Raw genomic sequence first — 57,413 nt, 5'->3', positions numbered from 1 at the left:
CACATTCAAAGCCGTACAGAAAGAAACACTGGCTGACTATATTCGGCGCTTAAGGCTGGAATCCGCTGCGGATGATCTCTTTAAGAACAAACAACCCGTGATGAATGTGGCTTTGGACTATGGGTTTTCATCCTCTCAAAGCCTAGCAAAAGCCTTTAATCAACATTTTGGGGTTTCGCCTAGTGCGTTTAGAGATTGCCCCAACTTAGCAGCATTTTCAGAGTTATCTCGAAGCAGCAAGATTGGACACGCTTTGCGCAAGATTGGAAACGCTGGCGATGATAGCTATCCATATACTGGCTCCACTAACACAAAACAACGGAGTGAATATATGGAAACGCAAACTTTTGAACCCGCAACCTTGGCTTTTGTTCGTGTCACAGGTCCTTATGGGGAAGGATATGACGAGGCTGCGGGCCGTCTTTATCAATGGGCTGGGCCGAAAGGGCTGGCAGGTTGTACTAGCATCTTTATCTACCATGATAATCCTGAAATCACCCCAGCAGAGAAGTGTCGAACAGATATCTGTTTAATGGTGCCAGCGGATACGGACGTGATGCCCGGGATTGAGCTTCAAGATTTTCCAGGAGGCAACTACGGTGTGATGCGAAAGACAATGACGGATTTCAATCAATACGCTTCTGCGTGGGATGACATTATGGCAGACGTTATTGAATCAGGGTTTGAAAATGATAATCGCCCTTGTTTTGAGCTCTACCATAGCTTTGATCCACAAACACAACATGCTGATGTCAGCTTTTGTACGGCGATAAAAGTGTAGGATCCCACCACATATTTCGCTATGTCTCTACTCGCCCGCTGTATTGCGGGCGATTCTTTAGGTTTGCAATCTGACTTATTGAACTGTATCCCTACACAACCTGATCTCACCGTTCTTCTACGAAAAGTAAACCAATTGCCTCTCTATGCTCGTACTGATTCACGAGTTTTAAGGGTAAGTTTGGTATAGATGGCAGAGATTAACGAAACAACAAGATTCAATGCTGATCAGATCAACAACTTGATTGTTGGTGTGGCAGCACAAGTGGGTAAGCATGATGCGGGTGTACATCGGCATCGTAAGCACCAACTCTTGTTCGCGTCTTCTGGGTGTATGAGCATAAGGCTTGATGGCTTTTGGTGTGTATTACCTCCATCTAGAGCGGCGTGGATCCCTTCGGGTACTGAACATTCTGCGGTGATGAGAAATGTCGTTGCGTATCGCTCCTTATACGTCGATCGCAGTGTTTCATCTAGCCTTCCTCAAGAGATAAGAATATTTGCGGTAAATGGCCTTCTTCGTGAGTTGATTGAGCGTATGGCTTATTGGGAGTGGGATAAATCGATAGAAGAGCAGCAGACGATTTTGTCATTGTTTTGCGAAGAGCTTAATACTGCAGAGCCGGAGTATTTTTCGTTGAAGCTTCCGACAGATCGTCGTTTGTCGGATTGGCTAACTGACGTCATGGAAGGAAAGCGATTGCCTGAGCACTTAATTGATATGGCGACTCACATTGGCGCTAGTGCAAAAACGATCAGTCGAATCTTCACAAGAGAAACGGGGATGCCTTACCAATCTTGGCGTCAACAGTGGCGTTTGCAAGCGGCAATTGAAAGGCTCTCTGAAGGTACGAGAGTGTGTGAGGTGGCAGACTCGCTCTCTTTTTCCAGTGACAGCGCGTTCATTAGCTTCTTCCGAAAAATGACGGGCGATACGCCTAGACGCTACATTTAGTCACTTTGATCTCACCCGCGTGGTTGAAATTTACACCGTAAATTCATTGAAATGATATTCATTCTCATCTAATGTAAATATATATTAGAGGGGAGAAAGCAAATGCGGCCAACAAAAGATGCCAGCCGGCGCATTGGTGTAGACAGCAATGTGCAAAGAAGAGAAACAGACAGCGAATTACCTCCAAAGGTGCAGATAGAAATTGGCGTTGATGAGTTGGAGAGACTTTTTGTTGCGGGGGTGCTGTGTGCTTCTAAATTTAGCTGTTTGAATGTTGAGTCAAAACGCGCTGTGCAATCCCTTTGTTTGAATACGTGTATGCACAGGGTCTGTGAGGAAGAGACGAGGAAAATCGGTATGTCTGCATTAAAAAATTCCCTCGTGAAAAGCGTCATATATTAATTTATTATCACTACTTGAAATATGAAATCCCCGTCCCAATGCACGGATGTTAATAATATGTTTACTCAATAGATTCCTCGAATTTCCATTGCGTTAATGTTTTTGTTATTCATAGGGTTAGGGTTTTAGGTAAATTAATTTCGTTGAAGGTCTTGAAAGATACATTGTATGACTCCAAATATATCGGTGAGGAAGTTGTGGCGATTTTCGTGCGACTTTTGATAACCCAAGTATTAAATAAATAATATCGCTTCATTGGAGGATATATGATGAAAACTATCGATTTGACACCGCTATACCGTAACACAGTTGGTTTTGACCGCTTCGCGTCATTGTTGGATAACGCCTTCCGCGCAGAAAGTGCTGCGGGTGGTTACCCTCCGTACAATATTGAATCGCTTGAAGAGAATAACTACGCGATAACCCTTGCTGTGGCGGGGTTTACACAAGAAGAGCTTAACATTAATGTTGAGCGAGGAGTGTTGTCAATCCGTGGTGAAAAGCACAAAGTGGAAGGCAAAAACTTCCTCTATCAAGGTATTGCTAACCGCACCTTCGAGCGTAAATTCAACCTTGCTGACTTTGTAGAAGTCACAGGCGCGGATTTGGAGAATGGTTTGTTGACCATTAGTCTCCTGAAAGTTATTCCAGAAGCAATGAAAGCAAAAACAGTATCTATCAATACAAATAAAAAGCCTATTTTTGATGTTGAAAAAGAAATGACTGTATAACAGTATTTATTAAAATAAATATAATAGCGCCATTCATATTGGCGCTATTAATTAAATCCGATTTACCATGGGTGTTCTGTCCCTTCCCATGTGAAAAACTTTCCTGTATCTGCAATTGTTATATTTCTTGCTAGTTTCAGAATTCCTCGTGCGCTTTCTTGCACTGATATATCAGCGTTGTCTCCACCCATGTCGGTTTTCACCCAACCAGGATGCACAGGACAAACGGTAATGTTTTGTTCTTTGAGTTCTAACGCGAGCACCTGCATTACCTTGTTAACCGCAGCCTTAGAACTTCTGTACGCGATCATGCCTTTCGCTTCACGCTCGAGTGAACCCATCTGGCTTGATATGGTAATGACTCGTGGTGAATCACTCATGGCCAGATTGGGAAGTAATGCATTGGTTACCATCAGCGGGGCAACCGTGTTGATTTCGAACGTTTCAAGCCAGCCTTTTACATCCATATTGTGGTAGGACTGATCCTGCGGTCCAATGATACCTGCATTATTGATGATAATATCGATAGAGATGCCTTCCAGTAGCGCAGTCAAGGCATCAATGCTGTTTTGGTCTGTCACTTCTAGCGGTCTGAGAGAGAGTCGATTAGTGGACAGCAAGTCAGTCAAAGAGGCGGGTGGTGTGTTACCACGATAGGTGGCAAAAACTTGGCTACCACTTTCTAAGAATTGCTTCACCAGTTCTAGGCCAATACCCCTTGCGGCACCCGTAATTAAAACTGTATTCATATCAATCCCCTCCGTTTGCCTGCAGTTTTAGGCAGGTTATATGTCATTGAGAAATCGGGAAAATTTCACTGTATGTTCTATGTTTTTGGTCGCAAATTGTTCTGAATAGAAAAATAGTCATGATTGTTCAGTATATTACGCTTCGCAAATAAAGTTACCCACAGAAACGGTGGATAACCCTTTGGGTAACATTTAATTAATACAGATGTCATTTATGATTCGATGTTATAGCTGAGGGAAATTAGACGGTTAAGGCAAGGAGTTTAAACAGTGAAGACTTTATTCATTGGCCGAAAAAGAGCGGTGTTATCACGGGTTTTTCTATGCATGTTCCTTCCTATTGCGATATCGAAACCGTCTAGTTTTGTTAGCATCGAATGTGAGTGAGCTAGAAGTTTTCAATGGCTGGTCAATTTTTAAACAGCTCGGATTAAATAAGTGAGTCTCAATGGAATCTCAATAAAAAAAGCCATGATAACAATACCCAAGAAACCTGAAATTGAGCATCTTCAGGCCACTTGGGTATATCTAGGCGGTAGGCGCGGCGACAACTACGTGGACGTAGATCGAATGCTGTGTCGAACGTCGTTAAACGGCGATTTGGGCATCACTTGTGACCAAGGCGGCTCCATGAACGCCAGTTGGTACGTCGCTATGTTTGAGCCCCAAACGCTCTTCACGCGGAGGAATGCCGAAGTAGTCCCGATAACATTTGCTAAAGTGAGGTGTTGAGACAAACCCACAAGCAATCGAGATTTCGATGATCGATAAGTTGGTTTGATTGAGCAGTTGACGCGCGCGGCTTAATCGCAGATGCAGATAATAGCGGGAAGGGGAGCACTGAATGTGGCGCTGAAAGAGGCGCTCCAATTGTCGTCGAGATAACTCTACTAATGCAGCCAGTTCATCAATGCAAAAGGGCTCCTCAAGGTTTGCTTCCATGAGTGACACGGTTTCCAGAAGCTTAGGTTGAGCCGTGCCAATGAGGTTGCGAAGTGGCACCTTCTGAACATCTTCACTGTTTCTGACGCGTTCGCACATAAACATTTCTGAGATGGCGGCGCTGAGTTTGTTGCCATGCTCTTTAGCTACCATGGTTAGCATCATGTCCATAGGGGCAGTACCACCAGCACTGGACATTCTTTTCTCACCCAGGGAAAACAGTTTGTTGCTTACTCTGACTGAGGGGAACGCTTCTTGGAAACCTGCTAAATTTTCCCAGTGTATAGAGCAGACTTTATCTTGCATCAAACCTGCTTTAGCTAACACATAACTGCCGGTGCAAATCGCTCCCAGTGTCTTATGTTTTCTATCTTGCATGGCTAACCAGCTTAGGAGTTGTCTCGGATAATTCTGTTCGATATCTACACCACCGCACACAATGACGATGTCCATATCGCGTGGGGATGAAATAGAGTGATCAACATTGATGCTGAGCGAGTCACTGGCGGAGACGGGTTCTCCATTTTCGCTTAACGTAAACCATTCATATAGATTCTCGCCAGAGAGTCGGTTTGCCATTCTAAGCACTTCAATAGCCGAAGCCATCGCCAGCATGGTAAACCCATTGCAAAGATAGAAGCCGATTTTTTTAGTCTGTGGTAGTGCGGATACTGAGCCCATAGTTGGATCCCTCCCAAATGGGGTAACAACGATAACCGTTTTCACTCGAATTAATTACAGTTCATAGAGGTTTCAGCAGCACGAAACAGCGCCCTCTCTCCCTTGCGTAGATGAGGTCCATGTAAAAGTAAAATAGGAAAGTAAAGAAATGTTCAATTGAGGATGTGATTCTCTAAAATACGACGATTTGTGGCACAAGATATCGGTTAAGAAGTACGTTGGGGCAAATAGGGTGAAAGCAATGTGTTTAGACGTGTAATGATTTTTCTGCTGTGTAGGCGACAATGAGTTGCATATTTGCGCCTAGCAATTAGCGCCTTGTAACGCGTTGATGTTGACTTGTTTCAAGGCGCTTTCGTATCACGGGGTCTGTCGATCTTTAGTGGTTAAATTTTGCTCTAGTTAAAAGCATTTTAGGCGAGGCGAGGTGTGTGCCGCCTAGCATTCTAAGCAAATACGCTCAACAAAGCATAAAGCGCTTTTAGCAAGGGACGCGAAGTTGAACCCTTTGGGCGGCGTGTTATCGACTTCTTATATAGGCCAGCTACACATCGGAGCCTCTGCCTTGTATAAAGCCGCCACAAACTGCTGCAAAAATCATCACCAAAGGTTAACCGACCCTAGGACTTACTGAAACAGACTGCTACGTTTGCGGCGAGTTTGGCATTGTTCAGCACTAAGGCGATATTGGCCTTTAAACTATCGCCTTTTGTTTTTTCAGCCACTTTCGCAAGTAAAAATGGTGTTGAGTCTTTGCCTTTAATGCCTTTCTGTTCCATTTCCTTGATAGCTTCGGCAATGACACTGTCCATGAGTTTAGAAGGCATGGCATGCTCTGTTGGGATTGGGTTGGCGATGACTGCGCCACCGCACAGAGACATCTCCCATTTGGCTTTCAAGGCCGATGCAATTTGTTCCGGCGAATCGAGACAATAATCGACGCCGAACTCACTCTCTCGCGTGTAAAACGCTGGAAGAGTACCGGTTTGGTAGCCGATGACGGGTACACCTTTGGTTTCAAGATATTCCAGCGTTAGCCCCAAATCTAGAATCGATTTGATGCCGGCGCATACGACAGCCACATTGGTTTGTGCCAGTTCTTCTAAATCTGCGGAAATATCGAAGCTGGTCTCCGCGCCACGATGTACGCCGCCAATACCGCCCGTTGCAAAGACTCTGATACCCGCCATGTCTGCCAAAATCATCGTGGATGCGACGGTTGTGGCGCCGTCTTGCTTGTTTGCCACAACAAACGGAATGTCTCGGCGACTGGTTTTGATGGCATCGAGGCCACGCTGACCAAGATAAGTAATTTCGTCTTCGGAAAGTCCGATCTTTAGTCGCCCCTTCAATATCGCGATAGTGGCTGGCACGGCTCCGTTGTCGCGAACCGCTTGTTCAACACGCAACGCGGTTTGCACGTTTTCTGGGTAAGGCATGCCATGGGAAATAATGGTGGACTCGAGTGCGACCACGGGTTTTCCCGAATCTATCGCGGCTTTAACGTCTGGGTGAATATCAATATAAGGATTTAGCATTTTTCGCCTTCCATGCGTTGTTGTACCAAAAGTTCGGTGATATCAGGGTTAATCGTGTTGATGTGTTCCATGGCGAGTCCTGAGCAATTTATCGCAAAATCACCGGCGGTATCTTCATGCATCCCGTTTACTTGGGCATGGGCAAGACCCGCTAAGAAAGCATCTCCTGCGCCATTTGCATTGATGATCGTGGTGCTCGGCGCTTGAATCAGCCGTTCGTGGCGTAGAGTACGGAATAGAATGCCATCAGCGCCCATACTGAGAAAAAGTCTTTTCACGCCTTGAGCAATAAACCAGTCGGCCACTTTATTGATATCGGATTTGGATTCTATGGGCAGGCCAGAAATCATTTGTGCTTCGATCAAGTTTGGTTTCAGCGTGTGAATATGGGCTAGGTAAGGACGTGCTTTCATCGCTTTGGTTGCAGATACGGTATCAAGATAGATAGCTTGATCGCCAAAATTGCTGAAGATATATGCCAAGACGCTTTCACTGAGGTTTGTGTCCACAATGATGGATTCGGCATGGCGGATCATCTCTGCATGTCGGCCAATAATGGATACGTCTAATTTATCAAGGATCGACATATCCGAAACGGCAGCAAGCATGTCACCGTCATGGTCAAGCAAAGATAAATAGGTCGACGTGGTTTGCCCTTCGAGGATATTTACCGTGCGTGTATCGACACCTGCACGTCGTGTCTCACTCAACACAAGATTGCCATAGGTGTCATCGCCAACCACGGAAATCAATTTGACGTCAGTGCCTAGCCGCGCCAAGTTCTCGGCTATGTTTCTCCCTACACCTCCTGGTGAATGGGAAACTCGCCCAGGATTAGAGTCTCGAGGTATCAGTTCAGACTGAGGCTGACCGACCACATCAATGTTTGTCCCACCGATGACCACGACATATCGCTTCTGGTCGACAATGTAGCCTTTACCACGGATCAAGCCTTTTTTCGTCATGTTCATGATGTGTACGGCAACCGAAGATCGACTGATATTCAACAAGGTAGCGATTTGCTGCTGCTGAATGAAGGGATCATCTTTGATCAATTGCAGTATCTGGTCTTCGCGGTTTGTCATTTAAACCTCACCTAACATCTGCTTATAAAGTAAACAAAAGTTAGTTTTTATCTTGCTGCGTAAACTGTCAATTGTTATTGAGTAATAATTAGCCAAACTGTGACTGGTTAGATGAAAAAGTGCTGATTTATTAGTCAATTGATGTAGGGGGAGGTGATGTGAATGGGGCGGAAAATGGCCAGAAATGGTCTCATTTCGTGAACAGGAGGTAGGTGAAATGCCACTACACTAAGGAGGACGAGTTTGTTTAGCAAGGAAGGCAAATGGAATACTCTGCGTCGCATTCACCATCCAGTGGTGCGTTATCAAGTTCACTGACTGAACAGGAACACGCCGCTGTTAACGAGGCTATCAATGCGCTTAAGTCAAAGGCTGGAGCGTTATTGCCCGTTCTTCATCACATACAAGGGACGTTGAAATACGTGCCTCCTTCGGCTGTGCCAGTGATAGCAAAAGGACTAAATCTGTCGGATGCTGATGTGCACGGTGTGATTAGTTTCTATCATGAGTTTCGACATTCCCCGCCGGGTGCAAATGTTATTCAGATATGTCGTGCCGAGTCCTGTCAGTCGATGGGTTCAAGATCGCTTGAACAACACGCGTGCTCAAGATTAGGTATCGACTATCACCAAACCACAACGGATAACAATTTCACATTAGAGCCAGTGTATTGCTTAGGCAACTGCATGAATTCTCCATCAGTGAGAGTGAATGACCAAATCTATGGCGAGATGACGGACGAGGAGTTTGATCTCTTGCTCAATGGTCTTCTGACACAGGTTATTGAGGTGCAGTTACCATGAGTTATCGCATTTATATTCCGCTGGATACATCATCGGTTTCCCGAGGAGCCGATTTAGTTGCTGATCATATCTTGCATAGTGCCGCCAATTTGGGTGAAGACATTGCGGTTACTCGTACCGGATCTCGTGGTTTGTTTTGGCTTGAGCCAATGGTAGAAGTGGAATCCGCGCAAGGTCGTGTCGCGTTTGGCCCCGTCACGCCAGATGACGTTGATGCCTTGCTGGCACTTCGCTTTTTTGACCCAGATGACAAGGGCAGCGCTGGGTTAAACCACGCATTGTGCCTTGGGCTCACCGAAGACATTTCTTACCTGAAAAAACAACAACGGCTAACGTTTGCGCGTGTTGGCATTATCGACCCGCTAGATATTGATGATTACAAACAGCACGGCGGTTTTGTCGGGCTTGATAAAGCCCTCGCGCTCACCTCGCAAGGTATTTTGGATGAAATAAAAACCTCCGGTCTACGTGGGCGAGGCGGTGCGGCGTTTCCTACAGGGATTAAATGGCAAACGGTAGCGGATCAAAATGATCGTCAGAAGTATGTCATTTGCAATGCTGATGAAGGGGATTCGGGGACATTTGCCGACCGTATGTTGATGGAAGGTGACCCGTTTACCTTGATTGAAGGCATGATCATTTGTGCACTCGCTGTTGGAGCCAACCATGGCTATGTGTACACGCGATCTGAATACCCTAAGGCCTGCGACATTTTCCAACAAGCTATTGATATCGCGAGGGACAAAGGCTATCTGGGCGACAATATCTTGGGTTCCCATTGTTCGTTTGATCTCGAATTGCGGGTCGGTGCTGGCGCGTATATTTGTGGTGAAGAAACGTCACTAATGGAGAGCTTGGAAGGCAAGCGAGGATTGGTAAGAAACAAACCGCCGCTACCCGCCATTGAAGGGCTGTTTGGTAAACCGACTGTGATTAACAATGTCATTTCTCTGGCGTCGGTTCCTACAATAATGGCACAAGGCGCTGAATATTATCAAAATTTCGGACAAGGTCGCTCGCTCGGCACTATACCCGTTCAACTGGCAGGTAACCTTAAACAAGCCGGTTTGTTCGAACTGGCGTTTGGGGTTTCTATTCACGAATTGTTGTACGAATTTGGTGGTGGCAGCAAAACGGGAAGGCCATTAAAAGCCGCTCAGCTAGGTGGACCGCTGGGGGCATATTTGCCCGTGTCCGAGTGGCATACCGACATGGATTACGAAGCACTCTCCACCAAGGGAGCCATGTTGGGTCATGGTGGTATTGTGGCGTTTGATGACACGGTAGATATGAGTCAGATGGCGCGATTTGCCATGGAATTTTGCAGCATTGAATCTTGCGGGAAATGCACACCTTGCCGAATTGGTGCGGTGCGCGGCGTTGAAGTAATAGATCAACTGATGGCAGAGACGGGCGAAGCCAAGGCGGAGCGTGAGGTTTTATTGCGCGAACTGTGCGAAACCATGGAGCTAGGATCCATGTGCGCCATGGGAGGCATGACGCCCTATCCCGTCAAAAGTGCCCTGAAGTATTTTCCTCTTGATTTTGGACTGGCTGAACAGCCAGACCAATAGGATTTCGATTATCTAGTTGTGCCAGCACGAACAGTGCGGCAAGGAGCAAAGCAATGGTTGAGTTCTACATTCCCATTGAACAAGACAGCAAAGACTTTGGTACACCCGAAATCAAGGGTGAAGATCTAAAAGCCATCACGTTGTCGATTGACGGTTGGCCTGTCACTGTGCCTGAAGGCACATCCGTGATGCGTGCAGCCGCTACCATGAACATTCAAATTCCGAAATTGTGTGCAACAGATAGCCTAGAGGCGTTTGGATCGTGCCGATTATGTGTCGTGGATATTGAAGGCATGCGCGGTAAGCCTGCTTCATGTACCACACCCGTTGCGGAAGGCATGGTGGTCACCACGCAAAACACTGCTCTTCAGAAGTTACGCCGTAACGTGATGGAGCTGTATATTTCCGATCACCCGCTTGATTGTCTGACCTGTGCCGTGAATGGTGACTGCGAATTGCAGGACATGGCAGGTGCTGTTGGGCTTCGTGATGTTCGCTATGGATTCGACGGTGAAAACCACCTCAATATGGAAAAAGACACGTCGAACCCATATTTCACCTTCGATACCAGTAAGTGCATCGTGTGTTCGCGCTGTGTGCGTGCCTGTGAAGAGATCCAAGGGCAACATGCGCTCACTGTCGATGGTCGTGCGTTTGAATCTCGTATCGTTGCAGGGGACAGCAACTTTATGGAGTCGGAATGTGTGTCGTGTGGTGCTTGCGTTCAAGCTTGCCCTACCGCAGCCCTGACGGAAAACAGTGTGATTGAGCAAGGCACGCCGAGCCATTTTCGCACCACAACCTGTGCTTACTGTGGCGTTGGCTGTTCATTCCGAGCAGAAATGCGCGGCGACCAGCTTGTGCGCATGGTTCCCAACAAAGATGGAAAAGCCAATCAAGGACATTCATGCGTGAAGGGGCGTTTCGCCTTTGGTTATGCCACGCATCAGGATCGCGTGCTCGACCCAATGATCCGAGACTCTATCGACCAACCTTGGAAAAAAGTCAGTTGGGATGAAGCCATCGCGTTTGCCGCCCAACGGCTGACTAATATTCGAGATCAACATGGTGTGAACGCGCTCGGCGGCATTACCTCTTCTCGCTGTACCAATGAAGAAACCTATTTGGTACAGAAGCTTATTCGGGCGGGATTTGGCACCAATAACGTTGATACCTGTGCCCGAGTGTGCCACTCCCCAACCGGTTATGGACTAAAAACCACGATGGGTGAATCGGCAGGGACACAAACGTTCGATTCGGTTCAACAAGCCGACGTGGTGATCGTGATTGGCGCGAACCCAACAGATGGCCACCCTGTGTTTGCTTCTCAGCTTAAGCGCCGTTTACGCGATGGGGCGAAGCTCATTGTTATTGACCCACGCGAAATAGACTTAGTGAATGCACCACATGTTCGTGCGCAATACCACTTACAACTGCGCCCCGGAACTAACGTTGCAGTGCTGAATGCGCTAGCACACGTGATCATCAGTGAAGGGTTGGAAGCAACAGCATTCATCGAAGAGCGCTGTGAGGCGGACGCCTATAACAAATGGCGAGAATTCATCGCCCAAGCTTCCTATTCTCCCGAGGAATTAGAAGGGGCAACCGGTGTACCAGCAATGTTGATCCGCGAAGCGGCAAGATTGTATGCCAAAGCGGGTAATGGCGCGATTTACTACGGATTAGGCGTTACGGAACACAGTCAAGGTAGCTCTGCGGTAATGGCTATTGCCAATCTTGCCATGGCGACGGGGAATCTCGGTCGTGAAGGCGTGGGTGTGAATCCACTACGCGGTCAAAACAATGTGCAGGGCAGTTGTGATATGGGGTCGTTCCCACATGAACTGCCGGGCTATCGTCATGTGTCTGATCCAGAAGTTCGTGCGCTATTTGAAAGCGAGTGGGGCGTTCCGATCGACAGTGAACCGGGGCTGCGTATTCCTAATATGTTCGATGCCGCCGTGGCAGGGCGCTTCAAGGCACTCTATGTGCAAGGCGAAGATATCGCACAATCTGATCCGAATACTCAGCATGTAGAGGCGGCAATGTCGGCGCTGGAGTGCTTGATCGTTCAAGATATCTTCTTAAATGAAACCGCGAAGTTCGCGCATGTGTTCTTGCCGGGTGCGACGTTCTTGGAAAAAGACGGCACATTTACCAATGCGGAACGTCGTATTTCGCCCGTTCGTAAGGTGATGGCACCTTTGTCAGGCAAAGCGGATTGGGAAGCAACTGCAGCGTTGTCTAATGCACTTGGGTACGAGATGAACTATAGCCATCCTTCTGAAATTATGGATGAAATCGCAAGGCTGACACCGACGTTTCATGGTGTGAGCTATGAGAAATTAGATCAGCTAGGTTCGATTCAATGGCCGTGTAACGATGAGGCGCCTGAAGGGACACCAACCATGCACATTGGTAACTTTGTGAAGGGAAAAGGTAGCTTTGTCGTGACTGATTATGTCGCCTCGGAAGAGAAAGTGAACAAACGCTTCCCATTGTTGCTAACCACTGGACGCATCTTGTCGCAATACAATGTCGGCGCACAGACACGACGTACGGAAAACTCTCAATGGCATCAACAAGATGTGCTTGAGATCCACCCACTTGATGCAGAAGATCGTGGTATCAATGACGGTTCTCCCGTTCGCGTTGCGAGCCGAGCGGGTGAAGTGACGTTGCCAGCGAAAATCAGCAACCGTATGCAGCCAGGTGTGGTGTACACCACCTTCCACCATCCCGTGTCGGGGACGAATGTGGTGACCACAGACAATTCTGATTGGGCCACCAATTGTCCTGAATACAAGGTGACCGCCGTTCAAGTCAAAGTGGCGGTAGAGCAGGCGGATTGGCAGGCGAGATTCAAGCAATTCGACGAGCAACAGAAAGCACATTTGTCAGCAGCAACACAGGAAGGAGAGTCATAAATGGCGCATGAATTACACGGAGAGCTTGTCCGAAATCAGCGATTGTATGATATGGCGAACCAGATTGCTGACAACCTCGTTCATGGCAGAGAGCAAGAAGATACGATTGATGAGGTGGCGTCTCACATTCGTCGCTTTTGGTCTTTAGACATGAAGGAAAGCTTGTTTGATGCAGTAGATTCTGAGGTGTTGAACCCGATTGCCAAGCAGGCGGCCGAAAAGCTGGCGTTGGACTACCGCAAGTAATATTGGGACTGAGCCTGACGAGTAAAAAGCTAGCGTTTCGCGCTAGCTTTTTTGTCTTTGGAGGCAGGTGCTAGGTATGCAGGCATCATGCTATTGCTTCTGCATCTTCACGTTTTGCCACTTTGTGGCCTTCTTCAGTGACGCCATTTTTCCAATAGCTGCTGATGTAAATGTTGTCGCGATCCACGCCTTTATCATTGCGGAAGTATTGTCGAAGCGTTCGCATGGTGTCGAACTCACAGGCGCACCACACTGACGCTTGACCCTCGAGCCATGTTTGCTCTTGAACGAGGGATGCCAACGTGCCGCTTTGCCCTTTGATCACCCATGTGAGCGTCATTCCTTCCGGCGCATCAATGTATTGAATATCAGCCTCTGATAACACTTCAATCACAGCATGGCCTTTGGCATGCTTGGGTAGCGCAGCAATTTTGACTGACAGAGCCGGTAATGCCGTCATGTCTGCCACCATGAAAAACCAATCAGCTTCGTGGTTAATGGCTTGGATGGTACCTGGCCCCGCGATGTTAATCGTGTCGCCTTCTTTGGCGGTCATCGACCAGCGCGCGGCATGTCCGCACCCGCAATCCATCACTTCATGACGAACAAAATCGACGGTGACCGTATGGGCTTTTAAATCGATAGCCCTAATGGTGTAGGTGCGAAGAACAGGGCGCTCACCCTCGGCGAGGGTGCTGAAATCGGTGCTGCCTTCAGGCGTAAACATTAATTTGATATAGCCGCCTTCGCAATCCACAGGGAAACGCGCAAGGCCGCTTCCATGCAGTACGATGCGCTGCATATTGGGCGTGATTCGTTCGGTCGATTCAACGACAAGCGAAGTCGGCGTAGGTTTTTTCATTCTTGATCTCGTGGTTGATGTCTCGTATTGCTAAGACTGCTTAACTTTCACCCACAATAAGCCAGTTCAATGTGTATTTCAATGATAACGATTATCATTTGCATAAATTTACATTGAACCAGCGCGAGAAATCAGAGCGTGTCAAAGCCTAAACCGTCATTGTGAAACGTCACCACGTTGTGTGACGCAATGGCCTCTTGCGCAGCTAATCCAATCACAACAGCTTTCAAGCCATCGGATAGAGATACTTCCACTTCTTGTTCTCCCCAAATGGCACGTTGGAATTTCTGGTGTTGATAGAAGGTTGAACCGTTGTGATCGCCAGCTTCAAGCAGGGCAGGGTCAACGGGCACATCCATCACTTTCGGGCCTTTAGGGTCACGTGGACTCACAATGACCTGCGGCACGGGTGCATCACCTAACGTGTCTGTTGGCCAGAAGCGTCCCGGCCCCGGCACTAAGCATTCGACTTTACCTTTGTCGCCGACTACGCAAATCTCTTCTTGATAGCGGGAGCCTTCCGCAAACATGCAAAGTTCTAGGCTAGCGCGGGTGTGGTTATCAAATTCTATGGTCACCATGGCGTTGTCGATGATGTCTGGAGCTTGTCCTTCATATTGCTCGGCGAGATGGTTAACCGCTTGATTGCCTGAAGCAAACACACGCACTGGATTGGCGTTCGCCATAAGGCGCATCAAATCGAAAAAGTGGCAGCATTTTTCTACCAACGTGCCGCCTGTTTTATGGTTGAAGCGATTCCAATCCCCCACTTTGTGGAGGAATGGGAAACGGTGTTCACGAATCGAAAAGAGGTGTCGTTGCCCAATATCGTCATCATTGAGCAATGACAGCAATAACGTGATGGGTGGCATGTACCGGTATTCCATCGCCACCCATATAGGAGCGGGGTAATTGGCAGCGGCTTCACTGAGGCGCGTAACGTCGGCAATGTCTGTGCAGATGGGTTTTTCAATTAAAATGGGGAGGCTGCAACGACGTATGATGCCTAGCAGTTGTTCAGCATGCTGAAAATTTGGGGTGACGATGACGAGCGCATCTACATCGTCAGCGTCCAGCAAGGCATCCAGATCCGAAACAGTCCGAGCTGTGGGGACAAGCGCGTGCGCTTTTTCCAGCATCTCTGCGTTGGGTTCAGCTAACACGGTGATCTCTGCGTGATCGAGAAGCTGGATATTGCGGATGTGCTCTTGTCCCATCATGCCGCAACCGAGGATCCCATATCGGATTGGATGTTTGTCTGTCATTCAGTCGTCCTTGTTTTTATTGTTGATACTGTATCTTGTGGATGTAGGGCGATAGGCGTTACGTCCATCTCGCTGCGTAACACACTGTCTCTGGGTCGTACCAAGTAAACGACACCTCTTCGATGCGATCTTGATTTGACCAACTGAGCCTTTCGATATAACCACATGCGCTGCCGACATCCGGTTTGAAGTCGGGGTGTTTCCAGTCAGGAACATGATCAACCGTGATGCTGTCTTGTACTTTTGAAATCCAAAATCCGAGCTTTTCACGGTAGAACACATACAAAGACTCAATCACGTCTTCTCGAGGAATGTGTTCGCTGTGGCGACCATCAATCCATATTTCTTCCATGGCAGCAGGCTGTTGATCCAATTTACGCAAGCGCCTGAAGCGCCACAGCGGCGCATTAGAGGGTAGCCCCAACAATGACGCGACATAGGTGTTGGTATGTCGCTCAAGGTTCAAAACATCGGCGTTTGGTAAGCCACCACCACTTTTTAATTCAAGTCGGAAAAAGTGATACACGGCACTGCTATCCGGTGCGTTTTTCACATAAGTGCCAGAGCCTTGTTTACGCTCCAATAGCCCATTGCTTTCAAGCTCAGTGAGGGCTTTTCTTAATGTGCCCACGGCAACGCCGAGCTTCTTGGCCAGTTCCGCTTCGGTTGGTAGGCGTTCTCCAGGTAACCAATAGCCTGCAGAAATCTCCCTACGCAACAACTCACTTATTTGAATGAACAGGGGTAATCGGGTTGATTCACTCATCACAAAAATTCTCAAAAAAAATAATCAGTTTGATATTAGCTAGTTAGTCACGGTTTTTCTGTTGTAGAGGTAAAACTTTAAACTAATTCATTCATTATTGATTTACTTTTCCTGAGTATATTATAGCATTTATTAACAATTCATTCACTATTCATTTGCAGTTGAAGTGAGTGAATGTACTCAAGTAACAGGGCGCATAAAAGCAAAAATTAATAACAGCGCGTTGGCTAATTTACCGAATATCAGGAGATTGATGATGAGTGTTGTGCCCATCACAAGTGCAGGACTGGATGCCTCAGAGGTTTCATGGTTTGCGCCCTTGTGCAGTGACGATTATCGCTATTTAGGTGTGCCAGAAGGTCGACTGCGCAGCAGTTGGGAAAATACCCGAGACATTGTGTTGATGGCCGAACAACAAGGCTTTCGCAATATATTGTGTCCGTCGTCTTATCAAGTGGGCCAAGATACTCTGACCTTCGCGTCCGCCATGGCACCGCTAACTGAGCGTATCAATATGCTGGCAGCCATTCGTTGTGGCGAAGTGCATCCCGCTATGTTGGCGCGCTCAGTAGCAACGCTCGACCACATCATGAAGGGGCGCTTAACACTCAATGTGATCTCTTCTGATTTTCCAGGTGAAAAAGCAGACAGCGCATTTCGGTATCGCCGTTCGAAAGAGGTGGTCGATATTTTGCGCCAAGCATGGACACAAGATGAAATCCGTTACGATGGCGAAATATACAAACTAAGTGAAATTGCCAGTGACCCTGTGCGTCCATATCAGCAAAACGGCGGCCCATTGTTGTACTTCGGTGGTTACTCACCAGACGCGCTTGAGCTATGTGGTTCGGAATGTGACGTGTATTTAATGTGGCCTGAAACCGAAGACATGCTGGAAAGCCGCATGCGAGCCGTCAACGAAGTCGCACAACGCCATAACCGAACCTTAGATTACGGTCTGCGAGTACACATGGTGGTACGCGATACCGAGGCAGAAGCGCGTGAATATGCAGAATCGCTTGTCTCGAAACTTGACGATAACTTTGGTCAATCCATCAAAGAGCGTGCACTGGATGCAAAAAGTCTCGGGGTGGCGCTGCAATCTCAGCAACGCGATCAATCTGACCAATTTGGGTTCACTGAACCGAATTTGTGGACGGGCGTAGGACGCGCACGTTCAGGATGCGGTGCGGCATTGGTTGGCAGTGTCGATCAAGTGCTCAGTAAGATTGAGCGATACAAAAAGATGGGTATTAGTGCCTTTATTTTTTCTGGCTATCCACACAAAGACGAATGTGAAATTGTCGGTCAAAAAATTCTACCAGAACTGAAAACGTGTTCACTACCTGAAGAATATGGGCGCGTTCCTGCCACCACGCCAGCAACACCGTTGGGTGTAGGAGAGCGAAAATGATATACAGCGAACTTCACCCAAGCCTGTCGGCATTTAGCCGTATTGTTTATGGCGCATGGCGTTTATCGGATGACAGTGACACGTCAGAAGCGCATGTCCGCGCCAAAGTGGATGCTTGCTTAGAACAAGGTATCACGACATTCGATCATGCTGACATTTACGGTGATTACTCGTGTGAAGCCGTGTTTGGGCAAACATTGGCGGCGACCCCTTCGCTTCGCGATCAAATTCAGTTAGTGAGTAAATGCGACATCATGTTGCTATCGGACAACTACCCAGATCGTCGCGTGAAACACTATGACACGTCTGCCGCGCACATTCGCCAATCAGTGACGCAGTCGTTGAAAAACCTTCATACCGATCATCTGGACCTTCTGTTGATACATCGACCAGACCCGTTCATGGATCACCATGAAACAGGGCAGGCGCTAGATGCATTGGTGAACGAAGGGTTGGTGAAAGCGGTGGGCGTGTCGAATTTCCAACGCTGGGATTGGGATTTGCTGCAATCAGGCATGTCTCATCCCCTCGTCACGAATCAGATCGAAATGAATTTGCTTACACGCGACAGCTTCACCGATGGCACTTTGGCGTTCATGCAGCAATACGGTGTATCGCCCATGGCGTGGTCACCGCTTGCGGGTGGAGAACTCTTTGGAAATGGAGAAGCGGCTTTGTGCGTGAAACCGATTCTAGAGCGTGAAGCGGAGCGATTTGGTGTCGGTATTGATGCTGTCGCGACGGCATGGTTGCTTGCTCACCCTGCCGGTATTTTGCCCGTGCTTGGCACCAATAACTTGTCACGTATTCGTAGCGCGAGTGATGCTTTGAAAGTGACGATTGATAGAGAAACATGGTTTGAAATGTGGACGGCAGCTGCCGGGGAGGAGGTGGCATGAGCCGCGAACTACGAAATGCACTCTCATGTTTTGCAACGGGTGTGACTGTGATTACTGCACGCCATGATGATACCGATTTTGGCTTGACCTGTTCGTCGTTCAATTCTGTATCGCTAGACCCAGCTATTGTGCTGTGGAGCATCAATCGAACCTCGTCAGCCAAGGAACCTATACTGAAGTCGGGTGGTTACACCGTCAGTGTGTTGGCGGTGGAGCATTCAGAGCTAGCCATGAAATTCTGCCGCGATAGTCACGAAGAACGTTTCAATGGCGTCCCCATCGAACGTGCGCCAAGTGGTCGCGCGATTATTGAAGGTGCTGTGGCATGGTTCGACTGTGACTTAAACGGTGTGATTGCTGCAGGTGACCACGACATTTTGTTGGGAAAAGTGACCGAGTTTAGCTCACAGCAGGAAAGTGTCGGCTTAGTGTTTGAACGCAGCAGATTTGGACGGGTGGGAGAAGTCGCCTAATGGCAGTTTTGGGGTCAACACTTGCGGTACTTGAAAACGTTAATGACCGCATAGGCAAAATTGGTGCATCGGTAGCATGGGTGTTAGTGGCATTGATGGTCGCCAGTATCTTGCTACAAGTGGTGTGCCGTTACGTGTTCAATTCCGCGCTACCTTGGCCGGAAGAAGTGGCTCGTGCGTTGATGATCTGGATGATGGCGCTGGTCGCAGGCAATGCCTACCGCAAAGGCATGTTTGTCTCCATCGACATGCTCTATAACTACGTGCCCTTCTCTGTGGCACGTATCATCAAAATCATTTTGTTGGTGTTGGCCTTTGCAGTGCTCGTGCAGTTGTTTGTGGTCGCCATTGAATTCTTTGATCGTGGCTTTCGTACGCGTGCAGCCTCTTTCCCCTTAAAGCGCGCTTGGATCTATCTCGCTATGCCTGTGTGCTTTGGCACCATGTTGCTTGCCAATATCGAATTGTTTCTTAAAACGTTTCTTGAGCGAAAAGAGACGCCTCAAACTGCGTCTGCAGAATAAGGATGAGCAAAAAGAATGACTGACATAAGGATGTGGTTGTAAATGTTGATTTTCTTTTTACCCCTATTTTTGGTGTTGCTGCTTATCGGCATGCCCGTATTTTTCGCCCTGTTGGCAGCACCGGGTATCATGCTTTACGTCGAAGGTATGGATCGTGATATCCCCTTGCTTTTCCGCAATATTTACAACGGTATAGATTCTTTCCCGCTAATGGCCATTCCTTTCTTCATGCTCGCCGGTGAAGTAATGAATCGTGGCGGAATCACATTAAGCTTGGTGAATTTTTCCCAATCGTTTATTGGACACGTACGTGGTGGCCTTGCGCACGTGAATGTCATGTCGAGCATGCTGTTTGCGGGCTTATCGGGCTCCGCGGTTGCAGATACCTCTGCAATTGGTTCAATGATGATCCCCGCGATGGAAAAGAACGGTTACTCGCGAAAATTTGCAGCAGCGGTGACCGCGGCGTCGTCTGTGATCGGTCCGATTATTCCGCCGTCCGGCATCATGATTATTTACGCTTACACCATGGAAATTTCCGTTGCAGCCCTGTTTGCAGCGGGCGTGATTCCAGGCTTGATGATTGGCCTAGGCTTGATGCTGCTTATCGCGGCGATGGCAAAGCGTCAGAATTTACCCATTGCCAGTGAAAAAGCGACGTGGCGACAACGCGGTAGTGCAACGAAATCAGCGTTCTGGCCGTTGCTGACCCCCGTGATCATTCTGGGCGGTATTCTGGGCGGTATCTTTACACCAACAGAAGCCTCAGCAGTGGCAGTGCTTTATACCTTAGTGGTTGGCATGTTCGTGCTGCGAACTATTTCACTGAAGGACATTCCTGAGATTTTCACCAACAGTGCGAAATCGTCGGCGGTGATTTTACTGCTGGTGGGCGCGGCACTGGCGTTCAAAACCGTGGTGTCGCTTTCTCATGCGGCAGAAGAAATGGCCGCGTGGACGCTCACCATCAGTGAGAACCCGCTGATACTCCTATTTCTTATCAACATTCTGTTGTTCATTGTCGGAATGTTCCTCGATGCAGGGCCAGCCATCATCATTTTGGGGCCAATTCTCTCTCCAGTATTTATTAGCTTGGGCATCGATCCTGTACATTTCGCCATCATCATGAGTGTGAACCTCACGGTGGGCTTGGCGACGCCTCCTATGGGCTTAGTGCTGTTTGTGGCATCGAGTGTTTCGGGTGTGAAAGTTGAAACATTGTCACGCGCCATATTGCCGTTCCTAGCGGTTGAAGTGGCAGTGATTTTCCTCATTACGTTTTTCCCGTCTATCTCTATGACAATCCCACGTTGGTTGGGTTTGGCGTAGTGACAGAGGGACATTAACCAGCGAGAACGTGAGTTCTTACCTTAACAAGTGCAGCGAAAGCTGAGGATCACGGAAGTGAAAGGTGAAGTATGAATAAAACAGTAAATCAGGTGCGTAAAGCATTTAAGGGAAGTGCACTGGCACTGTTGGCGGGACTCATGACTACCGCAGCGTTGTCTGTTCCCGCAATGGCGGCAGACTTTAACCTTCGTGCTGTGGCGAATTCCAATGAAAACGACGAAGACTACGATGGTTTAGTTGTTTTCAAAGACTTTGTAGAGGCTCACTCTAACGGCAAAATTAAGGTCGATTTGTACATTGGTACGCAACTGTGTGGCAACGGTACTGAATGTATCCAAGCGGTTGAAGACGGTTCTGTCGACGTTTACATTTCTACCTCTGGCGGTGCAGCCAACATGTTCCCGTACATTCAGGTGCTGGATTTGCCTTATGTACTTCCTGATGACCGCACGGCAGAAGCGGTGTTCCAAGGTGATTTTGTGCGTGAGCTGCGTAAAGCGATTCTCGCAGATACCGATGACAAACTTCGCCTCATGGCGATCGGTAATACGGGCGGTTGGCGCAACTTTGCCAACACCAAACGTACCGTGAAGCAACCCAGTGATTTGGAAGGGTTGAAGATCCGCACCGTGGTGGCTGATTTGCCACAAGAGCTAGTGAAAGCACTCGGCGCGAGCCCAACCCCAATCCCGTGGCCTGAGCTTTACACGTCATTCCAGACGGGTGTGGTTGAAGGGTCGAAAAACGGTATCACTGACATCATGGGTATGAAGTTCCCAGAAGCAGGGCTGAAATATGTCACGTTGGATGGTCATGCATACATGTCAGCACTGTGGTACATGAACAATGAAGCTTTCTTGGATATGCCAGTGGAATTGCGCAAAGTGATTGTTGATGGTTTCCGCGCACTGCAACAAGCGACGTTTGCCTCACCGAAGCGTAAATCTATTGCTGCGTATGAAGCATTCAAGAAATCTGGCGGTACTTTGTATGTTCCGACTCCTGCTGAAAAAGCCAAGTTTCAAGAATCTGCAGCGCCTGTTTATACATGGTTCCAAGAGAACGTAGAAGACGGCAAGAAGTGGTTTGATTTGCTTCAGGTGGAATCAGGCAAAGCGCAGAAGCAAATTGCTGACGCGGATAAAGCTGACTTGATGTAGCGGAGCTTCTAACCTCCTGACATTCATTGATTGCTAAAAAAATCAGCCCATGTGGGCTGATTTTTTGTTTGTGAACTAGGGGGATCTAGCTATGGATTGCTTGGGGCTTTTTGAGTTCCGCAACAAAGGCGTTTAGCGCTGAAGCAGTTCGAATGATATGCACGGTTTTATGGCTCGATAAGCTATCCAGTCGAGAGGTGAAATCATCATTCCAAAATTTAGGGGAGAGCTTAAGAAACTTATAGCTGCCTAATGAACCTTTAAGCACTGAACTCCCATCAGGCCAACCTTCGGGTTTCACGAACAGCCCTTTAAGAAGACGCTTAGTGACAAACCAATAGCTGGTTGGGTAAGGGAGATCAATATAGATCAAGGTGTCTGCGGCTTCTAAGCGCTTGTTAAAGGAGTCTAACGGACCAAGCCCATCGATTATCCACTGATCTGAAGAGATTATGCTTTCATGCGCTTCATCAAAGATTTGGCGTTCTACAAACTCACCGTTTTTCTTGTATACGATGGCATCAAGGGGATGTAGTGGAATGCCCGTTGCTGAAGAGAGTGCTTTGCTCATGTTATCTCCTTAACGTGAAATGATTCCCATGAGGCAGATACACAAAACCCACCTCGATGAGAAGGTGGGTTCGTAAAATATACCGTGCGCCAAGCATCCCACCATTCCTATGGAATGATGATAATTCGTACTCGTGGCGTTCTATGATTGATTTTCATGCAATCATATTTATATGGAGTAGATGAGATGTCAATGCGTTAGGTTAACTATTTGTTATACGAAACAACGTGATTGCGACATACAGTAACTGTCATGCACGGTGAAGAGTTCCTTAATAAACGAAGTGATGTTCAGCCTGTCTTGCAAGGTACAACACTCAATTGGATATTGTAGATTTTGGAGAACGCCCTAATGCCCGAAGGTGTTAGTGTGACGACTCTTGAGTCGGGTATCCGCACTAACCAATCTTTGTCCAATGCGTCATTCAATAACCATTTCCCTAGACTACCTGCCAAATGCGTTCGTCGTTCACTCCAATCTATACAGGCTTTGCACAAGGGCCGCTTTTGTTTTTCAAGCTCGACGATATCGGCACCGAGTGATTGAAAAAACTGCCTTCCTTGCTCAGTGAGCGTGGCCTCAATATGGGCATCGACAATGAGGTCTTGCGCCACGAGGGCATCGTAAAGACGGACCGCGACTTCTCCGGCAAGATGGTCATAGCAGACTCGAGCATGACGAAGACTCGGGTCGTTTGGGCCTGTTGGCACCATGGTGAGTGGCACAGTGATGTTCATTAGTTGTTCTAGTAACTCAGCGACTTGATAGTTTGCCAGCTGGAAATATTTATGCCGACCTTGTTTTCTTACGACCAATAAATCCCCCACCACTAATTTTGCCAAATGGCTGCTGGCAGTCTGCGGCGTAATATTCGCTTCTAGCGCAAGCTCGGTCGCGGTTAATGCCTTGCCGCCAAGCAGGGCAATCAACATTTTTGACCGGGCGTCATCTGCAATCAGCGAGGCGATGTGTGTGATGTTGGGTTCCATGATTCGCGTCCGAGTGCGTTTGCGCTTAAGGGATGTCATGAAAGAAGGGTAGCAACAGAAAGCCCAGTTTACTTCGACCGTGGTCGAAGCATGCGCCAATTTGCCGCGTTAGGCTGGTGGCTCAATGGATTGCAGAGGAACGTCAGTGATGAAGATTACGTGCTTGATTGAATACAAAATTGACCCTTTCAAGCTGAGTCAGTTTGAAAAGTACGCCAAGAATTGGGGCAAGATTATTCCACAGTGTGGTGGCGACTTGTTGGGTTACTTTTTACCTCACGAGGGGACAAATGATGTGGCTTTTGGGCTGATCACTTTTTCTAGCCTTGCCGAGTACGAAGCTTACCGAGAGCGATTACGTTCAGACCAAGCGGGTAAGCGGAATTTTCTGTTTGCCAATAAAGAGCGTTTTATCGTCTCAGAGAAACGATCGTTTATTCGGGTTGTGGAAGCGACCTACAAACAAGATGCGAGGGTTAAAAAATGATTGCGGTAATTTTTGAAGTTGAACCTTATCCCGAACACAAAAATGCGTATCTTGATATGGCGGCATCGCTACGAGAGTCGCTGGAGGCAGTGGAAGGGTTTATCTCTATCGAGCGCTTTCAATCCATGACCAAGGAAGGACGGATATTGTCGCTTTCTTTCTGGGAGACGGAAGCGGCAATTTCGCAGTGGCGCGAGCATTTACAGCACCAAATTGCGCAGCAAGAAGGGAAGGATCGATTGTTTCGTGATTACCGAATTCGGGTTGCGGATGTGGTGAGAGATTATGGCATGGGAAAAACGCCGAACACCGACACCCACTAAGGAGAGATGCATGAGAATTGTCGCAGTATTCACCGATACACCCGAGATGCTTGCGCACCGTAAGCAGCATGGGCAAGCCCATCTGGATTTTCTGAAAGCTAACCAATCGGAAATCTTGGTGGGTGGCGGTTTGAAAGATGAAGAGGGAGGCGTGTTCGTCGGTGGTCTCTGGATCATGGAAGTCGAGAGCTTTGATCGTGCTAAGGCTATCATTGAAAGCGACCCTTACTACGTACCTGCATATAGACGTTATACGCTAAAACTGTGGGGCAAAGCATTTGACGAACCTGTGACCATCTAGCGGGAATGCACAAGGGCGACCGTGTACACCGGTGACGGAATTGAGGTGAGAGTTTCGTCGAAGTCCGGTGCACTCTCGTAATATTCTTGTTCTATCTGGCGATTCAGCCTTTATGATTGGTGGTGGTTTTGGTTAGTTGACCTCAAGGAAAGACAATGAGAGACATGGTTTTGCAACATCTTCGAGAGCGCTTTCAATCACTTAATGACATTGTAGAAACACTCGACCCTGCATTGTTTAACTCGCACCTTGAGGTGTCGAAAAACAAGACGGTGGGTGAGCATATGTGGTGTATTGTCGGCGCACGCGAAAGTTATGCAAACGCATTGTCAGTGGGGGATTGGGCGGGATTTACCTGTTCGTTATCATCCACCGAAAATTGGGGTGATGTGCAAGCAGCATTGGTGTCTTCGGAAGCAGCGTTTGAAAGTGCGTTATCACAAGTTGGTGAATGGACGCCGGAACGAGAAAGTTTACTCATGTATTTGTTGGAACATGAAACCACCCATGAAGCGCAGTTGATTCGTCACTTGTATGGATTAGAGCAGACGCTGCCTGAGTCGGTGAAGTGGGCGTAGTAAGGCTCGCTAAGACCACCAATTAGAGACAAACAAAAAAAGCACGGATGACCAAACCATCGGTGCTTTTTATTCTATTCACACACTCTAGCGATGAGGCATCGGCGACTAAAGAAACGTACTGTTTGTCGCATCCTGCCACATGACATCGCATTTATCATTCGCCGCAGCGGTGAGCAATTCTATTAACGGGATTGCGCGATGGCCGATACTAACGGGAGATTCGATGAAGCTGTCTTCTTCGTCTTCATCGCTGCTGGTAGGCGCTGCCGCCGATTTGGTTTTTTCCGTTTCAATGGCGTCGAAAAGGTTACCCAGAGCAGCAGGAACATCTTCGGCTAAAATTGCGCCGGGCACGGTTTCGCTGTGTCCCATCATTTTCAACATCTGTAAGCCAACTTCACCAAACATGGTGATATCGGCGTAAGCCTTGCAGCTAAATCTGATCAACATACGTGTCATCCTGTTGTATGCATGGAAAGAAGACGAAGTCGCACCAAGTCCTAAGTGGCGCGACTTCTTAACCCTATGTCATCGTATCAGCTTGAGGCATCTCGACTTTGAGTAACACTCGCATCTTTCAATAGAATGTCACCATCTTCTTGCATGATGTCTTGCTGGGCATCTTGATCAGCATCTTGATCAGCATCTCGATTAAGCGATGTATCGACCGAGGCGGTTTCGACCTTAATTTTAAAATATTGCATGTGGTTAACGTTGTCGGGAAAGGAAACGTCTCTGCTGTCAGTATTCAGTAGTGGGATCTCCACATAGAATTTTTTCGCGCCTTTGGCGTTTTCCCAAAGCCGAATCCGCGCTGGCATCACCAGCAGCGTCACTGGCAGTTTTTCTGCAGGGGTGCCCGAGGTTTTTTTGACCTCATCAAATAGGTAGTTAGCGGACACACTCAGCAAGTTCATATTGATGTCGTCAAAGCGATCGCTAAGAAACGAAATATCTGCAGACACGGTATACACACGGCCAGATTCAATGGTGCGCCCTTTGAAATTGTGGGTATGCGTGCCAAAGTAGAGAGTATTAAGTTGGTGTTGCCCTGCGATACCAATGGAGTCTGCTGACAATGCGACATCTTTCCCGGCGCCGGGCAGCGTTTTATCTTTGGCGGAAAACACCACTTTCCAACCATAAGGAAGTTGGTTTTTGAGTGGGGTGATGTCGTATATCCAAGGACGGAACAATACGGTTCGAGTACCTGAAAATAATGCCTGTAGTTCTCCAACGCCACCACGTTGTGCAGGAAGGTCGCCTGCTACGCGTTCATTCTCGTCATAGGGGGTGAGGTGCAAGTGCGCAATGGACGGTGGGCGTACTTCGAGCAAGGAGCCAAAGTCGTCAGGACGTGGGTGACAGTAGTGGTTGCCTGTTAATCCACTGTAAATGTTGCTGTCGGGATTACTTGAAGAGGGGGACTCTTGTGTGAGTCGCGTCTTGCAGTAGGTGACCCGTCGCGAATCTGTCGGTGTGCTGGTAATAACAATGGCGTTTCGTCGTGATTCCGCGGTGAATACCACGAGACTGGTCCATCGCATCGGGTTCCAATCTGCTTCGTCTTTTGTTGATGAATTACCAAATGGGTCAATATTGTTCGAATCAAAGTGATGTTCCATGCTTCCCGTTTGCATGGAATTTGAATTTGCGCCCATGTACAGGGCACCATTTCGATTCCCGTAACCATCGAAGTTAGCGAGATCGTTTGAAGAGGCGATATAGGTGATTTTGCGATGAACTTCTAACTGTCCTTGTGGATTTGGCCAACGATTGGCGTCAGCTGGGTTTCTGCTTCCTTGCTGCGCCTCCGACATAAACAAGGCCCACCCTACATTGTTGACGCCTGCGCAACCTATAAAGCTGTTGTGCATGTAATCTTCGTAACCACCAGGAAAGAACCAGCCATCAAGGCCATTCGAACGTGCCATCATGTTGATGAGTGTGTTGTAAGCGCCATCTACACCAACAAATCCATTCCAAGGCATGTGTTCTACCACAATATTGGCGAAGGCATTGTAGGATGCCCGTGCAACGGTGTAATAGTTACCAGGAAGATACGGTGTCATTTGCGACAACACTGTGTAATGGGAAATATAGTGATAGAAAGAGACTTCAACGGTTTTGGTTGCCGAAGGAAGGCCGTCTGGAACAATAACAGTGGTTGTTTGATCTGACGGTTTAATGGGTTTGTGGTACACCCGCGTCTCGCCTTGTGGACGGGGGTTACTGGTCGTTTGTCGGTCATCGGCACTGATACCTACAGGCTTGCCTGCAAGCGTGTTTCCCACGTTGGCATAGCGTGCGATTTCTTTCCCGTCTGCGGAGAATGCGCGTACCCATCTCACCAACGGAATATCAACTGTGTCATCAAGTAATACGTCTTTTGACGTGCTGTAAGAGCCTCGAGCTGGAACGGTGATTTCGGTGTCACCAGCGCTGTTTTTGAGTCTAAATGAGGTTAAGCCGGACCAAACTTGCGGTTCGCCAAATCGTTTTTGTGGTGTTCTATTGGGCTGACCCGCCCAATACTGTGGCGATGTCGGTGGTGCTGATTTTGCAATGTCTGGTTCTGGAGGAGTGTGGCCCAAGACAATACCGTTCCCTCCGTCTCCTGGATCTTTCAAACATCCGCTAACGGCAAAATCAAATATTCGGCTTGATCCGCATTGAGTCAGGAGTCCGTCGTTGTCAGTGCCGCCAATCGGACACAGTGCGGTTGGGTGAGTGGTCACACTCTTAACGGCAGAAAAAAGCGCCTTACGTCTGACAAAACAACCTTGCCCTTGAAAGGTTCCTGCGCCGGCGGGAATAAGCAAATTCCCGACAATAGGAAAATAGCCTTTGCCCATGACAACGTGAAAATCATAACGCTCTTTGGAGGGAGGGACTAAATCACCATTGAGGTCACGCAGGCGGAGCCCCTGTTCAATTTTGATCTGGTTTCGCCGAGCCATAGCGATAACGCCAGCACGATCATCGCGCCATTTATTGCGAGCTTCAGCCTCTGAAAGACCGATGGATTCGAGGTTGAAGGTGATTTCCCCTGTTTCTAGAATGCTACGGATCCAGCCGGTGAGGAAAACAATAATTCGTTCTATGAGAGTGACTGTGGCGCGGACGGGCGTCATCAGCGTTCGCCAAACACCTTGTTGCTTGAATAAATTGAACATTGTCCCTTTGCCTTTTAAAAGAAATGCCAAAGAAACTGTACATTAGTGATTGGTTGTTTGTTGTCTGATAATCGTGACAATAAACCTATCAGGCAATCAGAGTATGTGTGAGGCTTTGTATTTTTTCTTTGTAATGTTGGGCGTTAGTGAAAAGCCGGACTCATAAGAGTGTGGGGTTAGCGCTAATATACCCAAACAACCTGAACTCTGCATCTTGAGGTTGATTGGGTATGTTTTGATTAAATCATTGAAATCAGACAGTGCATTATAAATGTCTGCACTGTCTGATTTATTTGTCATTCCTGAGTCAGGAAATCGCGCTTTGTTACCCGCCAGCTCGTTGCGTAGCCACATGATTTGCAATGATATCCATCAGAGCTGGCGACAAGCAATCATAAGGCTCGAGGCCAAGTTCTTTTAGTCGGTCACGAATGGCTGGCATTTGCTCTGGGGGCGTACCAGCTTCAATGATTGAGGAAACAAATGCGGCAAATTCTGGTGCTGACCAACCTTGCTCATTTGATAGTTCGGTATGGACAAAATCCAGACCATAAAATGGATGATTACTATCTTCAATTCGCCCAACCATGTGGACGCCACAGTCTTGGCATGCATGGCGTTGAATGGCAGCGTTGGTATCAATGATGTGCAGCTTGTCCGCTCCTTGCTCGATCGCGACGCTGTCTTTTGAGACGACGGCAATCTGTGAGAAAAGCGCGTTTTCAGGTTTCCAGCACTTTGAACAACCGCAGACATGGTTAAATGCGGTTTGTGCGGAAACATTAACGACGACAGGATCTGATGCGCATTTGCACGTGAGTTTTCCGCCGGCAAATCCGTCAACGTCGATGTGTTGAACGCCGTTGTTAACAGCGGGATGGATTGAGATTGTCATAGGGAACACCTTAGCAATGAGACTTCGAATTCCTTTCCACATTGTGTGACCTCAATGTTGAAATGCATGGACTCAACGCACATGCTTAATGCTGCACATCGAGTTTCCATTTAATCCTAATCCCAGAGTTATGGTGTGGGTACGGGTACTTCTGCAAAACAGTGTTGTGAAATTAAGCAGAGCATCTGTAGCCTATCTATATCTTAAAGGTAACTGTTTGTTGGAGTGGGTGTTGTTCCGCCGCATCATAAAATGAGGAGTGAAAAAAGCACCGCTTAGCGGTGCTTATAAAGTGACAAGATCATCTCGAATGTAATATTTTTTGTGAAGGAGTACTCAATTTACGTCGAATCGATCGTTATTCATCACTTTGGTCCATGCCACAACAAAATCATCAACAAATTTTTGTTGCGCGTTGTCTGAGGCATACACTTCGGCAATAGAACGTAACTCGGCGTTTGAACCAAAAATCAGATCAACGGGGGTTGCGGTCCATTTTTGGTCGCCAGAGGTACGGTCATGCCCAACATAGATACCTTCTTGGTCTGCAGAAGGTGACCACTTGGTGGACATATCTAACAGATTGATGAAGAAGTCATTGTTGAGTGTGCCTGGTTTGTTGGTAAACACGCCATTGTCAGATCCGTTGCTGTTGGCATCTAAGGCTCGCATGCCGCCCACCAGTACCGTCATTTCTGGTACGGTTAGTGTCAGCAAGTCTGCACGTTCTACCAGCATTTCTGCAGGGGAGCGATAGTTCTTAGTGCCGTCATAGTAGTTGCGGAAACCATCAGCGGTCGGTTCGAGCACAGCAAAAGACTCGACATCAGTCATGGCTTGTGTGGCATCCATTCGCCCAGGCGTAAATGGTACGTCAGTCGGGTAACCTGCGTCTTTCGCTGCTTTTTCAATCGCCGCATCACCGCCTAGCACAATGACATCGGCAAGAGAGACTTGGGTATCACCAGCGTCTTTGTTGAATTTCTCCTGAATGTTTGTAAGCGTGTTTAGGACTTTCTTTGTCTCTTTAGGATCATTCACGGGCCAGTCTTTTTGAGGAGCCAGTGCAAGACGAGCACCGTTCGCGCCACCACGCATATCTGTACCTCGGTAACTGGCTGCAGCAGCCCATGCAGTTCTTACAAGCTCAGGAACAGTGAGGCCGGAAGCAAGAATACTGGCTTTAATGGCATTGGCTTGTTGTTCGGTGATCAGAGGGTGATCAACGGCTGGGATAGGGTCTTGCCACACAAGAATCTCTTCTGGAATTTCAGCACCGATGTAGCGGGCGCGAGGGCCAAGATCACGGTGATTTAGCTTGAACCATGCTTTGGCAAAGGCCAGTTCAAATTGCGCAGGGTCTTCACGGAAACGTTCTGCGATGGCACGGAACTGAGGGTCTTCTTTGATGGCAATATCCGTCGTAAACATGATTGGAGCGTGGCGCTTACGAGGGTCGTGCGCATCTGGCACCAATTGCGCTGCCGCTTTTGAATCCGGGATCCATTGTTTTGCACCAGCAGGGCTTTCCGTTAACACCCAGTTGAAGTTGAAAAGGTTATCGAGATAATTAGTCGTCCATTGTGTTGGGGTTACTGTCCACGCGCCTTCAAGACCACTCGTGACGGTATCACCGCCTTTTCCTGTGCCACATTTGTTTTTCCAGCCGAAGCCTTGTTCTTCAACGGCAGCGCCTGCGGGAGCAGGGCCTACGCACTCTTCGGGTTTGTGAGCACCATGTGCTTTACCGAATGTATGACCGCCTGCAATAAGTGCAACGATCTCCTCGTCGTTCATGGCCATTCGACCAAACGAATGGCGAATATCTTTGGCTGCAGCGAGTGGGTCGGGGACACCGCCTGGGCCTTCTGGGTTCACATATATCAGCCCCATTTGCACGGCAGCTAACCCTTCTTTTAGCTTGCCTTTTTCGTCTCGCCGCTCGTCAGCAAGCATTTCCTCTTCTGGTCCCCAATACACGAGGTCTGGCTCCCAGTCGTCTTCACGACCTCCGGCAAAACCAAAGGTTTTAAAGCCCATGGCCTCAAGAGATACATTGCCTGTTAATGCCATGAGATCAGCCCAAGACAAGCTGGCACCGTATTTTTGCTTAACGGGCCATAGCAGACGCCTAGCTTTGTCTAAGTTACCGTTGTCCGGCCAGCTGTTGAGTGGGTCAAAACGCTGTTGACCACCGCCAGCACCGCCTCTCCCATCGTTCACGCGATAGGTGCCTGCCGCATGCCATGCCATGCGAATGAAAAAAGGTCCGTAGTGGCCATAGTCCGCAGGCCACCAATCTTGCGAGGTGGTGAGAACAGTGGCAATGTCCTTTTTGACTTGGTTGAGGTCAAGGGCTTCGAATGCAGTGGCGTAATCGAAGCTTTCACCATAGGGGTTGGAGGAATTGTCGTGGTCACGGAGTGGCGCTAGGTTGAGTTGATCTGGCCACCAGAATTGATTTGATTTTGGCTCTCCTTGAGAAAAAGCGGGAGCCGTCACAAGCAGGCTTGTTAATGTTATTGAAAGTAACGTGCGCTTGAACATATTTATCTCCTTTATATTCTTGCGTGTGTTATGAGAATTGGTGAGTGATTGAATTAAACTCTCATGTTTCTTCGTGTGTTCATGAAAGGGTTGATGTTATTTAATTTTCCTGCCTCAGGTTCCAATGTAAGAATGTGTCTTAATTTGTATTCACTACATCTGAGGGGATGAAGCGATTTCTGTTGAACTCGAACCATGGTGAAGACTTTATTAAGTGTCAACTGGCTGTTTATCAATGATTAAGTCGAATCCCACACATTTGTCATGCCAGATTGCATGCCGCGAAATGTCCAAAAAAGCACTCACTGGGGTGATTGTAGGAGGAAAATTGAAAATATATAAAAGGAATTATTTCGATGGCTTCGATTGAAAAAATAAATAATATGCGTGTGACTTTTTTATTGGCTGTATTAACTTATTAATATTCCTGATTTTATTTTTCCTTCAATCCCGTTGATTTGTTTATTTGTTGATGTTTTCTAATTTTTTAGATGATTTTAAATTTGTATTTTGTGTGATTGGTAAATATGAAATAAATTTATCTTTCTATTTTTTGAGATTACGTTTCATATTTGGAATGAGTAGGGTGATATAACTAATTTTGGACTTGTAGCTATGTTTTTGTAGCCATACCCCTATGTCCAGATACCCTTATGTCAAGATACGCCTACTGACATGCGTATTCAGGGTGTTTGGGTATGCACTGACACTCATTGTTGTTAGATTAGAGAGTGAAAACAACGAGAAGGAGAACTTGATGTTTACGTTATCATTGGATGATGAGTTGTCCCTTTCCCTGGTTCAGCACTCTTACGCGAAAGATTACTATCGTATTGTTTGTGGTGAGCGCGAGTACCTTTCTGAATGGTTGGCTTGGCCTCCACACGCAAATGGTGAGGCCTTTTTTGAGCAATTCATAAAAGGTGCGCTTCATGGTTATGCCGAGGGAAAATCCCTAACATGCGCCATGATTTACCAAGGCAATGTCGTGGGTAATGTCAGTTTCAACAGTATTTCTCGCTCGCTGAAAAAAGTAGAGATTGGATACTGGTTAAGTAACGAATACCAAGGTAAAGGCATTGCTTCCCGCTGTGTCTTGGCATTGGTTCAACTTGCTTTTGATGAAATGGGGATAGAAAAAGTCCAGATCGCCGCAGCGACAGGTAATCAACCTAGCCGTCGGTTATGTGAACGCCTAGGGTTTCGGTTAGAAGGAGTGATAACGAATGCCGAGGATCTTAACGGACGCATTGTTGATCATGCGATTTACGGACTGAGATCCGGACAAGAGGAACAAGCATGAAGTCACTGGAAGAATGGTTTGATGAGTATGGTGAGAGTCATCAACACCCTACCAACCAGAAAATTCACAAGGTGGCGGTACCGGGGATCTTCTTCTCTGTCGCAGGATTTTTCTGGCTACTGCCATCGTTTTCTGTTGCTGGGTTTCAAGTCGCCCCTTACTTTCTCGTGTTGGCATTTGTCTTGGGATTCTATGCACGGTTATCTATTAAAGCATTGATTGCCATGGCGTCGTTTTCGGCATTTTGTACTCTGGCGTTGGTTCAGCTTGATGCGGCGAATATCAGCATAATCAATTTATCCTTAGTGCTGTTTGTTGCTCTGTGGATATTGCAGTTTGTGGGTCACCACATTGAGGGGAAGAAGCCTTCTTTTCTGAAAGATGTGCAGTTCTTGTTAATCGGTCCCGCTTGGGTATTTCACTTCTATGTGCCGCTTACTCCCCATCAGCAAGACTAATGCGGCTGACATATTGACTCGAGATCTGCCGAAGAACAAAAAACCAGCCATCAGGCTGGTTTTTATCATTTAATCATGAGTCGCTAGTGATGTGTTACGCGCCAATCACGCCGCCATCTTTCCGTGTGATTCGCATGACCGTAGAGCGAGGCACTGAGTCACCGCCATCAGGGAAGTGAGAAGGTGCAAGATTCTCACCTGGGTGTTGAACACCCACGAACATGGTTTTTCCATCAGGGGAGAAGGTGAGCCCCGTGATTTCGCAAGCAATTGGACCGGTTAGGAATCGGCGAATCTCGCCCGTTGTAGGGTCAGCACAGAGCATTTGGTTATTGCCCATGCCAGCAAAATTGTCCTTATTGGAGTATTTACCGTCGGTTAATATCCACATGCGGCCTGCAGTATCAAATCCAAGGCCATCAGGGCTATTGAACATGTTGTCTTTGTTGATGTTCGATGTACCCGCCATTAAGCCTTCGTGCACTTCTGGGTTACCAGCCACTACAAACAGATCCCATTCGAAATCAGTCGCTGTGTGGTCGCCGCCTTTCGGTTCCCAACGAATGATATGTCCATAAGGATTTTTTTCACGTGGGTTAGCGACATTCACTGGCTGATTTTCCCTGACCCCACGATATTTGTTATTCGTGAGCGTACAGAAAACGTGCTTGTTATCAGGATGAACAGCCACCCACTCAGGACGATCCATTGTTGTTGCACCAACGTGTGTCGCTGCTTCACGGGCAAAGATCATCACTTCCGCTTGGCTGTTAAATCCATTTTCTGGTGTGAGTCCATTCTTACCAAAAGTAAGCTCTAGCCATTCACCGTTGCCTTTGAGTTCGCCTTCTTTTCCATCCAATTTAGCCACATATAGCGTACCCTCTTCGAGTAAATCTCGATTGGATGCGTGAGTGCCTGGTTTGTATTTGTTCTTCGATACGAACTTATACAAGTGCTCGCCGCGTTCATCATCGCCGAGATAGACGACAACATGACCGTCATCGTTAATGGCCATTGCTGCATTCTCGTGCTTAAAACGGCCCAATGCCGAACGTTTCTTCGGTGTCGAGTTAGGATCCATCGGGTCGATTTCTACCACCCAACCAAAGCGGTGTGGTTCATTGGGGTTTTTGGCTACGTCAAAACGCTCATCATGTTTCCACCAATCGTAACCCCAATCTTTGTCTCGCACCCCATAGCGCTTGTACGTCTTCCCGAGTTCGACCTCTTCAGAGGCCGCGAAGTAACCATTGAAGTTTTCTTCACAGGCAAGGTAGGTTCCCCATGGGGTTTGTCCGTTTGCACAGTTGTTGTATGTCCCCAGTATTTTGGTTCCTGTTGGGTCGGCTTTGGTTTTTAACAAATCATGACCTGCTGCTGGCCCTGTCATTTCCATTGGGGTGTAGGCGGTGAGCTTACGGTTTAGTCGACCATCAAGGTTAACTTGCCATTCACCGTCTTTCTTCACTAACTCAACAATGGAGACCGCATGCGCAGCTTGAGATTTGCGCACATCATCTGCGGAAATGTTTTTACCTTGGTGGGTATAGAGATATTCATTGTTGGTGTATTCGTTGTTGGCAACTAGCACACCGCGAGTCTCTGAGATAGGAAAAAAGGTCATGCCGTCAGTGTTGTCGCCATACTGCATTTCCTGCGCTTTTGAGTCATTGGACTGACTGAAAGCTGGTGAGTTCACGAACAATGGGTCACCCCAAGAAATGAGGCGTTCAGCCACATAGCCTTCAGGCACGACAACCGTATCTGCGGTGGAGGCGGGAATAGCTTTGAAACCCATTAGCGTGCTTTTGTCCATAGAGCCTGCCACGGCCTGTGCAACCGGGCTGGCCGCGAAGAAGGCAACAGAGCCCGCAGCCCCTGTTGCACGAAGGAAATTGCGGCGATTCATCGCTGCATCAATAAAACGGTTGAAGGCTGGCTCTGCGTCCAGTTCACGTTGATCGTTATGTTGGTTATATTCGCTCACGATAACTTCCTTTACGTGTAGTTTGACGGGAATGAAAACGTTTGGTTTAGGCTGCGAAGTTTGCGTAGGAAGTGTTAAGTATTCGTGACTTGCGAATGAACATAAGATGTCATTTTACGAATACTTGATTGGCATTAAGGGAATGGAGAAAGTTCAAATGCAGTAAATTGCATTTTTATATGCCGTTCGTCCCTGTACAATATGATGCATAAATCATTGTAAAAACATGCATCTTTCTCGCCTGTACACACTCAAGTGTGGCGCAAAAAACTGGGCAAGCGTGAAACATTTTGGAGACGAACCATTGAACAATCTTTTGGGCAGCCTTTTATTTATGGCAGTAGTTTCGAGCCCTGCAGCGGCAAATATGCCTGAAGGAAATTCAGAGCTTGGGATGCAAAAAGCCTACACCTGTCAGTTTTGTCATGGCGCGACGGGAATCAGCCCGCGTGACGATTACCCTAATATGAATGGCCAAAACGCAGAATATCTTTTTGACGCCATGATGGCGTATAAAGAGGGCAACCGTGACGGTGCAATGGGTCGATTGATGAAGCAGCAGATGTCAGTGCTGAATACGCAAGATATGGCGGATATTGCTACCTATTACGCTGAACAATCGCGTTAGAAGGCCCAATCACATTGAATATTTGCGGCTTAACGTTGCCGCTGGTAATGTGCCATCCAAACGTCTTCCAAAGGAAACAATCATGGCAATAATCTGGGTTGATGCTGACGCCTGCCCGACGGTGATCAAAGAAGTGTTATATCGTGCAGCAGAACGTACTCAAACCGAATTAGTGCTGGTGGCTAATCAGTCATTGCGTACACCGCCTTCTCGGTTTATTCGTAGTATTCAGGTGGAGAAAGGCTTCGACGTTGCAGACAACGAAATCGTCCAGCGCGTAGAGCGTGGCGATTTGGTGATCACAGCGGATATTCCTTTGGCATCTGAAGTGATAGATAAAGCTGCCGTGGCATTGAACCCAAGAGGTGAACTGTATACGAAGGAGAATATTCGCCAGCGATTGAACATGCGTGACTTTATGGACACGCTGCGCTCAAGCGGTATTCAAACCGGTGGCCCTGCGACAATGAGCCAGCAAGACAGGCAAATGTTTGCGAATGAGTTAGATAAGTTCTTACAGAGAAGCAAAGCAGCCAAATAGTTTACGGCTGATCATAGCTTACGGCTTATCGAAAAAAGGAGCGACGAATCGCTCCTTTTTTGTGTCGGTTGTTTAACGTCAATTCATCCAATGGTCGAATTAGTTAAAGATCTTGCTCCAACAGCCATTAGTACAGGTAACGTTTTTGTTCCAATGTAACTGAGCACGGTGACCTGTTCTAACGTTGTAGTATTGACCATTAGGGCCTTTGAGTCGTGCCCAAGCAATATCACCTGCGTAGTAATAACGCTCATGATTTCCATGTTGTTCGTAGTATTTACCACCACTGCTGATGGAGATACTGCGAAGGTGTGAGCCAGTTTGGTAAAACTCAAGCGTGGTGCCCGGTGGAATGGTGCCGCTGATATTGGCATGTACGCCACGAATCCACTGGTCTTTTGTAAACCAATTTCCGCCACGGCTACCGTGCCAAGCAACGCCGCTGTTATTTGCAGCGTTCGTCAAGAGTGTGTGTACATCAGGGTCATTGTCCACGATAGTGACATTAGCAGCACTCAAATCGCTCTTGTCTGAAGCCACCCAAGCATTCAACGTAAAGTACTCGCTGTTCTCATGTGTAGAATCGTTAACGGTTGGCACGCCAATACGCACTGAGTCTACACCCTGAGGTAAGCTGATCTCGGTCAATGTAGAAGAAATTGTCGCAGAACCGGTTGAGCCATCAGAGAATAGCAAGGCAACCGTATTACGATAATCGCTGTTTAGTACGGCGGATCCGTTTTTCAGTGCGACACTGAGTTTGGTTGTGGCATCGCCTGTGGCTTTGTCAAAGTTGACAGTGAAGTAGGCTGTTGAGCCTTCGTTCACAGAGCTAGATGCCAATGTGATACCTGAAACCTCAGGCTTCAAATCACTTGGAAATAAGGTTTCCTCGTAACATGTATGATCTTCAGATGTCACTGTCCCCATCGCACTGATGCGGCTAGGGAACAACCCGACTTTCTTTTTCTCACCCGTTGATGCTTTTAAGCGGTAGAGATGGTTACTGTTCACATTGCCGGAAACGTTTTGGTTTTTTGCGGCTAAGAGGATTTGACCATTTTGATCCAACGTTGCGGTTGTTACAAAGTCGATAAAGTGGAATGCCTTAAAGGTCAGTGCACCTGTTGTTGTGTTGACGGCGAAGGTGCGCCCATTCGTGACAAACAACAGCTCCCCATCTTGGAAAACAAAATCCCCCCAGCTGGTATACCCACCAGATTTTAGATCGCTAGAGAAATCTGCAAGGTGAGTGGAATCACCTGTGAGCGGGTCGATTTTGAAAATTGTTCTAGAGTCAGAGGCATACAGCTCACCGCTGTCAGGATCAAAGGCCATACGAAGAATTTGTTTTTTCGTTACAGGGCCAGCAACGTGGTTACCCGTGGCTGGATCCATGTAGGCGAGTTGATACGCTTTATTTTTGTTAGCGTGTAAATCTAGGCTTTTAAACTCGTCAGCGCTGACATCTGCTTCTGGCCCTTGAACATAGTAAGAGGTGGGTTGTGGGGCACTTGCATAATACAGGCGATCTGAAATGCGATCATAGGACATGCTTGACGCACTGAATAAGGCACGTGAATGATACTCTTCGCGGTCAACGGCATCAGCATAGTATTTAGAAGACATTTGTTTTGCTTCTTGAATGTCCATCAGCAACCCAACGTGGCCGCGCCCTGCATTCATTGAATAAACATTACCTGCGCAATTTGCGAAGGCTTGAGCAGAGGTCATTGCCCCAGCAAGAATTGCGGTTGTAAGCAGTGTCTTCTTCATCACGATTACCTGTCATCCATGTAAAGAGTGGCCCGGTTCCAGTGTTGTATCCGGTACAAACATATCGTTTAAGGCATGTCCTTGCCCAATGTGCCTTAGCTGACGATACGTAGCGATAATTGGAGACTATTGAAAAGTGGATAACTTTGTTGTCTCAATATAGAGACGTATGGTTTTTTGATGACTTTTAAGGAGTAGCCCATGGAACTTTTGGGGAATAAGCATGAAGAAGGACGTAGGGGTTTGGAGCGTGAGACTCGTTCTTTTGTCAGCATCAGGATGTGAAAAGTAGTAGATTATGTTTTCGTCATGTAATGCGCAAAGAGCATATGTTTTCAAAGGCATGTCTGCATTTTTGACTGGAGACTGGCTGGATGGCTAAGTTGTTCGTCTCTAATGTGAGTTGTTTGTCTCTCTGTTAGTGCTTATCAAAATAGTCCTTACGCCGAATGTATTTGTCCATAAAATGATACGCAATCGGTCGCAATAACCAGCTAACGAGTACACGAATGATGCGAACGATCGAAGGCATATTGTGATGGATGCGATCATTGTGGAGCCATAATAGTTCTCCAACGTGCCAAAATAGAAAAGGAAGTCCGGGCAGGAAGGTGACAATATCTACGTCGCAACATATTCGGTATGTTTTTGATTTTAAGCGGTACTTGTCTTTGAATGTCCAATACCCTGTTGCGGGTTGACCAAATGTCACAACGCGCTTTACGGTATTCGGATACTTTTGCTCAATAATTTCAGCGGCAATAACCGCCATGCTTCCGCCAGATGAATGTCCCGTGAATGACAATCTCTTTCCTCGTTCAATTAATGGCAATATACACGACTCGAGCTTTTCAATCACAGAGACGCCATCAACCTGGCTATTTTCAATGGAATGAATGATGTCTGCCTGCTGGGCGGTTGTAAGGTTAGAAGCGTGTCTTTTTCTATTTTGGGGTATAGCGCGACTAGGTTGCTTTAATAGAAATTGAAACCCCCAATGGACATGACCGGCATAATAAGGGGCGTCGACTCGGCTCGGAAAAACAGCAAGATTAAGGGCCCAATCCCATAGACTATGTGACCCTTTAAACACGACCACTACGTCCCCGTCTTCCTTCCAAAGCACGCGAATAATGGTTTTTCCCCATCGGTTGCGGATATCTCGCCTGCCATGTTCAGAAAAACCGTATTGGCGGTGGTCAAATTGCACAGGGTAAGCATCACGACAAAGAATGGCGTAACGCTCATATTGATAACGCTTGAGTTTTTCTACCTTTGTATACAATGCCTACTCGTGTTTCATTTATTTGCCCATTGGCAGTGTAGCCACTGAAAATGACGATACGACGACAGTGATTTCGTAAGCGATAACACCAAGGCGGCATGAATAACTGTATGAGCAATGAATGAAGAAAAGAGGGCCTGAAGAAGGTCTCGGAGAACACGGGGAAGGTGAAAGGTAATGCCGCTGACAGCGGCATGCTTGATCAATCGTAGTGTTGTAGAAATGGGGTAATGTGGCTGTTGTAGGTGAGTGCTTTAACGGCACTGTGGTTCTTAAGTAGCCATTCGGCTTTTGTGCAGTTTCCAATGCCAATGATGGCTTGCACAAGCAGCTTGAAATCTCTCAACCAACGATCTTTTTGATCCTCACTCCAATCATCACGATAGGTTTCGTGATAGTGCTCCACCCACCAATAAGCACCACGTATAAAGGATGCGACAATGGTGGTTGCTGGGGCAATTTGTTCGTCTTTTCCATCAATGAAATATTCGTCAGCCAGCGGCGTGCCTTGTGAGAAGGCCGCATAGTTGATGCAGTACTTATATAAAGCGAGTTGTAAGGCTGAAGCCGAATCACAATGGTTGAGTGACAGTGTTGTAATCGGCAAATGCTTGGTATTACTGCGAAATAGCTCAACAGTGCGTTTGCCCGGTAAAAGCCGTTCAATCACAAAAAACAAATCGATACTGATGAGTTTATTGCTCAAAATGGTGGTGTCCTTGTTTCTATACTTTGCCTTAGCGCGATCTTGCGAATGAATGACAAAATGATGATGTTAACCAATATAGACGGAGCATACTCTGTCCACCTGTAAAACGGAATCGCTTTGCTAGAAAGCCAACACATAACTCGCTATAAAATCGTAGAAAAACGTGCGCAATGATGCAAAAACATGTCGGCCTTTCAGCACACTCTCTTTCTAAAAATGGTTACCCTCGCAAACCTCGTAACTTACGTGCTACCAAAACGTCGTTCTGAACATACCCAGCATTTATTTTCATTTAATCGTTGAATAATTAGGCGGTTACTAAATGCATCGTACAAGGAGATGGTATGAAAAAGATAATAGCAGGGGCTGCGCTAAGTGCGTGTTTGACAGTGCCAGCATTTGCAGAGAATCACGTCGTTGGTGGATATTTTGCCGATTGGCAGTATGCAAACCCAGAAAATCCTTACACGGTTGCAGACATACCTGCAGAGAACCTTACTCACATTATTTACGCTTTCTTAAGTATGTGTGGCCCACATGAAAGCGCATCAGAAACCGTTCAACAACAGGTTGCCAAAGCCTGTGAAGGCAAAGCGCCATACTCCGCAATCATTGTTGATCAGAAGTCTGCTTTTGATATCGATTTCGGCGATGTGAGCGTGAATGTTCCTTATAAAGGTCATTTTGCACAACTCGCACAATTGAAGAAAGATCACCCAGATTTGACCATTCTGCCTTCGTTTGGTGGCTGGACAATGTCTGAACCCTTCCATGCGATGGCGAAAGACGATGCCGCTATTAAACATTTCGCGAAAACGGCGGTTGAATTAATTGCAGAATACGATTTCTTTGGTGGTATAGATCTTGATTGGGAATATCCTGGTGGCGGTGGTTTGACGACTTCTCCTTGGAACCCTGATACTAAATTGTCTGATGAAGCGAAAGCGTCAGAGCGTGCTGCATTTACTACCTTGGTAACGGCGTTGCGCGGTGAATTGGACACATTGTCAGATAAAACGGGTTCGGAGTACGAACTATCAACGGCTGTTGGCGTTGGACCTAAGGCCACGCAAATCGATTGGAACGCAGTCGCACCAATGATGACCAACATGTTTGCGATGACGTATGACTTCCTGGGTGGCTGGGGCCCTCAAACAGGGCACTTGACCAACTTGCATGCGACAGACCGCAGCTGGTGGGGTATGGGCGCTGATGTGTTCATCAATCAAATGATTGAAGCCGGTATTCCAAAAGACAAGCTGGTTCTAGGTGCAGCATTTTATGGTCGTGGTTGGGAAGGGTCTGAATTCGATGGTACGTTACCTTCGTCTGATTTGGCTTCGGAAAAAGGCGCAAGCTTTGGTTCAGGTGAGCCGGGCTACTTTATGTACTGGGACTTAAAAGCCAATTACACCAAAGACCAAGGTTATGAATATGGCTACGATGAAGAGTCCCATGCTCCGTTCTTGTGGAATTCAGAGAAGAAGGTATTCATTTCTTTTGAAGACCAACGCTCTGTAAAAGCAAAAGCCGAATGGGCGAAACAGCAAGGTCTTGCTGGTGTGTTTACATGGGAGCTATCTGGTGATCCCAATGATGAACTCACGGGTGTGATGCATCAAGTGCTTCGAAGCAAAACCGCGAAGAACTGATTCATACCAATATATAGTCCGTGCTAACACGGCATTGTAGATAGCCGACCAAATCAGAAAGCCCAGCAAAGTTGCTGGGCTTTTTTGTGAGAATCACATTGCTGTTAGAGGCATTTGTTGTGATGGCCATTTTTCACGGGACGTCATTTGGACTGCTCAGTCCGTACTTCTCCTTAAGTAAGGATATGTAGTGAGTGTTGTCTACCAAGAATTGGTTGAACTGAACCACAAGTTCTGGGTGTTGTGTGCTAGATAGATGTCGCGTGCCGGAGAGAAAGGGAAGGTGACGATTTAACGACATAATGGGTGCGTTGGGGGGATATTTGAGCAGCCTAAGGCGAATAACCGCGGTGTTAGTGTAAATACCATCTATTCGTTTCGTTAAAAGCATTTTAATCAGCGCGTCCATGTCTCCAGCTTCAAACACGTTGATCTTTTTTGCTTGGATATCCGAAAGGAAAGGCCAAGGCGTAAAGCCTGAAATCATTCCGATGTTGCGAAGATCTTCTCTTGGGTTGTTATGATCTTGATCCAACATAACGATACCGTCAACAAATGACACAACAGGTTCGCTGTAAACCACCTCGTGACCTTCTTTTAGATTTTGCGACCATCTAGGGTTGTCAGGGTATTTCGCGTCTATGCTGCCAGAGAGAAGACTTCGATATAGGCGTTTTAGCGGCAAAGCTTGGTACTCAAAGTGATATCCGTTTTTCTCTGCAAAGGCATCGAGTAACTCACGATTAAACCCTTGGTAGTCACCATTTTGATAGCTTGAGTAGGGCGAGTAGTCAGGGAAGGGTTGGACACCGATAGTAAAGGTGACTTTTTGAGCGGCCTGAAGATTAGTTGACATCAAGCTCGCTAAAATGAGCAAACCCCAGTTTTGCCATTTGAAAGAAGAAATCTTCATATGCGGCCCATTCTTAACAATAAGAAAAGTATAGTCAGTATTAAGAGTTAGTCGTGACTAAAAATGGCAACATTCAGAAAGACAAAAACCCCGCATGGCGGGGTTTTGTCTTTTACTAGCAAGCAAAGGTGACTTCGTTTTTTCTTGGTATGCGAAGAATATAGTGACGGATGATCGCGCTGTCCAATAAATAACACATACAATTTAAAGGTTGGACAGTACATCACTTTTATAATGTAACCGACTATGTTGCAGGTATTTTTTGGCGACTCATTTCCAGAAATACGCCAATTTTCGGGCAGAATTAAAAATTTATGCTTGTAATGAATTCTTTACACTTGGCGTTTGGAATAGCTCTTACTGACATTCAATACGCTATTTCATTGGTGTTGGTGAGAGGCGGAGTAAGGCACCATCAGACGAATCCGTTAAAAGATAAATGAGACCATCAGGCCCTTCGGCTACATCTCGAATACGACCAAATTTCCCATCCAATAATTTTTCTTGTGCGACAACATATTTACCTTGTTCGTCATCTATCTCTACACGTACTAACAGACCAAACTTCAGCGAACCAAGCAATAAATCACCTTGCCAATTTGGAAAAGCATTTCCTCTTACCATCTCCAAACCTGAGGGGGCGATGGATGGCACCCAATACTCCACGGGTTGTGCCATACCTTCTGCCGCAGTCCCCTGACCGATTGATGACCCTGTTACATAATTCACACCATAAGTAATGGTAGGCCAGCCATAATTAGTACCAGACTCCATGAGGTTGAGCTCATCGCCGCCCTGAGGGCCATGTTCATGTGTCCAGAGAGTCGCGCCATCATTGTCTAAGGTCATGCCTTGTATGTTGCGATGACCGAAGCTGAATATCTCGGGCTTAGACGTAGGGTCTGAGAGAAAAGGATTGTCGAAGGGAATAGACCCATCAAGATTAAGTCTCACTAACGTACCGATGTGAGTATCATTCTGTTGTGCTTTATCTCGATTACCACGATCGCCCAACGCAATGTAAAGATGCTGCTCAGTGGCGAGCAAGCGGCCCCCGTAGTGACGACCACCCGCAACTTTTGGATATTGCTGAAATATCTGGGTGATGTTGGAAAGTGTTTTAGTGTTAGAACTCGTGCCTTCGTCCAGCGTTGCGCTGATAACGCTCGTACCCGATTTTCGATAATTTCCTTTTTCGGCGTACGCGAGGTAGATTTTTCTCGACGTTTTAAAGTCTGGAGATAGTGCTAAACCGAGCAAGCCGCCTTGACCTGAATAATTCAGTTTGTCTGGCAATCCCTTAACGCTCGTCACGACGTGATCCTTCGACACGTGTTTCAACCCACCATTTCGCTCAGAGATGAGCATGGAAGCATCGGGAAGAAAAACCAATGACCAGGGGTGGTTGAGGCCAGTGGTTATCGTGTCGACCGTAAAACTGTGTTTCTGTGATTTGATGGTTTCGCCATGGGCTGGCGTGAGCAACAGCAAGCCAACAGCGAAAAGCAGAAATGCGAATGAGGCAGCGCGTGCAGTCACAATACGACGGAGATGAGGAAAAAGATTGATGGTAAACAATACAATGATCCTTAAAGGTAACCGCGCCAAACAAGCGAAGAGCGCGGTCAAAAAATTAAGTGAATAATGTGTGTCGAATTACGTGAAGTGTTGAGCGAATCGGAATTTCAATCGTCTAACCCCTCGTGATAATCGCTGCACATGATCGGTTAGGTTATTCTTGCTGCTCGTCGTTGAGCCTGATTTTGCATCACTTTCCTTGCTCATGGTGCCTTCAACACGATTGCGACCATTTTGTTTCGCACGGTACAAGAGTTTGTCGACATGACTATGGATGTCAGACAGCGATTGGTCTTTTCCTACCTCGATAACACCAAAACTTGCAGTGACATTAAAGTCATCGCCTTGCTCACTTTGGAACGACAATTCATTGATACGTAGACGCAAGTCTTCTGCGATCACTGAGGCTTTTTCTATGCCACTGTTTGGAAGAAGTAGCATGAATTCCTCGCCACCTACGCGCGCACATATGTCATCACGGCGGAGGTTGTTGTTGAACAACTCTGCAACGCCAACAAGCACTTGATCACCGACTGGGTGTCCATACGTATCGTTAACTTGTTTGAAATGATCAATGTCTAGAAGCAAACAACTGACGGCCATATCACCGGCAGCCATGTCTTTTTGAACACGCTCAAGCTGAGTGCCCAAATAGCGGCGATTGAATAGCCCTGTCAAACTATCTGTGTTGGCGATTTTACCCCAGCGAATACGGCGTCGGTTTACCCAAAGTGCGATGAGAGAGGCAATAATAGCGACACTTATACTCGCAACAATAATGACATTAAGGTATTCCACTTTGTCTTCATTTGTTTTCAATTCAAGCGTTTGTAACACATTGTTCCAGCTTAAATGTTGGTTTTCCGCTTTGAGTTTTTCTAGGTTAAACAGCATTTGTTGTCGCTCTAAACTGTCAACCTGCTCATCTGATGTGAAAGTGTTGAAGCGTTCTTGGTAGTCCAATAACGTCAGATAAGCATTCTTATAGTCTTCCATTCCAAAATGTGCTTTTGACGCTACCAAATAAAGTGCAATTTCGGAGCGATACAGACGGGCCTGCTCCTTGAGCGTTCCCATTAATGGCGTCACCAAATCAATCGCCGCTTGATAGTTATTACTGAGAAGGCTTTCATTGGCTTTTAGGTAATTATATTTACTGATGTAGTAGCGGATGTTTTCGCGTTCACGCAGCGTATCTGTGGCTTTTAAGTAACGCATCATGTTTTTTGAGTCGCCAGATTGCAGGAGTAGATCGGCAATTTGTAGATTGATGCGAAAGCGGTGGGAACCATCACCAAGTACTTCTGCAATCTGCAATGCTTGTTTGTATTCGAGTAAGGCTTGATTTTTGTCGCCTTGTTTTTTTGCCAACTCAGCCATGTCGAGCTTAACCAACAACTGATTAAATGACATTTTACGTTGTCGGAAAAATTGGTATGACTGTTCGAGCAGCAACGAGGCTTTATCAAAGCCATTTAATTGAACCAAGATACCGCCAAGGTTCGATGCAATGCGCTCAATAAGCAGCTCATTGTCGGTATTCTTAGCGGCTTCCAACGAACTCATCAATGCCGCCATAGACACATCGTATTCATTCTGCGCTTTGTAGGCTTGTCCCTTGACCAACAAAATCTCAGCGGTTACTTCAGGGTTGTTGAGCGATTGTGACTCCGAAAGTAGATCGTCAAGCTGTGTGAGAACCAGTGCTTCTTCACCTTTAAGAATGCGCGCTTGGCTGAGCCTTAACTGCATCAAATATCTGTCGGCTTGAAGTAATGGGTCGCTAGCGGTGAGTTCAATGCCTCTGTTCGCCGCTTCAATGGCGCTTTCTGGATCGTTTAAAATTAAGTCAACCGTCGACTTTTGCAAATAATAGCGGGCCAGAAGCGGTAATGGCTGATTCTCTTTTAGCTCAACTTTTTCTAGTTCACTCAACAGGGCTCTCGCCTTGATGGGCACGGAATAAAGGATAGATTGCACGCCATTTAGCGCGCGCTCGAAAGATTGTGTTTTTTCTACGGTAGCGTGAGCATTCACAGTGAAAAGCACTGCTAGCAACAATAGAGCTGAGTGAATGAGAGGTATACGCATTGATTGAGCTTCCCTGACCGACATCGCGATACATAAATAAATGAATTGACGGTTTATTGTGTTTTTAGAGGCTATAGATTACTCAACCGGAAGGTTTCTCCGTGTCTTATTATGAAGACGATTGTTTAATTATTTAAATCATCTCTCGATAAGCGTAGATAGGGATATGACATTTTTCCTGCTGTGGGTTGAAATTGATATCTGGAAAATTGGATACAAACAAAACGCCAAGTCGCCCGTACTTGAATGAAATGGAACCTAGTACGGGCTTTGTCTCAGCTATTGGCTGATTTGCTGATAGATGTCATCTTTGAGCTGCACGCGCCGCATTCGTAAGTGTCTAAAATTGTCATCATCAGTGGGGATTTTTGCCATTTCTAGGCCGCGAATTTTGTGGTCGAGTTGGTGGTACTCATCAACCATTCTGCAGAAGGCTGTATCAGCCATTTTCATTTCGTGAATTTTATCTTTTAACTCTGGGAACTCGAACATGAGTGCGTGATTTTCACCGTGCATAGTCGCTCCTGTAGGTATTTGTTGAACGCCTGACGCTACTGCATAACTCTGCCCACCATTTCAGCAAGGGTGATGCAGGGCTTTTGGTGAACAAGTCGACGTTACTTTGATCTATTTTGCGTTGTGCTCACTGCACAGAGAATAAGAACAATGAAGATGTGATTCTAGTTGCGAAGATTGGGGGATGAAGGCAAGTCTTGAAGGTAAAACGGGTCTTGCAGATAGGACGGGTAGTGATAACTATCCCGTCACTGACGTTAAGGCGTGAACGGCGCTTAGCGTTTGTCTTTGATTGATGCGGCTTCTTTCTTCAACAGCATGATTTTGCTGAATCCTAACTTGTTGAAGTAGCTGTCTCGGTGGTTTTTCACCGCTTTGCCATCCGCAATCACCTCGAGCTGCCTTTCCATTTTTAGAAAGTCAGTGATGTCGATACCTTCCGCTTCTGCAGCAGCTTCGTGTGGAGAGCGGTGCTGACGGTAAGAGAAAGTCATGACTTTGGTTTCGCCTTTGTATTCATACTGGAGTTGGCGTGACATATCTGCACCTTGAACAAATTTTTTAGGTGGCGGAGTATTTATCAGCCACCACTGCAAGTCAATCCCGCGTCACAGAATCAGAGCGAGAAACATAAGATTCGGTAGGCGCCTCGACCTCTTCGCAGGGATTGAACACAATCTGCTCTCCTGCACCTGTCAGCAGCCCAATGGTCGCCGGGGAACCGTCCGGATATAGTAATACCTCACCAACGGCACTGGCATTCACTAAAAGCTGGGGGCTACCGTTGTCAGGACGTCGCCTTTCAATACGCATGCGCTTTCGGCGCGTGAAAATATTGAGGGGTGATTCTGGCCAGAATAGCTTGCGGTCAAACCATTCAAAAACGGACAAATAGGGTTCAGGGAACTGATTGCGAAATCCGCTACACGTAATTTGCCAAATTCTTGGGCTGCCTTTACGAAACCGTATACGAATATCGTACGCAAAGGAGTAATGAACATCTCCCGATAGGATAACGAAGTTTTTCGGTGTTTTGGGGTGTTTGAAGATGTTCAACAGTGCATTGGCAGAACCTGGATGCGCCATCCAGTTTTCTGAATCAGTCGCCAGAGGGTGACCACAGAAGGTGACAATACGCTGAAGCGTTTCAATGAACTTTACACCAAACATCGGCGCAGGCGACACGACCACGACAGCATCGGCGTTGATGACGTTTTGCTGAAAATCCATGAGGGATTCCCAGTCCATTAATCCCGATGGTTTATTGCTACTGGATTCAGATCGCCACCTCCGTGTTCGCGTGTCTAATACAACGACTTTTGGAGTGGTGGGAAGCGTGTAATGCCAATGTTCAAAATGAAGAATAAGCTGGTTAACTTCATTGAGGGAACGTGGTGTGGGTTCCGCCGCGAATTGGGTAATGGTGTGCCAAAAGCCCGAATCAAATGCGTTTGGGTTGTTTCCCCAGCCTTGACAGAAGAAGTATCCAAGCATGGCATTGGTCAAGATATTCTGCGCCAAAGGCGATTCATACACCGCCCGCTCCCAGCCGACAGTCAGGTTAAAATCATCAGTAACATCGTGATCGTCAAAAATCATGTAAGTAGGAATATGCGCAAATAAGCGCCTTACATTTTTTAACCCTGAACAGAATTGAGAAAGTTCCTGTTTCTCTCTCGTCCATCGCAGCTTATGTTCATCACTCAGTCCCTGCATAGCATCGGCGTCAGGAAGGGGAATATGAGACCACAATGAAGGTGACCACACCAAGATATACATTGCGATGAACTCGTTGAAGCTGATCAGGTGGTTTTCCGTGGTATTGGAACTGAAAACAGGTTCAGGGGCTGATTTGAGAAGACGCTTGATCAGCCCATGGTTCACCGTGGTATATGGTAATCGCTCCGTGCGCCCGTAAAGAGGCATGATGTCGGGTACTAATTGACTGCAATGCGTGATGGTGTCGTCGTCAAGCGCTTGATCACGAAGTCCAAGTATGTCGATAGCTTCTCGAATCGCGTACATCATTGGACCGCAGACATCATCGGCGTAGATTTGATCGCCACCCATGATCAGAAGATCTGCGCGATCTTGGACTGTGATTGCATTGTATTTTGTATCGAGAGCCACGAGTGCGTCATCACATCGATGATGAGGATGTCGACATGAACCATGTGCGATATTTTCAGCGCGTGTTGAAATCACAAATGTTGGACGTTTCTCATCGGAGTACAGCAGACCGTCGATGTCCGTCAATAATGAACCTTGGTCAGTCAGAATGTCATATTGGAGTGGGGTATCAATCGGAAACCCTGCGCTTTTGGGGCTATTTTTATCTGGAGTTTCAGCTTCTGTCTCGCTGTCGCGTGAGAATTGAGCGAGCACAATATAACATTGCTGCCCAAGTTGAACTTGCTTATGAGCTTTGAAAGAGGCACGAAAAATGGTGTGCTCACTGTCTGGTGAATACAGTGCAAACTCTGCGTCGAGTGGCGCAGAGGTGACTGCCCAAACACAAAGTTCATGTTGAGTGGATCTTCTTATTATAGGCCCAGCTAAAAACAGGGGCAGCGACGTTGACATGTCAGACTCAGTTATTCAGTTCTAATCTCCTTACTCTACGCGGCGGGAAACAGAATTTGTAGCTTCACAAGTGTAAATCGATGCAAATTCGTTACTTAAGCTTATGGGAATTGGGTGTTCTACCCACTAGGGCCTGCCCCGTTAGGCTGTTTGCATTATTTAGCCAGAGTGCAGCCATGACTTCTTCATTTATGCCCTCTAGCGCGTCCGAAAGTGCAAATTGGGCTTGAATGTGGTTTTGGTGCGCGGCAAGACTTAAGAAATAGATGCCTTTCTCTGTATCCTGATCTGTAATAAATCCATCGTGAAGCATTTTACCTAACGCATATTGCTCTACAGGACTATTGCACAAGGCCAAATCTAGTACCCATTTGAATTCATCGTAGTCTATACCGTGCGTCAACTTCTCACTCTGATAAATGCTACTGGCGTTAAGAGCATTGAGATCAGGCGTATCGTTACAAAAGTCGAGGTAGAGTGTCGACAGTTCGAAGGCGGTTTCTTTGTTCACTGCGGTCACAAAATAGGGCAAAGCCATGTCGCAATTTTGTCTCGGTGAGGCGCCGTGCTGAAGTGTTTTCCAACCTTGATAAAAATCGCTATTAAGAAAAGCCGTTGAATAGTTTTGTTCTGTTGGACATTCGGTGACCAGCGGGAGAGTCTCATCAGAACAACTGGCTGTGCTGGCGATTAACAATGGAAGCAACCACTTCATACTTCGTTCCTTCATACACAAGCAATCTCAAGATGTTTGCTCAGCGAGAATGTGTTGTCAGGTAAGCCGCGCCAAGCAGATACGCCAACAATTCCTTTGCAGTATATGAACAGAGGCTTGTTGGGTTGCGTAGCAAAGTTAGGACTTTTCGGAATGGGTTACGCGCTTGCTCAAGAATTGACACAATGATATTGATGTAAGAAGAAGAGACTTCCTTCGACGGTAAATAATGGAAGAGATGATGAAACAAACAAAGATTCGTTGGGGCATGATTGGTTGTGGAAGTGTTACGGAGCGCAAAAGCGGCCCTGCATTCTGGCAAGTTGACGCTTCGTCGCTGGGCTTAGTCATGGCGCGCCGTGAAGAGCAAGCGAAAGACTATAGTGAGAGACATGGTATTCCTCAATACACAACTGACGTCGCTGAACTGATCAATCATCCCGAGATTGATGCCATTTATGTAGCGACGCCGCCGGATAGTCATCGTGATTACGCCTTGATGGCTGCAAAAGCTGGAAAGCCCTGTGTTGTGGAAAAGCCGATGGCACTGACGACAGCAGAATGTGATGAGATGATTGCTGCGTTTGAACTGGCTAATGTTCCTTTGTTTGTGGCCTACTATCGTCGTTCGCTTCCTCGCTTTAAAACAGTAAGTGAATGGATTAGTCAGGGTAAAATCGGCAAGGTTCGCCATATCCATTGGACGTATCATCGATCGCCAAACCCTGACGATATTGCTGGCGAAACGAATTGGCGAGTCAACCCTCGCCAAGCGGGTGGCGGCTACTTTGTGGATCTTGCTAGCCATGGTTTGAATCTGTTCCAACAATGGTTTGGTGACATAACATTGGCGCAGGGTATTGCGGTTAATCAGCAAGGTTACTATGAGGCGGAGGATGCGGTATCTGCGTCTTTTGCGTTTGAGTCTGGGGTGCTGGGTTCTGGGTATTGGAATTTTGCAGCCGCTACACGAGAAGATCGTGTGGAGATTATTGGAAGTGAAGGTCGCATACTTTGTTCAGTCTTTGGTGATGAAGCCTTTGTGTTGGAAGGCGTCGAGTCGTTGACGTCACTACAAGAAAATCCGGATCCCGTTCAGTATTTTCATGTGGAAAACTTGGTGAAGCATTTAACTGGGCGAGAAACGCACCCAAGTCTTGGAAAGAGTGCGCGAAATACAACGTGGGCCATGGAGCAGATTCTATCTAAATAACGCTGGATTTCACTTTGATCGGGTTGATATGGCTAGAATCGGTTATCAATTAGCCACTTGACTCAAAAAATGCGGCGTATTGTGAATTAGTGCTTGCAAGCCTAGCGCGCATTTCCTAATATCAACCTCGTTCTCAGGAACGCACAATTCCCCCTTAGTTCAGTCGGTAGAACGGCGGACTGTTAATCCGTATGTCGCAAGTTCAAGTCTTGCAGGGGGAGCCAAATTTAAGAAACCCGCCTTCATGGCGGGTTTTTTGCGTTTGGGCGATCGCTACGCGATTTGTCGCAAGCCTAGGCGGCCCCGTTAAGTCTTACAGGGGGAGCCAAATTTAAGAAACCCGCCTTCATGGCGGGTTTTTTGCGTTTGGGCGATCGCAACGCGATGTGTCTATGAATTTTCCGTTACGGGTTAACGGCGGTGGCCTGTAATGTTATATTATAACATTGCGCTCAAGAAAAGCCTGATGGATCATGCTGCTATTGCTTCGAAAAGTATTACTGCCTCTATGTCTTGCTGTCCTTTTGGGTTGGCAAGGCTTTGTGTTTGCAGAACATCAAGCTAGTCACCAACATACATTCCAATCTGATAATCATTGTGCGCTATGTGCGATAGGCCTCCCTTTTACTACTACTGATAATGCCGTTATTGCAGTGGTGAAAGCCGCTGGTTATGCCTCCTTCAACATTCCTTGTTATCTTCCTCAAACCCTCGCGTTGACTCCCAAAGCGCGCGCCCCTCCGCCAGTGTCTCCAACGTTGATATAGAAATTCATTTTTAAAACTGGAGATAACATGCGTAATAAAACTTGTTTTGCGCTCAGTGCAATTGCGTTGGGTATGACGGCTTCTGTGGCTGCGAAAGACGGCGATTTCATTCAACACGACTCTCATCAACATGGTGTTGTTGAATGGCATATGGCTCAGGATGGGAGTGATTTTTTGGTTGAGATCACCGCACCTGGAAGTGACATTGTAGGGTTTGAACATGCGCCAGACAATGGAGAGCAGGAAGCGGCAATACACAAGGCTATCGACATTCTTAAAAAGCCAGACACTTTGGTGGCGTTGAATGCATCCGCCGATTGTAAGCTGGTCGAAACGCGAGTGACGCAAACTCTCGATGACCACGATGACCACGATGACCACAAAGATCATGACCATGATGAACATGCTTCGCACGAAGAGCATCATGATGAACATGCGGATCACGACGACCACAAAGATCATGACCATGATGCACATGCTTCGCACGAAGAGCATCATGATGACCATGCGGATCACGATGACCACAAAGAGCATGACCATGATGCACATGCTTCGCATGAAGATCACCACGACGAACATGCAGATCATGATGACCACAAAGGGCATGACCACGACGGCCATGAAAAGTCAGGCTCATCACATGGTGAGTTTTCGGCTCAGTACACGTATCACTGCGGCAGTCCCGCAAACATAGAGACAGTAGTCACTGACTGGTTCACAGTGTTTGAAAAGACTGAAAAAATCAGCGTTCAAGCCATTACAGATAAAGGTGTTTTGGCGACAGACCTGACTTCAACATCCAATACCATTCGTTTTTAGCTTTGGGGTGGCCTCATTATTGGGGCCTTAAGATATAAAATGCTATTGATTGAAAATCTATGCTTTAAATGGCCAAGGCAGGCCGACTGGCAAATTGATATTCCTCACTTTGAAGTCAAACAAAATGAGAAGGTATTTCTTAAAGGGGCAAGTGGCTGTGGCAAGTCGACGTTACTTGGGCTGATCGCCGGTATAAACGTGGCTGAATCGGGCGTATTGCGTATTTTGGATACCGATCTATCGTCGATGAAAGGTGCAAAAAGAGACGCGTTTCGAGCTGATCACTTGGGCTATATCTTCCAGCAGTTCAATTTGCTGCCATACCTTTCTGTGTTAGATAACGTGACGCTGCCTTGTCGATTTTCTTCAAAAAGAAAGCAAAGAGTTGAGGTCAAGCTAGAAGAGGAAGCAACGCGTTTGCTGCGCGCCTTAGCTTTGCCTGACTCGTGCCTCAATAAGCCAGTGACCGAGCTAAGTATTGGACAGCAGCAACGTGTTGCCGCTGCTCGAGCATTAATTGGACGTCCGGCATTGCTGTTAGCGGATGAACCAACCTCTGCGTTGGATCATGACAGCCGTAATGCGTTTATTACGCTGTTGATGAAAGAATGCGAGCGTGCAGGCACCAGCTTGCTTTTTGTTAGCCATGATCACACGCTTGAATCCCATTTTGACCGCGCCGTGTCTCTGACTGACATTAACCGTGGTGCTATGCAAACGGAGGTGTTGTAGATGGCTATTTTCCGTCTGGCGCTTCAAAGCCTTAACAACCGCAAAGCCACGGCCTTTCTTACCATTTTGACCGTCGCCATCTCTTTGCTGCTGTTGTTAGGTGTAGAGCGTGTTCGAACCCAAGCAAAAGAGAGCTTTGCCAACACCATTTCTGGTACTGATCTTATTGTGGGAGCACGTTCAGGTCAGGTGAATTTGCTGCTCTATTCTGTGTTTCGTATCGGTAATGCAACCAATAATATTGATTGGTCTAGCGTGGAAGAAATACAGCGTAATCCCGCAGTGGCATGGACCATTCCAATTTCGCTTGGAGATTCGCACCGAGGCTTTCGTGTGGTAGGAACTACAGGGGAGTATTTTGAGCATTATAAATATGGCAATAAGCAGCCTATTTCCTTTTCTGAAGGCCAGCCGTTTGAGAGCCTGTTCGACACAGTGATTGGCGCAGAAGTCGCGGCAAAGCTTGGCTATAAAATGGGCGATGACATTGTGATTGCGCACGGCCTGTCAGACGTGAAGTTTAGCCGTCACGACAATTTGCCATTTACCATTACAGGGATTTTAGCGCCAACCGGAACGCCGGTTGACCAGAGCGTACATGTTTCTCTTCCCGCGATTGAAGCCGTGCACGTCGGATGGGAACGTGGTGTGCAGATTGGCAATGGGGTGAACGCTCAAAACATTGACCCTGACAAACTCGAAACAGAGCAAGTCACAGCGTTGTTGGTTGGTTTGAAAAGCAAAATTCAAACCTTTGCTCTGATGCGAACCGTCAACGAATATCCAAGGGAGCCATTAACCGCCATTATGCCGGGGATTGCGCTACATGAGCTTTGGGGGTTAATGTCTGTGGCAGAGCAAGCGCTGTTAGTGGTATCGGGATTTGTGGTGATAGCGGGTTTGTTGGGCATGCTTTCCAGTCTTCTTACTAGCTTGAATGAACGTCGACGAGAAATGGCAATACTGCGGGCTATGGGCGCTAGGCCTGCTCATATCTTTGTGTTGTTGGTGAGCGAGGCGGTATTCTTAACATTGCTGGGAATTATATTGGGTGTACTCGCACTGTTTGTCATTCTCGGCGTCTCTGCGCCTTATGTATTGAGTCAGTACGGGCTCCAACTTTCTTCAACATGGCTGAACACACAAGAACTGACATTGATTGGTATTGTTTTGATCGCAGGCTTTTTAGTGGGTGTATTACCCGCACTGCGCGCTTACCGCCAGTCACTCTCTGATGGAATGACGATACGGATATAACATAATGAAAAAATGGTTTTTACTGTTGGCAACTTGTTTGCCCTTGTTGGCGCAAGCCGACGATACATTGACCCTTGATTGGATTGACCTGATACCGGAAGCAGAGCGCAAGATGTTTGCTGAAAATGGTATGCCCATGATTGATCACAACGGAGACGTCACACAGCAAAATTTAGTGGGAAATATACGTGAAGAACTAAACAACAGTCAGGTGAAAATTCCTGGTTTTGTTATCCCTCTTGAAGGAGACGCCAACACAGTGACCGAGTTTTTACTTGTGCCATTTTTTGGCGCTTGTATTCATGTGCCACCGCCACCACCAAACCAAATTGTGTACGTGAAATTTGAAGCGGGCGCACCAGTGCAAGAGCTTTGGGATGTGGTTTATGTGGTCGGTACGCTCAAGACACAAACTGTTTCGCACGACATCGCCCAAGCGGGTTATTTGCTTGAAGGGGTGACAATAGAACCGTATGACGAATAAGTGATTTGGCTCTTGTATGATTAAATTAAACCGCCCGTGCTAGGGCGGTTTTTTGTTATTACTCGCTAACTTTTCACGTTTATACGTTCAGGTTTGGTGTCAACGAGGGTGGGTTATTCAGATAGCCCATCTCGCGAGAGACTGCGCTTAACATTTGAAAAGTAGACTGTCTGTGCGGGAACGCTATCGACATTATTTTCATTTTTATAGCGAGATAGAAAAGAGCGATAAAGACCATATTTGAAATACACGTAGGAGGCATCCATTGTTGCTCCTTCATAGTTTACTTTCTGGTTGCCATTTACCCACACCCTAAAAAAGCCAGTTTGGTTATTTTCCCAGCGTACATTAACTTCGATTCTATGCCAGCGACCACGAAGCTTGTCGTCTTCGATAAGCGGATAATAGTGACTGCTGTGTCCCATGACTTGATTATCTAAGTGATAACCACCTTTGCTGTTTTGGAACATCCAAACGGGGTGAGAATCTTTTTGATGAAACTGGCCGAGGGCAACTTTTGTTGGATACACATTTGGGTAGTCCTTAGGAAAGTAGATCGACCAGCCGTACCAATATTCGCTATGCAGACCGGTTGATTTGTTGGTTTCTGAACGCTCACTTCGTTCTCGGTCGTTCTGGCAATCATTCCATCCAGAATTAAAAGAGCAATCACCAGGACGTACATCGAAGACGTCGATCATTTTTGTCGGTGCCGATCCTGTCGTGTCCGGTGAGATACGATACCCATGTTCAGTGGTACTCAATGAGCGTTGAAATAAATCAAAACTACCCGTTTGAGGTAAGTGATTGTTATTGGTGAGGGAAACACAACCACTGACAAGCAAGCTCATGAGTGGTGGAATCAATTTTATGTTGAAAACCATATTCATACATAAAACTTAGCCGCTGTTTGGCGGTGTGTCTTGCTAGATCACGAGTGCTGGCCGGGAAAGAGTGTATGGAGTGTGCTGTCTATCCATAGCATGACGTTGTCCCAGCCGCGTTTCTTCGTCTTAATTGCACTGAGAGTGAGAAGGGGAGGGCTAGAGAGTTCATTCAGAGATAACAACTTAACCGTACTTTCGAGCCAATCGTGGTTGGCGACGTGAGCAGGTACAAATGCCCAGCCGACTCCCCGCATAACGAGGTTAGCAATGTAAAAATAGCTATCAATATGCCAATAACGTGGCGAGAGGGGTTGCTCTTGGGAATAACCCAAACGGTCACGGATGGCGAGTTGGCGATGCTTTACGAGGTCATCTTCATGTGGGTGCTCAATGTCAGAAAGCGGATGGTCGTACGCTGCAATAAGCACCTGATTAACCGTGGTAATGTCATACCAATCTAAAGACTGTGTAAGTGGTTTTACGCGGAAGATAAACCCCATATCAGCTCTGCCTTCGCTCA

At 47.0% G+C, this 57,413-nt stretch carries 55 protein-coding genes and 1 tRNA gene (2 of these 56 cut by a window edge); 29 read left to right on the top strand and 27 right to left on the bottom strand.

The genetic code is table 11. From position 1 onward, the window contains the following. The 4 genes from LRP50_RS11475 to LRP50_RS11460 all read left to right on the top strand — a co-directional run. Positions 1 to 781: the 3' portion of an AraC family transcriptional regulator gene (locus LRP50_RS11475; protein WP_274164602.1), read on the top strand. 125 nt of this gene lie to the left of the window's left edge; only the last 781 of its 906 coding nucleotides appear in the window; its start codon lies off the left edge, out of view; its stop codon occupies positions 779 to 781. Between the two features lie 189 nt (positions 782 to 970). Next, the gene (locus LRP50_RS11470) at positions 971 to 1,735 is read left to right on the top strand and encodes an AraC family transcriptional regulator (protein ID WP_274164601.1); all 765 of its coding nucleotides are present in this window, start codon (positions 971 to 973) and stop codon (positions 1,733 to 1,735) included. Between the two features lie 102 nt (positions 1,736 to 1,837). After that, positions 1,838 to 2,137 (top strand): hypothetical protein, encoded by a 300-nt coding sequence (locus LRP50_RS11465; protein ID WP_274164600.1) that lies wholly within the window; start codon positions 1,838 to 1,840, stop codon positions 2,135 to 2,137. 269 nt (positions 2,138 to 2,406) lie between these two features. Beyond that, positions 2,407 to 2,868 (top strand): Hsp20 family protein, encoded by a 462-nt coding sequence (locus LRP50_RS11460; protein WP_274164652.1) that lies wholly within the window; start codon positions 2,407 to 2,409, stop codon positions 2,866 to 2,868. A 62-nt stretch (positions 2,869 to 2,930) separates the two neighbouring features. Here LRP50_RS11460 and LRP50_RS11455 read toward each other — a convergent pair whose 3' ends face one another. From LRP50_RS11455 to LRP50_RS11440, 4 genes are all read right to left on the bottom strand, one after another. Beyond that, a complete protein-coding gene (locus LRP50_RS11455; protein WP_274164599.1) occupies positions 2,931 to 3,617 on the bottom strand; it encodes an SDR family oxidoreductase in 687 nt (228 codons plus the stop codon). A gap of 588 nt (positions 3,618 to 4,205) precedes the next feature. Continuing rightward, a complete protein-coding gene (gene gbdR, locus LRP50_RS11450) occupies positions 4,206 to 5,240 on the bottom strand; it encodes a choline metabolism transcriptional regulator GbdR (RefSeq protein WP_274164598.1) in 1,035 nt (344 codons plus the stop codon). Between the two features lie 620 nt (positions 5,241 to 5,860). Next, positions 5,861 to 6,778, bottom strand: a complete 918-nt coding sequence (locus LRP50_RS11445) for a pseudouridine-5'-phosphate glycosidase (protein ID WP_274164597.1) — start codon at positions 6,776 to 6,778, stop codon at positions 5,861 to 5,863. Further along, entirely contained in the window at positions 6,772 to 7,863 is a 1,092-nt protein-coding gene (locus LRP50_RS11440; protein ID WP_274164596.1) for a PfkB family carbohydrate kinase, read from the bottom strand. Before LRP50_RS11440 ends, LRP50_RS11445 begins: the two co-directional genes overlap by 7 nt. A gap of 263 nt (positions 7,864 to 8,126) precedes the next feature. Between LRP50_RS11440 and LRP50_RS11435 the strand changes: the two genes are divergently transcribed. The 4 genes from LRP50_RS11435 to LRP50_RS11420 are packed head-to-tail and all read left to right on the top strand — an operon-like array spanning position 8,127 to position 13,413. Further along, entirely contained in the window at positions 8,127 to 8,666 is a 540-nt protein-coding gene (locus tag LRP50_RS11435) for a formate dehydrogenase subunit gamma (RefSeq protein WP_274164595.1), read from the top strand. After that, a complete protein-coding gene (locus LRP50_RS11430; RefSeq protein WP_274164594.1) occupies positions 8,663 to 10,240 on the top strand; it encodes a formate dehydrogenase beta subunit in 1,578 nt (525 codons plus the stop codon). Before LRP50_RS11435 ends, LRP50_RS11430 begins: the two co-directional genes overlap by 4 nt. Positions 10,241 to 10,293: 53 nt before the next feature. After that, positions 10,294 to 13,167, top strand: a complete 2,874-nt coding sequence (gene fdhF, locus LRP50_RS11425) for a formate dehydrogenase subunit alpha (RefSeq protein ID WP_274164593.1) — start codon at positions 10,294 to 10,296, stop codon at positions 13,165 to 13,167. Then, positions 13,168 to 13,413 carry a formate dehydrogenase subunit delta gene (locus LRP50_RS11420; protein ID WP_274164592.1) on the top strand — a complete coding sequence of 82 codons (246 nt, stop codon included), beginning with the start codon at positions 13,168 to 13,170 and terminating at the stop codon, positions 13,411 to 13,413. It abuts the gene before it with no gap. Between the two features lie 85 nt (positions 13,414 to 13,498). Here LRP50_RS11420 and LRP50_RS11415 read toward each other — a convergent pair whose 3' ends face one another. The 3 genes from LRP50_RS11415 to LRP50_RS11405 form a co-directional block, all read right to left on the bottom strand. Continuing rightward, positions 13,499 to 14,275: a siderophore-interacting protein gene (locus tag LRP50_RS11415; protein ID WP_274164591.1), complete on the bottom strand. Its 777-nt coding sequence runs from the start codon at positions 14,273 to 14,275 to the stop codon at positions 13,499 to 13,501. A 131-nt stretch (positions 14,276 to 14,406) separates the two neighbouring features. Next, positions 14,407 to 15,540 (bottom strand): Gfo/Idh/MocA family protein, encoded by a 1,134-nt coding sequence (locus LRP50_RS11410; RefSeq protein ID WP_274164590.1) that lies wholly within the window; start codon positions 15,538 to 15,540, stop codon positions 14,407 to 14,409. A gap of 58 nt (positions 15,541 to 15,598) precedes the next feature. Next, a complete protein-coding gene (locus LRP50_RS11405) occupies positions 15,599 to 16,306 on the bottom strand; it encodes a GntR family transcriptional regulator (RefSeq protein WP_274164589.1) in 708 nt (235 codons plus the stop codon). 253 nt (positions 16,307 to 16,559) lie between these two features. Here LRP50_RS11405 and LRP50_RS11400 point away from each other — a divergent pair, with 253 nt between their 5' ends. The 6 genes from LRP50_RS11400 (at position 16,560) to LRP50_RS11375 (ending at position 22,126) form a co-directional block, all read left to right on the top strand. Then, entirely contained in the window at positions 16,560 to 17,720 is a 1,161-nt protein-coding gene (locus LRP50_RS11400; RefSeq protein ID WP_274164588.1) for an LLM class flavin-dependent oxidoreductase, read from the top strand. Continuing rightward, positions 17,717 to 18,619, top strand: coding sequence for an aldo/keto reductase (locus LRP50_RS11395; protein WP_274164587.1), 903 nt, complete (start codon positions 17,717 to 17,719; stop codon positions 18,617 to 18,619). Before LRP50_RS11400 ends, LRP50_RS11395 begins: the two co-directional genes overlap by 4 nt. After that, entirely contained in the window at positions 18,616 to 19,092 is a 477-nt protein-coding gene (locus tag LRP50_RS11390) for a flavin reductase family protein (protein WP_274164586.1), read from the top strand. Before LRP50_RS11395 ends, LRP50_RS11390 begins: the two co-directional genes overlap by 4 nt. Beyond that, a complete protein-coding gene (locus tag LRP50_RS11385; protein WP_274164585.1) occupies positions 19,092 to 19,616 on the top strand; it encodes a TRAP transporter small permease in 525 nt (174 codons plus the stop codon). Before LRP50_RS11390 ends, LRP50_RS11385 begins: the two co-directional genes overlap by 1 nt. A gap of 42 nt (positions 19,617 to 19,658) precedes the next feature. Beyond that, positions 19,659 to 20,945, top strand: a complete 1,287-nt coding sequence (locus tag LRP50_RS11380; protein WP_274164584.1) for a TRAP transporter large permease — start codon at positions 19,659 to 19,661, stop codon at positions 20,943 to 20,945. An 89-nt stretch (positions 20,946 to 21,034) separates the two neighbouring features. Continuing rightward, positions 21,035 to 22,126, top strand: a complete 1,092-nt coding sequence (locus LRP50_RS11375) for a TRAP transporter substrate-binding protein (RefSeq protein ID WP_274164583.1) — start codon at positions 21,035 to 21,037, stop codon at positions 22,124 to 22,126. A gap of 85 nt (positions 22,127 to 22,211) precedes the next feature. On the opposite strand, the gene LRP50_RS11370 is transcribed toward LRP50_RS11375, so the two are convergent. Next, entirely contained in the window at positions 22,212 to 22,697 is a 486-nt protein-coding gene (locus LRP50_RS11370; protein WP_274164582.1) for a P-loop NTPase family protein, read from the bottom strand. Between the two features lie 290 nt (positions 22,698 to 22,987). Next, positions 22,988 to 23,686 (bottom strand): ArsR/SmtB family transcription factor, encoded by a 699-nt coding sequence (locus LRP50_RS11365; RefSeq protein ID WP_274164581.1) that lies wholly within the window; start codon positions 23,684 to 23,686, stop codon positions 22,988 to 22,990. A gap of 148 nt (positions 23,687 to 23,834) precedes the next feature. Here LRP50_RS11365 and LRP50_RS11360 point away from each other — a divergent pair, with 148 nt between their 5' ends. The 4 genes from LRP50_RS11360 to LRP50_RS11345 all read left to right on the top strand — a co-directional run bounded on the left by LRP50_RS11360 (position 23,835) and on the right by LRP50_RS11345 (position 25,375). After that, positions 23,835 to 24,173 (top strand): NIPSNAP family protein, encoded by a 339-nt coding sequence (locus LRP50_RS11360; RefSeq protein WP_274164651.1) that lies wholly within the window; start codon positions 23,835 to 23,837, stop codon positions 24,171 to 24,173. Continuing rightward, positions 24,170 to 24,496 (top strand): antibiotic biosynthesis monooxygenase family protein, encoded by a 327-nt coding sequence (locus LRP50_RS11355; RefSeq protein ID WP_274164580.1) that lies wholly within the window; start codon positions 24,170 to 24,172, stop codon positions 24,494 to 24,496. The genes LRP50_RS11360 and LRP50_RS11355 overlap by 4 nt, the downstream gene beginning before the upstream one ends. 10 nt (positions 24,497 to 24,506) lie before the next feature. Beyond that, on the top strand, positions 24,507 to 24,797 hold the full coding sequence (locus tag LRP50_RS11350; protein ID WP_274164579.1) for a YciI family protein: 291 nt from the start codon (positions 24,507 to 24,509) through the stop codon (positions 24,795 to 24,797). Positions 24,798 to 24,952: 155 nt separating this feature from the next. Further along, on the top strand, positions 24,953 to 25,375 hold the full coding sequence (locus tag LRP50_RS11345) for a hypothetical protein (RefSeq protein WP_274164578.1): 423 nt from the start codon (positions 24,953 to 24,955) through the stop codon (positions 25,373 to 25,375). A gap of 108 nt (positions 25,376 to 25,483) precedes the next feature. On the opposite strand, the gene LRP50_RS11340 is transcribed toward LRP50_RS11345, so the two are convergent. From LRP50_RS11340 to katG, 5 genes are all read right to left on the bottom strand, one after another. After that, positions 25,484 to 25,828, bottom strand: coding sequence for a DUF1840 domain-containing protein (locus LRP50_RS11340; RefSeq protein WP_274164577.1), 345 nt, complete (start codon positions 25,826 to 25,828; stop codon positions 25,484 to 25,486). An 86-nt stretch (positions 25,829 to 25,914) separates the two neighbouring features. Next, positions 25,915 to 28,554: a hypothetical protein gene (locus tag LRP50_RS11335; RefSeq protein WP_274164576.1), complete on the bottom strand. Its 2,640-nt coding sequence runs from the start codon at positions 28,552 to 28,554 to the stop codon at positions 25,915 to 25,917. Positions 28,555 to 28,650: 96 nt separating this feature from the next. Then, a complete protein-coding gene (locus tag LRP50_RS11330; protein ID WP_274164575.1) occupies positions 28,651 to 28,908 on the bottom strand; it encodes a hypothetical protein in 258 nt (85 codons plus the stop codon). Continuing rightward, entirely contained in the window at positions 28,880 to 29,449 is a 570-nt protein-coding gene (gene gfa, locus LRP50_RS11325) for an S-(hydroxymethyl)glutathione synthase (protein WP_274164574.1), read from the bottom strand. Before gfa ends, LRP50_RS11330 begins: the two co-directional genes overlap by 29 nt. Positions 29,450 to 29,785: 336 nt before the next feature. Next, positions 29,786 to 31,996: a catalase/peroxidase HPI gene (gene katG / locus LRP50_RS11320; RefSeq protein WP_274164573.1), complete on the bottom strand. Its 2,211-nt coding sequence runs from the start codon at positions 31,994 to 31,996 to the stop codon at positions 29,786 to 29,788. A 757-nt stretch (positions 31,997 to 32,753) separates the two neighbouring features. Here katG and LRP50_RS11315 point away from each other — a divergent pair. Beyond that, complete coding sequence (locus tag LRP50_RS11315) at positions 32,754 to 33,299, top strand: GNAT family N-acetyltransferase (protein WP_274164572.1); 546 nt, start codon at positions 32,754 to 32,756, stop codon at positions 33,297 to 33,299. Continuing rightward, entirely contained in the window at positions 33,296 to 33,757 is a 462-nt protein-coding gene (locus LRP50_RS11310) for an Mpo1 family 2-hydroxy fatty acid dioxygenase (protein ID WP_274164571.1), read from the top strand. Before LRP50_RS11315 ends, LRP50_RS11310 begins: the two co-directional genes overlap by 4 nt. Positions 33,758 to 33,851: 94 nt before the next feature. Here the strand turns inward: LRP50_RS11310 and LRP50_RS11305 are convergent, their stop codons facing one another. Beyond that, positions 33,852 to 35,669 (bottom strand): PhoX family protein, encoded by a 1,818-nt coding sequence (locus LRP50_RS11305; protein WP_274164650.1) that lies wholly within the window; start codon positions 35,667 to 35,669, stop codon positions 33,852 to 33,854. Positions 35,670 to 36,081: 412 nt separating this feature from the next. Between LRP50_RS11305 and LRP50_RS11300 the strand changes: the two genes are divergently transcribed. Next, a complete protein-coding gene (locus LRP50_RS11300) occupies positions 36,082 to 36,375 on the top strand; it encodes a c-type cytochrome (protein WP_274164570.1) in 294 nt (97 codons plus the stop codon). Positions 36,376 to 36,457: 82 nt separating this feature from the next. Further along, positions 36,458 to 36,916 carry a YaiI/YqxD family protein gene (locus tag LRP50_RS11295; RefSeq protein ID WP_274164569.1) on the top strand — a complete coding sequence of 153 codons (459 nt, stop codon included), beginning with the start codon at positions 36,458 to 36,460 and terminating at the stop codon, positions 36,914 to 36,916. Positions 36,917 to 37,015: 99 nt separating this feature from the next. Here the strand turns inward: LRP50_RS11295 and LRP50_RS11290 are convergent, their stop codons facing one another. The 3 genes from LRP50_RS11290 to LRP50_RS11280 form a co-directional block, all read right to left on the bottom strand. Then, positions 37,016 to 38,692: a hypothetical protein gene (locus LRP50_RS11290; protein ID WP_274164568.1), complete on the bottom strand. Its 1,677-nt coding sequence runs from the start codon at positions 38,690 to 38,692 to the stop codon at positions 37,016 to 37,018. A 418-nt stretch (positions 38,693 to 39,110) separates the two neighbouring features. Continuing rightward, positions 39,111 to 39,977 carry a lipase family protein gene (locus tag LRP50_RS11285; protein ID WP_274164567.1) on the bottom strand — a complete coding sequence of 289 codons (867 nt, stop codon included), beginning with the start codon at positions 39,975 to 39,977 and terminating at the stop codon, positions 39,111 to 39,113. 202 nt (positions 39,978 to 40,179) lie between these two features. Continuing rightward, positions 40,180 to 40,683 carry a hypothetical protein gene (locus tag LRP50_RS11280; RefSeq protein ID WP_274164566.1) on the bottom strand — a complete coding sequence of 168 codons (504 nt, stop codon included), beginning with the start codon at positions 40,681 to 40,683 and terminating at the stop codon, positions 40,180 to 40,182. Between the two features lie 347 nt (positions 40,684 to 41,030). Here LRP50_RS11280 and LRP50_RS11275 point away from each other — a divergent pair, with 347 nt between their 5' ends. Continuing rightward, a complete protein-coding gene (locus LRP50_RS11275; protein WP_274164565.1) occupies positions 41,031 to 42,338 on the top strand; it encodes a glycoside hydrolase family 18 protein in 1,308 nt (435 codons plus the stop codon). 133 nt (positions 42,339 to 42,471) lie between these two features. On the opposite strand, the gene LRP50_RS11270 is transcribed toward LRP50_RS11275, so the two are convergent. From LRP50_RS11270 to LRP50_RS11240, 7 genes are all read right to left on the bottom strand, one after another. After that, complete coding sequence (locus LRP50_RS11270) at positions 42,472 to 43,194, bottom strand: substrate-binding periplasmic protein (protein WP_274164564.1); 723 nt, start codon at positions 43,192 to 43,194, stop codon at positions 42,472 to 42,474. Positions 43,195 to 43,626: 432 nt separating this feature from the next. Then, entirely contained in the window at positions 43,627 to 44,829 is a 1,203-nt protein-coding gene (locus LRP50_RS11265; RefSeq protein WP_274164563.1) for a PQQ-dependent sugar dehydrogenase, read from the bottom strand. 78 nt (positions 44,830 to 44,907) lie between these two features. Then, the gene (locus LRP50_RS11260; protein WP_274164562.1) at positions 44,908 to 46,920 is read right to left on the bottom strand and encodes a GGDEF domain-containing protein; all 2,013 of its coding nucleotides are present in this window, start codon (positions 46,918 to 46,920) and stop codon (positions 44,908 to 44,910) included. A gap of 279 nt (positions 46,921 to 47,199) precedes the next feature. After that, positions 47,200 to 47,436 (bottom strand): HP1242/YdcH family protein, encoded by a 237-nt coding sequence (locus tag LRP50_RS11255; RefSeq protein ID WP_274164561.1) that lies wholly within the window; start codon positions 47,434 to 47,436, stop codon positions 47,200 to 47,202. 275 nt (positions 47,437 to 47,711) lie between these two features. Then, entirely contained in the window at positions 47,712 to 47,975 is a 264-nt protein-coding gene (locus LRP50_RS11250) for a DUF2960 family protein (protein WP_274164560.1), read from the bottom strand. Between the two features lie 58 nt (positions 47,976 to 48,033). Beyond that, complete coding sequence (locus tag LRP50_RS11245) at positions 48,034 to 50,019, bottom strand: metallophosphoesterase family protein (RefSeq protein WP_274164559.1); 1,986 nt, start codon at positions 50,017 to 50,019, stop codon at positions 48,034 to 48,036. A gap of 91 nt (positions 50,020 to 50,110) precedes the next feature. Then, on the bottom strand, positions 50,111 to 50,734 hold the full coding sequence (locus LRP50_RS11240) for an SEL1-like repeat protein (RefSeq protein WP_274164558.1): 624 nt from the start codon (positions 50,732 to 50,734) through the stop codon (positions 50,111 to 50,113). 241 nt (positions 50,735 to 50,975) lie between these two features. Between LRP50_RS11240 and LRP50_RS11235 the strand changes: the two genes are divergently transcribed. The 6 genes from LRP50_RS11235 to LRP50_RS11210 all read left to right on the top strand — a co-directional run bounded on the left by LRP50_RS11235 (position 50,976) and on the right by LRP50_RS11210 (position 56,006). Continuing rightward, on the top strand, positions 50,976 to 51,947 hold the full coding sequence (locus tag LRP50_RS11235) for a Gfo/Idh/MocA family protein (protein WP_274164557.1): 972 nt from the start codon (positions 50,976 to 50,978) through the stop codon (positions 51,945 to 51,947). Between the two features lie 148 nt (positions 51,948 to 52,095). Continuing rightward, positions 52,096 to 52,171, top strand: a tRNA-Asn gene (locus LRP50_RS11230). A gap of 570 nt (positions 52,172 to 52,741) precedes the next feature. Further along, on the top strand, positions 52,742 to 53,533 hold the full coding sequence (gene zrgA / locus LRP50_RS11225; RefSeq protein WP_274164556.1) for a zinc uptake protein ZrgA: 792 nt from the start codon (positions 52,742 to 52,744) through the stop codon (positions 53,531 to 53,533). Between the two features lie 39 nt (positions 53,534 to 53,572). Beyond that, positions 53,573 to 54,265 carry an ABC transporter ATP-binding protein gene (locus LRP50_RS11220; protein WP_274164555.1) on the top strand — a complete coding sequence of 231 codons (693 nt, stop codon included), beginning with the start codon at positions 53,573 to 53,575 and terminating at the stop codon, positions 54,263 to 54,265. Beyond that, positions 54,266 to 55,522, top strand: coding sequence for an ABC transporter permease (locus LRP50_RS11215; RefSeq protein WP_274164554.1), 1,257 nt, complete (start codon positions 54,266 to 54,268; stop codon positions 55,520 to 55,522). A gap of 4 nt (positions 55,523 to 55,526) precedes the next feature. Continuing rightward, positions 55,527 to 56,006 carry a DUF3299 domain-containing protein gene (locus LRP50_RS11210; RefSeq protein WP_274164553.1) on the top strand — a complete coding sequence of 160 codons (480 nt, stop codon included), beginning with the start codon at positions 55,527 to 55,529 and terminating at the stop codon, positions 56,004 to 56,006. 113 nt (positions 56,007 to 56,119) lie between these two features. Here the strand turns inward: LRP50_RS11210 and LRP50_RS11205 are convergent, their stop codons facing one another. Together LRP50_RS11205 and LRP50_RS11200 are read right to left on the bottom strand one after the other, a co-directional pair. Then, on the bottom strand, positions 56,120 to 56,896 hold the full coding sequence (locus LRP50_RS11205; RefSeq protein WP_274164552.1) for a heparin lyase I family protein: 777 nt from the start codon (positions 56,894 to 56,896) through the stop codon (positions 56,120 to 56,122). A gap of 41 nt (positions 56,897 to 56,937) precedes the next feature. Next, on the bottom strand, positions 56,938 to 57,413 hold the 3' portion of the coding sequence (locus LRP50_RS11200; protein WP_274164551.1) for a LysR family transcriptional regulator. The gene runs 412 nt beyond the window's last position; 476 of the gene's 888 nt are visible here — the last part of the coding sequence; its start codon lies beyond the right edge, outside the window; its stop codon occupies positions 56,938 to 56,940.

Origin of the sequence: Enterovibrio gelatinilyticus (assembly GCF_028683095.1) — a bacterium.
GTDB classification, from domain to species: domain Bacteria; phylum Pseudomonadota; class Gammaproteobacteria; order Enterobacterales; family Vibrionaceae; genus Enterovibrio; species Enterovibrio gelatinilyticus.
This window is presented reverse-complemented; position numbering and strand designations above follow the sequence as displayed.

What these genes read in the sequence shown, in the direction of transcription:
- LRP50_RS11470 (WP_274164601.1), top strand. Translation starts at nt 971, where the DNA reads ATGGCAGAGATTAACGAAACAACAAGATTCAATGCTGATCAGATCAAC.
- LRP50_RS11465 (WP_274164600.1), top strand. Translation starts at nt 1,838, where the DNA reads ATGCGGCCAACAAAAGATGCCAGCCGGCGCATTGGTGTAGACAGCAAT.
- LRP50_RS11460 (WP_274164652.1), top strand. Translation starts at nt 2,407, where the DNA reads ATGAAAACTATCGATTTGACACCGCTATACCGTAACACAGTTGGTTTT.
- LRP50_RS11455 (WP_274164599.1), bottom strand. Translation starts at nt 3,617, where the DNA reads ATGAATACAGTTTTAATTACGGGTGCCGCAAGGGGTATTGGCCTAGAA.
- gbdR (WP_274164598.1), bottom strand. Translation starts at nt 5,240, where the DNA reads ATGGGCTCAGTATCCGCACTACCACAGACTAAAAAAATCGGCTTCTAT.
- LRP50_RS11445 (WP_274164597.1), bottom strand. Translation starts at nt 6,778, where the DNA reads ATGCTAAATCCTTATATTGATATTCACCCAGACGTTAAAGCCGCGATA.
- LRP50_RS11440 (WP_274164596.1), bottom strand. Translation starts at nt 7,863, where the DNA reads ATGACAAACCGCGAAGACCAGATACTGCAATTGATCAAAGATGATCCC.
- LRP50_RS11435 (WP_274164595.1), top strand. Translation starts at nt 8,127, where the DNA reads ATGGAATACTCTGCGTCGCATTCACCATCCAGTGGTGCGTTATCAAGT.
- LRP50_RS11430 (WP_274164594.1), top strand. Translation starts at nt 8,663, where the DNA reads ATGAGTTATCGCATTTATATTCCGCTGGATACATCATCGGTTTCCCGA.
- fdhF (WP_274164593.1), top strand. Translation starts at nt 10,294, where the DNA reads ATGGTTGAGTTCTACATTCCCATTGAACAAGACAGCAAAGACTTTGGT.
- LRP50_RS11420 (WP_274164592.1), top strand. Translation starts at nt 13,168, where the DNA reads ATGGCGCATGAATTACACGGAGAGCTTGTCCGAAATCAGCGATTGTAT.
- LRP50_RS11415 (WP_274164591.1), bottom strand. Translation starts at nt 14,275, where the DNA reads ATGAAAAAACCTACGCCGACTTCGCTTGTCGTTGAATCGACCGAACGA.
- LRP50_RS11410 (WP_274164590.1), bottom strand. Translation starts at nt 15,540, where the DNA reads ATGACAGACAAACATCCAATCCGATATGGGATCCTCGGTTGCGGCATG.
- LRP50_RS11405 (WP_274164589.1), bottom strand. Translation starts at nt 16,306, where the DNA reads ATGAGTGAATCAACCCGATTACCCCTGTTCATTCAAATAAGTGAGTTG.
- LRP50_RS11400 (WP_274164588.1), top strand. Translation starts at nt 16,560, where the DNA reads ATGATGAGTGTTGTGCCCATCACAAGTGCAGGACTGGATGCCTCAGAG.
- LRP50_RS11395 (WP_274164587.1), top strand. Translation starts at nt 17,717, where the DNA reads ATGATATACAGCGAACTTCACCCAAGCCTGTCGGCATTTAGCCGTATT.
- LRP50_RS11390 (WP_274164586.1), top strand. Translation starts at nt 18,616, where the DNA reads ATGAGCCGCGAACTACGAAATGCACTCTCATGTTTTGCAACGGGTGTG.
- LRP50_RS11385 (WP_274164585.1), top strand. Translation starts at nt 19,092, where the DNA reads ATGGCAGTTTTGGGGTCAACACTTGCGGTACTTGAAAACGTTAATGAC.
- LRP50_RS11380 (WP_274164584.1), top strand. Translation starts at nt 19,659, where the DNA reads ATGTTGATTTTCTTTTTACCCCTATTTTTGGTGTTGCTGCTTATCGGC.
- LRP50_RS11375 (WP_274164583.1), top strand. Translation starts at nt 21,035, where the DNA reads ATGAATAAAACAGTAAATCAGGTGCGTAAAGCATTTAAGGGAAGTGCA.
- LRP50_RS11370 (WP_274164582.1), bottom strand. Translation starts at nt 22,697, where the DNA reads ATGAGCAAAGCACTCTCTTCAGCAACGGGCATTCCACTACATCCCCTT.
- LRP50_RS11365 (WP_274164581.1), bottom strand. Translation starts at nt 23,686, where the DNA reads ATGGAACCCAACATCACACACATCGCCTCGCTGATTGCAGATGACGCC.
- LRP50_RS11360 (WP_274164651.1), top strand. Translation starts at nt 23,835, where the DNA reads ATGAAGATTACGTGCTTGATTGAATACAAAATTGACCCTTTCAAGCTG.
- LRP50_RS11355 (WP_274164580.1), top strand. Translation starts at nt 24,170, where the DNA reads ATGATTGCGGTAATTTTTGAAGTTGAACCTTATCCCGAACACAAAAAT.
- LRP50_RS11350 (WP_274164579.1), top strand. Translation starts at nt 24,507, where the DNA reads ATGAGAATTGTCGCAGTATTCACCGATACACCCGAGATGCTTGCGCAC.
- LRP50_RS11345 (WP_274164578.1), top strand. Translation starts at nt 24,953, where the DNA reads ATGAGAGACATGGTTTTGCAACATCTTCGAGAGCGCTTTCAATCACTT.
- LRP50_RS11340 (WP_274164577.1), bottom strand. Translation starts at nt 25,828, where the DNA reads ATGTTGATCAGATTTAGCTGCAAGGCTTACGCCGATATCACCATGTTT.
- LRP50_RS11335 (WP_274164576.1), bottom strand. Translation starts at nt 28,554, where the DNA reads ATGTTCAATTTATTCAAGCAACAAGGTGTTTGGCGAACGCTGATGACG.
- LRP50_RS11330 (WP_274164575.1), bottom strand. Translation starts at nt 28,908, where the DNA reads ATGTGGCTACGCAACGAGCTGGCGGGTAACAAAGCGCGATTTCCTGAC.
- gfa (WP_274164574.1), bottom strand. Translation starts at nt 29,449, where the DNA reads ATGACAATCTCAATCCATCCCGCTGTTAACAACGGCGTTCAACACATC.
- katG (WP_274164573.1), bottom strand. Translation starts at nt 31,996, where the DNA reads ATGTTCAAGCGCACGTTACTTTCAATAACATTAACAAGCCTGCTTGTG.
- LRP50_RS11315 (WP_274164572.1), top strand. Translation starts at nt 32,754, where the DNA reads ATGTTTACGTTATCATTGGATGATGAGTTGTCCCTTTCCCTGGTTCAG.
- LRP50_RS11310 (WP_274164571.1), top strand. Translation starts at nt 33,296, where the DNA reads ATGAAGTCACTGGAAGAATGGTTTGATGAGTATGGTGAGAGTCATCAA.
- LRP50_RS11305 (WP_274164650.1), bottom strand. Translation starts at nt 35,669, where the DNA reads ATGAATCGCCGCAATTTCCTTCGTGCAACAGGGGCTGCGGGCTCTGTT.
- LRP50_RS11300 (WP_274164570.1), top strand. Translation starts at nt 36,082, where the DNA reads ATGGCAGTAGTTTCGAGCCCTGCAGCGGCAAATATGCCTGAAGGAAAT.
- LRP50_RS11295 (WP_274164569.1), top strand. Translation starts at nt 36,458, where the DNA reads ATGGCAATAATCTGGGTTGATGCTGACGCCTGCCCGACGGTGATCAAA.
- LRP50_RS11290 (WP_274164568.1), bottom strand. Translation starts at nt 38,692, where the DNA reads ATGAAGAAGACACTGCTTACAACCGCAATTCTTGCTGGGGCAATGACC.
- LRP50_RS11275 (WP_274164565.1), top strand. Translation starts at nt 41,031, where the DNA reads ATGAAAAAGATAATAGCAGGGGCTGCGCTAAGTGCGTGTTTGACAGTG.
- LRP50_RS11270 (WP_274164564.1), bottom strand. Translation starts at nt 43,194, where the DNA reads ATGTCAACTAATCTTCAGGCCGCTCAAAAAGTCACCTTTACTATCGGT.
- LRP50_RS11260 (WP_274164562.1), bottom strand. Translation starts at nt 46,920, where the DNA reads ATGCGTATACCTCTCATTCACTCAGCTCTATTGTTGCTAGCAGTGCTT.
- LRP50_RS11255 (WP_274164561.1), bottom strand. Translation starts at nt 47,436, where the DNA reads ATGCACGGTGAAAATCACGCACTCATGTTCGAGTTCCCAGAGTTAAAA.
- LRP50_RS11250 (WP_274164560.1), bottom strand. Translation starts at nt 47,975, where the DNA reads ATGTCACGCCAACTCCAGTATGAATACAAAGGCGAAACCAAAGTCATG.
- LRP50_RS11245 (WP_274164559.1), bottom strand. Translation starts at nt 50,019, where the DNA reads ATGTCAACGTCGCTGCCCCTGTTTTTAGCTGGGCCTATAATAAGAAGA.
- LRP50_RS11240 (WP_274164558.1), bottom strand. Translation starts at nt 50,734, where the DNA reads ATGAAGTGGTTGCTTCCATTGTTAATCGCCAGCACAGCCAGTTGTTCT.
- LRP50_RS11235 (WP_274164557.1), top strand. Translation starts at nt 50,976, where the DNA reads ATGAAACAAACAAAGATTCGTTGGGGCATGATTGGTTGTGGAAGTGTT.
- zrgA (WP_274164556.1), top strand. Translation starts at nt 52,742, where the DNA reads ATGCGTAATAAAACTTGTTTTGCGCTCAGTGCAATTGCGTTGGGTATG.
- LRP50_RS11220 (WP_274164555.1), top strand. Translation starts at nt 53,573, where the DNA reads ATGCTATTGATTGAAAATCTATGCTTTAAATGGCCAAGGCAGGCCGAC.
- LRP50_RS11215 (WP_274164554.1), top strand. Translation starts at nt 54,266, where the DNA reads ATGGCTATTTTCCGTCTGGCGCTTCAAAGCCTTAACAACCGCAAAGCC.
- LRP50_RS11210 (WP_274164553.1), top strand. Translation starts at nt 55,527, where the DNA reads ATGAAAAAATGGTTTTTACTGTTGGCAACTTGTTTGCCCTTGTTGGCG.
- LRP50_RS11205 (WP_274164552.1), bottom strand. Translation starts at nt 56,896, where the DNA reads ATGAATATGGTTTTCAACATAAAATTGATTCCACCACTCATGAGCTTG.